This window comes from Streptomyces cucumeris, assembly GCF_024295805.1.
GTDB classification, from domain to species: Bacteria; Actinomycetota; Actinomycetes; order Streptomycetales; family Streptomycetaceae; genus Streptomyces; species Streptomyces cucumeris.
Genome location: NZ_JANCLX010000001.1, coordinates 166,489 through 222,498, shown reverse-complemented (window position 1 = coordinate 222,498; position 56,010 = coordinate 166,489). Strand labels below are relative to the sequence as shown.

Here is a 56,010-nt window from a genome sequence, read left to right as displayed (position 1 = left end):
ACCTGCCTTCCCCCGGCCCGGTCGCGGAGGGCCGGGAGCGCCGCCGCGGACCGCGGTCGGGGCGGGGGCCGGGGCGGGGGCCGGGGGCACAGCGGGTGACGGCCCGCTCATCCCGCCGCGAGCACCACGATCAGCACCAGCGCCACGGCGATGAAGCCCAGCAGGGCCGAAACCCAGAGCTGGCCCGGTTGCAGATCGATCCGACCGCCGTCGTCCGCCGCGCGCCGCGGCCGGAAGCGCCGCCGCCGTGTCTTCGGCCGGGCGGTCCGGCGCACCTCCTCCTCGCGCTCCCGGCACTCCTCGGCGACCGCGCCGAACAGCGCCTTCCAGCCCCGCTCACCGAATCCGGTGGGCTGCCGGGTGCCGAGGATCCGGCGCACCACCTCACCGCCGGTGCCGTCACCCGCGCTCCACAGCCCGGGCAGGACACATGCCATCAGCTCGGGCACCGCCCCGCGCTCCGCGTACGGGCGCACCAGACCCTCGTAGAGCATCAGCGCGTTGCGCACCCGCAGCCGGGCGTCCGGGTCCGAGTCCGAGTCCGGGCCCGCCCCGCCGGGGGTCCCGCGACCGGCCGGGGCATCGAGGTAGAGATGGGCGACCAGCACCTTCTCGCAGACCGCGTCCGCCAGCCCAGGGCCCCGCTCCGGCGCCCGGCGCACCAGCTCGACGACGATCCGGGTGGCCCGCCCTGCGGGCGGCCCCTCGTCGAGCGCGCTCAGCAGTACCCCGTCGTCGGCCTCGCGCAGCGCGGCGGCGAGGTCGTCCCCGCCGGTGCGCAGCGCCTCGCGCAGCCGCCGCGCACCGGTCACCGAGAACCGGCGGGCAGGGGTGTCGCGGGGCGCGGCCTCCCGCACGCCGCCGGGCCCGCTCTCCTCCTCCGCACATGTCGTGCGGTCCGTCTCCGTCTCCTTCACCATCCCCGTTCCTCTCCTCACAGCGCTTCCAGCACCTCCCGTATCCGTGTGGCCGCCCGGACGTCGAGCGGTTCGTCTCCGTCCTGTGCCAGCCGGGGCAGGAAGCCGCACAACACCGCCAGTTGCCGTTCGTCGCGGGCCGCCCGCCGGATCCAGCCGACGAGCGCGTCCTCGGCGGCACCGGCCGAACGGGCCCAGGTCAGCGCGGCCCGCAGCAGTTCGGAGAGCTGGGGCGCGCAGCCGGGGCGGGCGGCCAGCAGCGCCGTGGCCAACGGCCAGGCGGCGTAGGGCTCCAGCTCCGGCACCTCCGCGAGACCCCACAGATACGAGGTGCGGGTGGTGACCGCGCGCAGCGCCGTCAGCAGCGCCAGGTCACGGCGGGGTCTGCGCGGATCGCGCAGCCAGTGGGTGAGCCCGTCCAGCACCGCTTCCGGCTCGGTCCCGGCCAGCAGCCGCACCGCCCCGTAGGAGGTGGTGACGCCGCCGTCGGCGCAGGCGATCCGGCCCAGCTCCGCCAGGGACGCCGGGACCGAACCCGCCGCCAGGCCGTAGCCGTGGGCGAGCGCCGCGGTCTCGCGCTCGCGTTCGTCCTCACCACGCGCCCAGGCGCGCAGCAGACCGTCCACGGCGGGGCGTACCTCGGGGGCGCGGGACGCCTCGGCGAGCGCGGTGGCGGCTGCCATCCGCTGCACCGGGCTGTCACTGCGCACCAGCGGCAGCAGCAGTTCGACCAGTCCGTAGAGATAGTCGCGGGCGCACAGCACCCCCGCGGCGACCGCGGCCCGCACCCAGACCTGCGGACGCGGGTCGTCGCACAGCGTCCGCAGCCAGCGGGCCACCGGACCGCGGAGGTTGTGGTGCCCGTCCCACACCTCGCAGAGCACCGCGGGCGCCAGCCGCCGCCCCTGGAACCACACGGCGCGGACCGGCACGGACGCCTCGCCGAGGTCCTCCACACCGTCGCCGCACACCGCGCGGGCGGTGGCGGGGGCGGCCCCGGGGCGGGCGGTGAACAGCGGGCGGCCCGGGGCGTACTGGGGGTCGAGGGTGACGGCCAGCTCCCAGGTCAGCAGTTCGGCGGCCTCGGAGGTGAGGCTGTGCGCGGAGCCGTTGAAGACGGCGAGCGCGATCCGCAGCGCGGCGGCCCGCAGTTCGGGCAGGGCCGCGGGCAGGCTGTCGGGGCGGCCGGGGGCGGTGAACCACGTACGCGCCTGGCGCGGGGCGAACGACCGGCAGTGCGCCAGCAGCCGGGCGTCGGAGATCCGCCCCCGTGCGTGATCGGTGAGGTGGTCGGCGAGGAGCGCCGCCTCACCGGGGCGCAGCTCGTCCAGACCGAGGGCTTCGGCCACTTCGGGCCGGGCGGCGGTGGACCGGGCCAGCTCCAGCAGTTCGGCGGGGCCCTCCGCGAGCAGGTCGGCGAGATGGCCGTCGAGGACGCCGTCGGCGGCGGGCGGCTCGTACGGCAGCGCGTGACGGCCGGAGCCCAGCAGCCGTTCGGCCACCGGGCTGCCGGGGACGAGGACCACGGCGAACGCCCCGTGTTCGACGAGCCGGATGCGCAGCCGGTCGAGGCGGCTGTCCGTCGGTGACGGCTCCGGCGTGGTCATGGCTCCGGTGGAGTCGATGGAATCGGTGGTTCCGGCGGGGAGTTCGATGAGATAGCCATGACCGCGGTGGAACCGCTGCCGCTCCGCGGGGGTGCCGAGGAGGAGGCCGGGGCCGAGACGTTCGACCCCGCCTCCGGTGCGTGCGGCACAGGCGGCCAGGAGTGCGAGACCGGTCCAGGCCCGGCCGGTGCCGGGTTCGCCGCACAGCGCGAGCAGATGGGTGCGCCGCAGCCGCTCCCGCAGAGCGCTGTGGCCGGGGGCGGGCCGGTGGAGCCGGTGCAGCCGCGCCAACTCGCCGTCGGGTACGGGCCCTTCGGGGAGGTCGGACCACGCCTCGTCGCCGGGCCCGGCGGGCAGCGGTGCCGGACCGTCGGCGATGTGCAGATGGGCGCGGGCCTCGCGCGCGGTGCGGGCGCCGCCCGGCTCGCCCGCACCGTCCAGGGGGCCGCCCTGGGGGATGTCCAGCCGCCGGATGCCGGTGTCCGCGGTGAGGTCGGTGTTCTCGGTTCCGTTCATGGCCCGCCGTCCTTCGCGCCGCCCGCCCCCGGCTGGCCGGGGGCTCGTCGTCTTCGCGTGGGGGTGTGTGGGGTGCGGGAGGCCCGGGGCCCGGGGCGCTGTGCCGTACCGCCTGTGCCCGCGCCGCCCGGTGCCGCGCCGCCCGGTTTCGTGCCGCCTGTGCCTTGCCGACCGGGTGCCCGGCTGTCGGCCCGCCGGTGGCGGGGTCCGGAGCGGGCGGCGGGACGTCTCTCCCCCTGCCCGTCCCGCCGCCCCTCTCCCGTACCGGGCGCCGGGCCGTGTGCACCCCCGTCGCACACGGTCCCGCTCCCGTGCCCGTCCAGCGTGCCCAGGGAGCAGTCCGGGGGCTGTAGCCGTTTACACAGTCGCGGAAACGGGCGGGGCGTACGCGCCGGCGCTCAGTCGCGGGGACGCGCCGGGATCTGTTCGCCCGTCGCACGCCCCTCGGCCAGCAGCCGCAGCAGGCCGAAGTCCGTCACCTCGAAGCGGCGGGCGGCGGTCCGTACGACGCCCTGGTCGCGCAGCAGCCGCAGCGCCTTGGCGACCGCTTCCCTGGTCGAACCCACGGCGGCGGCGATGTCATGCTGCGGCAGCGGGAGATCGACGGTGATGGCGCCACCGGGGCCGGAATGGCCGGTGCGCTCGGCGAGTTCGACCAGCCGCGCGGCGAGCCGCTGAAGCACCTTCTCGGAGGCGAGGGAGCGCCGTTCGCCGTCGGAACTGCGCAGCCGGGAGCTGAACTGGCGCATGATCAGCACGGTGGCGACCGGACGGGCCGCCAGATAGGCGCGGAACCGGTCGCCGGAGACCACCACCGCCTCCATCCGCCCGAGCGCGGTGACGGTGGCGCTGCGCGAACCGTGGTCCACCGCGGCCTGGTCGCCGACGACTTCGCCCGCGCCGCGCAGCGCGAGGATCAGCCGGACACCGCGCTCGGTCTCCACCGAGACGGTGGCCCAGCCGGAGGTGATGGCGACGACGAAGGTCGTGCGGTCGTGTTCACGCAGGACGACCTCGGAGGGGGCGTAGGCCCTGGGCCTGCCGAGGGCGAGCAGCGCGCGCCGGTCGTCGGCGGGAAGCGCGTGGAGGAACGGCCGCCCGTCCTCGAAGAGACTCATCCGCCCTCCCCGCTCTGCTCGTTGGTCGTCACGCTCGCGGAGAACCGAAGGGCTGGAGTCGGTCTGCTGGTGGAGACGATCGGAAGGCGACGATGGGATCGAGCAGCACGCTAGGCAGCTGGCACGGTCACGTCAATGGTCTCGCGCCGGTCGCGCCCCGCCGTGCCCCGGCGCCGCACGCCGGAGCCCGCCACTCGGGCGGACTCCGGCAGACTCCGGCGTGCGACTCCGACGTGCGGCTCCGACGTGCGACTCCGGCGGACGGCTCCGGCGGACGGCTCCGGCGGGCTGGGCTACAGCCGGGGGTCCACCGGCTCGGACTCCAGCGCGAGCACCGCGAAGACCGCCTCGTGCACCCGCCACAGCGGCTCACCGTCGGCCAGCCGGTCCAGCGCCTCGAGCCCGAGCGCGTACTCCCGCAGCGCGAGGGAGCGCTTGTGGCCGAGGTGGCGCACCCGCAGCCGGTCCAGATTGTCCGGACGGGTGTACTCCGGGCCGTAGATGATGCGCAGGTACTCACGGCCGCGGCATTTCACACCCGGCTGGACCAGACGGCCGTCGCCCTTGCGCACAAAGCCCTGGAGCGGTTTGACGACCATGCCCTCGCCCCCGGCCGCCGTCAGGTCCAGCCACCACTGCGTTCCGGCGGCGCGGGAGGCGTCGTCCTCGGTGTCGACGATCAGACGGCGGGTGGGGACGAGCAGTGGCTGCTCCCGCTCAGGAGTGCCGTCGCCCGGCGCGTCGGCCTCGACCATCCGGTCGATCAGCGCGAGCTGCTGGTCGTGCGGCAGCGCGGCCAGGCTGCGGCCCTGTGCGGCAAGGATCTGGAACGGCGCCATCCGGACACCCTCCAGCCCGTCGACGGGCCAGCAGTAGCGCCGGTAGGCGTCGGTGAACGCCGCCGCGTCCGCGGCGCGGCCCCGGTGCTTGTCGAGCAGCCCCGACACCTCCACCCCGCGCGCCGCCGCGCCCTCCAGCGCCGTGAGCACACCGGGCAGGACGGCGCGCGAGGCTGCGCCGACCGCCGCGTACTGGCTGCGCAGCAGCCCCGCGGCCTTCAGCGACCAGGGCATCAGCTCCGCGTCCAGCAACAGCCAGTCGGTGTCCAGCTCCTGCCAGAGCCCGGCGCCCTCGACGGCCCGGCCCACCCGGCGCAGCACGGTCTCCGTCAGCGCCGGGTCGTCGAAGAACGGCCGGCCGGTGCGGGTGTACACCATGCCGGACACCCCGTCGGGTGCGTCGAAGCGCTTCCGCGCGACCTCCTCGTCACGGCAGACCAGGGCCACCGCGCGGGAGCCCATGTGCTTCTCCTCGCAGATCACCTCGCGTACCCCGTCGGCGCGGTAGGCGGCGAACGCCTCGGCCGGGTGCTCCAGATAGCCCTCCTCCGTGGAGGTGGCGCAGGGCGCCATGGTGGGCGGGAGGTAGCCGAGGAGCCGCGGGTCGACCGCGAACCGGCTCATCACCTCCAGCGCCGCCGCCGCGTTCTCCTCCTTGACCGCGATCCGGCCCATGTGCCGGGTCTCCACCACCCGGCGGCCCCGGACGTCGCCGAGGTCCAGCGGACGGCCCTCGGACCCGCCCGGGGCCTCGTTGGTCAGCGGCTTCACCGGCTCGTACCAGATCCGCTCGGCCGGGACGTCCACCAGCTCCCGCTCCGGCCAGCGCAGTGCGGTCATCCGGCCGCCGAAGACACAGCCGGTGTCCAGACAGATGGTGTTGTTGAGCCAGGAGGCCACGGGGGTCGGGGTGTGGCCGTAGACCACGGCGGCGCGGCCCCGGTAGTCCTGGGCCCACGGATAGCGCACGGGCAGCCCGAACTCATCGGTCTCACCGGTGGTGTCCCCGTACAGCGCGTGCGAGCGGACGCGGCCCGAGGTGCGGCCGTGGTACTTCTCGGGCAGCCCGGCGTGACACACCACCAGTGCCCCGCCGTCCAGCACATAGTGGCTGATCAGCGACTCGATGAAGACCCGGACCCGGTCGCCGAACTCCGGGTCCTCGGTGTGCTCCCGCTCCAGCTGCTCCACGGTCTCGGCGAGGCCGTGGGTGACCTGGACCTTGCGGCCCTTGAGGTAGCGGCCGAGCTTGTTCTCGTGGTTGCCGGGCACGCACAGCGCCGCGCCCGAGGCCACCATCCCCATCACCAGGCGCAGCACCCCCGGGCTGTCGGGGCCGCGGTCGACGAGGTCGCCGACGAAGACCGCGGTACGGCCCTCGGGGTGGCTGGCGTCGACCGGGCGGCCGCGCTCGTCACGGCGCAGGACGTAGCCCAGCCGACCGAGCAGGGTCTCCAGCTCGGAGCGGCAGCCGTGGATGTCACCGACGATGTCGAACGGACCGGTGAGGTGGCGCAGGTCGTTGTAGCGGCGCTCGGTGGTGATCTCCGCGGCCTCGACCTCCTCCGGGCCGCGCAGGACGTGCACCTTGCGGAAGCCCTCGCGCTCCAGGGACTTCAGGGAGCGGCGCAGTTCGCGGCGCTGGCGCGGGATGACATGGGTGGGCATCCCGGCGCGGTCCGGCCGCGCCGCGTTGCGCCGGACGCACTCGGCCTCGGGGACATCGAGGACGATGGCGACGGGGAGGACGTCGTGCTCGCGCGCCAGCCTGATCAGAGAGCGCCGGGCCTCGGGCTGGACGTTGGTGGCGTCCACGACGGTCAGCCGGCCGGCCGCCAGCCGCTTGCCCGCGATGTAGTGCAGGACGTCGAAGGCGTCGGGGGTGGCGCTCTGGTCGTTCTCGTCATCGGCGACCAGCCCGCGGCAGACGTCGGAGGAGACGACCTGGGTGGGCAGGAAGTGGCGCCGGGCGAAGGTGGACTTGCCGGAACCGGTGGTGCCGATGAGGACCACCAGGGACAGGTCGGGTACGGCGAGGCTGCGCCTGGCGGTGGTGAGGTCGGTGTCGGTCACGCGGCCGCCTCCTTCGCGGTCGTGGTGCTGATGGTCTCGGTGCCGCTGTTGCTGGTGCTTGTGCTGTTGCTGGTGCTCGTGCTGTGGTCGGCGCTTGTGCCGCCGTCGGTGCCTGGGTCGCCTTCACCGAGGCGGAACAGCGCGAGCTGAGTGGGCGGCCCCACCTCGGGGTCGTCCGGTCCGACGGGGCGGAACTCCACGGTGTAGCCGTGCCGTTCGGCGACCTGCCGGGCCCAGCCGCGGAACTCCTCCCGGGTCCATTCGAAGCGGTGGTCGGGGTGGCGCGCCTTCCCGGCGGGCAACGTCTCCCAGCGCACGTTGTACTCGACGTTGGGCGTGGTCAGCACGACGGCACGGGGCCGCGCGGCGCCGAACACGGCGTACTCCAGGGCGGGCAGCCGCGGGGGATCCACATGCTCGATCACCTCGCAGAGCACCGCCGCGTCATAGCCGCGCAGCCTGCTGTCGGTGTACGCGAGCGACCCCTGCATCAGCTTCAGCCGGGCCGACTGCCGCTCGGACATCCGGTCCAGCCGCAGCCGCCGCGCCGTCTCGTTGAGCGCGCGCATCGACACATCGACACCGACGATCTCGGTGAACCGCACGTCCTTCAGCAGCGCCGCCAGCAGCTGGCCCTGTCCGCAGCCGAGGTCGAGCACCCGGGCGGACTCGGTGCCGCGCAGCGCCTCGAGGATCGCCTCGCGCCGCTGGACGGCCAGCGGCACCGGCTTCCCGGCATCCGCCGTCTCCCCGTCACCCACTCCTCCCCCGGTCGCCGGTGTCCCGTCGCCGTCCCCCTCGGCGCCGGACTCTTCCGTGGTCTCGGCGACCGCGTTGTCGATCTCCTCCACCTCGGTGTCATCCGCCTCGGCGAGCCGGGCCAGCTCCAGCCGCTCCAGCGCGTTGCGCGTCAGCGACCAGCGGCGGGCCAGATAGCGGCTGGTGATCAGCCGCTGTTCGGGGTGGTCCTCCAGCCAGCCCTCCCCGGACCGCAGCAGCTTGTCCACCTCGTCCGGGGCGACCCAGTAGTGCTTGGCGTCGTCCAGCACCGGCAGCAGCACATACAGATGGCGCAATGCGTCGGCCAGCCGCAGCTCTCCCTCGAGCACCAGCCGGACGTACCGGGAGTCACCCCATTCGGGGAACTCCTCGTCCAATACGACCGGTTCGGCCGTCACCGTCCACCCCAGCGGTGCGAAGAGCCGCTCGACCAGCTCGGCACCGCCGCGGGCGGGCAGCGCGGGCACCTCGATCCGCAGCGGCAGCGGCCGCACCGGCAGCTCGGGCCGGGCCTTGCACTGGCCCCGCAGAGCGCTGGAGAAGACATTGCTCAGCGCCACGGCCAGCAGTGAGGAGGCCGCGTACGGACGGTCGTTGACGTACTGCGCCAGCGCGGAGTCGGGCGCGCCGCCCCGGCCCTTGCCGCGCCCGCGCCGCACCAGCGCCACGGGGTCCACCTCGAGCATCAGCGCCGCGGTGCAGCGCTGAGGGGTCGCCTCGGGGTAGAGGACATGCGCGGTGCCGTGGGAGGTGGAGAACCGCTGCGCCTTGTCGGGGTGCTTGTGCAGCAGAAACCCGAGGTCGGTCGCGGGGCGCTCATCGGTGCCGGTGGTGGTAATCGTCAGGAACACCCGTCCGAGTATCGCCGTCCGGCGGCCTCGTTCCTAATGCTTTCTCAGCACGTCGCCCAACTCGGCGATCCGGTCCGGTCCCACCCGGCAGCAGCCACCGATGAGCCGTGCCCCGGCGTCCCGCCAGGCCCGCACCCGGTCCGCCCCGAACGTCGGCCGCCCGCGCCAGCCGCGTGCCACCGCATCCCACTCCTCTCCGCTGTTCGGATAGACCACCACCGGCTTTCCGGTGGTGTCGGCCGCGATCCGCACGGCCCGGTCGGCGTCCTGTGGCGCACAGCAGTTGACGCCGACGGCGACCACCTGATCGTTCCCGGCGGCCAGGGCGAACGCCTCGGCCAGGGGCTGCCCGGCCCGGGTGGTCTCCCCCGCGATGCTGAACGAGAGCCAGACGGGCACCCCGCACCCCTCGACCGCCCGCAGCAGCGCCTCCGCCTCCTCGCTGTCCGGCACGGTCTCCAGCGCCAGCACATCCGGTGCGGCCCCGGCCAGTGCCTCGATCCGCGGCCGGTGGAACCGCTCCAGCTCCGCCACGCTCAGCCCGTACCGCCCGCGGTACTCACTGCCGTCCGCGAGCATCGCGCCGTACGGGCCGACGGAGGCGGCCACCCACACCCGACCGGCCCTCTCCGTAGCCTTCTCCGTAGCCCCGACCGGTCCCGGCTCGCCGCCAGCCGCCTCCCGGCCAGCCATCCCGGCCGGACCGCCCGCCCCGGCCGCCGCAGCCACCTCTTCCGCGGCGCTCCGGGCCAGCCGCACGCTGCGTCGCAGCAGCTCCGCCGCCGCCTCATGGCCCACCCCCCGGCGGGCGAACCCCTCATAGGTCGCCTGATAGCTGCTGGTGATCAGCACCTGTGCGCCCGCCCGCGCATAGGCCCGGTGCGCGGCCTCGATCTGCCCGGGTTCGTCGGCCAGCAGCCGCGCCGACCAGAGGTCGTCGGACAGATCGCAGCCCTGCGCCTCCAACTGGTTGGACAATCCGCCGTCGAGGACGAGTGGTGGGCCTTCCAGCGCGGCGGTGAAGGACATCGATCGGGCGGACATCGTGGGTGCTCCTGGTCGGCGGGCTGGCGGGGCTGGGACTGGTCCGGGCGGCGCGGCGTGCGGCGTATCAGCTCAGCTGTGCCTGGACCTGGGAGGAGATCAGCTCCAGGTGGTCGAGGTCGTCCAGGTCCAGGATCTGGAGGTAGATCCGGGACGCTCCGGCCTCCGCATAGCGGCCGATCTTGTCGACGACCTCGGCCGGGGACCCCGCCAATCCGTTCTCCCTCAGCTCCTCGACCTCCCGGCCGATCGCCGCGGCCCGCCGTGCGACCTCGGCGTCATCCTTGCCGACGCACGCCACCAGCGCGTTGGAATACACCAGGTCGTCCCCCTTACGACCGGCGGCCTCGGCTGCCTCCCGCACCCGGCCGAACTGCCGCACGCTGTCGGCGACCGAAGCGAAGGGCATATTGAACTCATCCGCGAACCGCGCCGCCAGCCGCGGAGTGCGGGTCGCCCCGTGACCGCCGATCAGCACCGGCACCCTGTTCCCCGCGGGCTTGGGCAGCGCGGGCGAATCGGCGAGCTGGTAGTGCGCCCCGTCGTAGCCGAAGGTCTCCCCGGCCGATGTCTCCCACAGACCGGTGACGATCTCCAACTGCTCTTCCAGCCGGGCGAACTTCTCCTTCGGGAACGGGATCCCGTAGGCCCGGTGCTCCTCCTCGAACCAGCCCGCGCCCAGCCCCAGCTCGACCCGGCCGCCGGACATCTGGTCGACCTGCGCCACCTGGATCGCGAGCACGCCCGGCAGCCGGAACGTGGCGGCGGTCATCAGGGTGCCGAGCCGGATCCGCCGGGTCTCGCGGGCCAGCCCGGCCAGGGTGATCCACGCGTCGGTCGGGCCAGGCAGTCCGTCGACATCGCCCATGTGGAGGTAATGGTCCGAGCGGAAGAAGGCGTCGAAGCCGAGGGCCTCGGTGGCCTTGGCAACGGTCAGCAGGGTGTCGTAGCTCGCCCCCTGCTGGGGCTCGGTGAAGATGCGAAGATCCATGCACTCCATCCTGCCTCGTCATGCCGCGCCGCCCCACTCCCCGCTCCATTCCCGCACCGTGAGGTGCCTGAGCATGCCGTGCACCCGGTCCCTGGCCTCGTCCGCCGCGTCGATCGCCTCCACGCACTGCCAGTACAGCGCCTCCTCCTCGGTGTTGGACGCCACTCCCACCAGGGCGAACCCCGCCTCCGCCAGCAGGTCCCCCAGCGCGAGCAGCACCGCTTTGGGGTCCCGCACCTCCGACAGCTGCGCCGCCCGTAAGCCGCCGCTGTGCAGCGCCGGGTGGTGCAACGCGGGGTGGAAGAGGGCGCCCCGCGCCCTGCCACCCGCCTCGCACAGCCCTCGCGCCTCGGCCCGCGCCGCCGCCGGGCCGCTGACCACGAAATATCCGCCGACCGCCTCTGCCAGTGCCTGGACCTGCCAGGCTTCGGCCACGATGTCGTGCACACTCCCGGCCTTGGCCAGGGCGTGCCGCGTGACACCGATCAGCCGCATCGCGTCCATGCCCCGCTCCCCTCTCAACGGATTTCTCGCACCCGTCACTCCTCCACTACCCAGAGTGATGACTAACAGGCCGAAAAGCTAGGGGAATTCAGGAATCTGTTGACAACAGTTGCGTTGTGGATAACCTCGCCACTACCGAGAGTGACGGACGGGGTTCAGGGGGCCTTCGCCGGGAATCGTGCCTCATTGCGGTCGACCTTCGCGGAGAGCGCGGCGAGTGCGTCGACCCCCAACACCTCGCAGAACTGGAGCAGATAGGCCAGCACATCGGCGACCTCGTCCTCGACGCGGGCGGCCTGCTCCGCGTCCTCCATCACTCGCGCCGACTGCTCCGGCGTGAGCCACTGGAAGATCTCCACCAGCTCCGACGCCTCGACGCTCAGCGCCGCTGCCAGGTTCTTGGGGGTGTGGTACTGCTGCCAGTCGCGTGCCGCCGCGAACGCGGCCAGTCTGCCCTGGAGTCCCGCCACGTCGAGGCCGTCGGTGCGGCCCCCGGACGGACGGGTCCCATCGCCCGCGGATCCGCCCGTGGGCTCCGCGCCCACGGCGGACCCGCTCGTCGAGGACCCGCTCGTCGAGGACCCGCCGGCCTGGGACCCACCCATCGGGGATCCACTCCCGACCGGCTGACCGCCGACCGGCTGGCTCCCGGGCGACTGACCATCCGGCGACTGATTCTTCAGGGACTGACTGTTCAGGGACTGGCTCTCAGGAGACTCGCTCACGCCCCAGGTCTACCACCGTGACGGGGGCGCCCCCCAACGCCCCCGTCAGGTCCCCCACCGCCCCCACCGCACCGACCGTGCCGACGAGCCGGATGTGCCCCCGTGCGCACATCCGGGCCGCCACCCCCACCAGCTCCCGGGCCTGCCGCCGGTCCAGGCACCGGTCGAACCCGTCCGCGAGCACCGTCAGCGCCTGGCGGGCGGGCAGCACATCGGCCGCCGGGTCCACCGCCAGCACCCCCGGCCCGGTGAGCAGCACCAGCGCGAGCGCGATGTACCGCAACTCGCCGTCCCCCAGCCGCTCCACCGGCATGGAGCCCAGCGGGCCCTGTTCCAGCAGGGCCCGCACGACCCCGTCCGCGCACCCCTCCGTCACCAGACCCTCGACCGGCCCCGCACAGCCCGCCCGGACCGCCGCGACCAGCGCCGCGTGGCGGCTGCCGCACTCCCGGCTGGTCCGCCGCAGTACCGCCGCCAGGTTCTCGCAGCCGCCGCGTAACCGGCCGTCGCGCGGCGGCGCCGGTGCCCGCATCCGCTCCGGCCGCGGATCGCAGGGGAAGACCGAACGCAGCGCGATGACCACCTGCTCGGCGGCGGACAGCGCCAGCCGCTGCCCCTCCGTGGTGCCCGCCACCCGCAGCGGCAGCAGCGAGGTGGCCAGCCGGTCGTCGGGCAGCGGCGCGCGGGTGACCGCGACCGCCCCGGCGGTGTGCCAGGCCGCCTGGACACAGCGCCGCCCCGGGTCGCGCAGCGCGGTCTCCAGCAGGATCTCCCCCGCGCCGGTCAGCCGCTCGCCCACGATCCGCAACTCGGGCTCGGCCTGTACGGCGACGTCCAGCCGCACCGGCCCGACGGGGCCGTCCACCGTGCAGCCGATCCGGAAGCCGCGCCGCCCCTGCCGGTCCGGCCGCGCCCAGCGCGGGATGTACGCCGCCGGATCGCGGAACACCTCCGGGAGCCGGGCGCCGCCCGCGAGCCGTCCGAGGGCCGCGTACGCCTCCAGCACACCGGACTTGCCGCTGCCACTGGGGCCGGAGATCAAGGTCAGCGGACCCAGCGAGAAGGAGGCACGGCGGTGCCTCTTGAAGGCCGACAGCCTCAACTCGGAGACGATGGGCCGCAGTTCGGTCCTGGGCAGCAGCCCCGATGCGCTCATGCCCGGAACATATCCCTGGAATATACCGGCGAACCGTTACGCCTTCCGTATCTTCCTACCATCGGGGGATAAGGGCGGTTACCGAAGATGACTCTGAGCCGCCGGATGACCAGGGAAATGGAGTGGCCGCTGTGACCACGTGTACGAAAGGCTCGACGGCGGCACCGGCGCCGAACGGCCACAGCTCATGGCCCACCGGGCGCCGCGCGACACGTACGAGCAAGAGCACGACGACCGACACGGGGAGAGCGAAACCACCATGAGCGGCACGGACACCACGACGCCCGGCACCCTGATACCGGGCGGCGGGATCACGGTCAGACTCGTCAAACACCCTCGCCCCGACGTCCGTTACCCCGCCACCGTGGTGGCCGACGACGGCGTACGGGTGACCGTGCGCGCCCCCTGGGCCGGAGCGGCGGTGCGCGACTTCGGCTTCGTCCGCTTCGAGAGCGGTGACGTCTTCACCGAGCACTACTGGCGCAACCGCTGGTACGCGATCAAGGAAGTCCGGTCGGCCTCCGGTGCGCTCAAGGGCTGGTACTGCGACATCACACGGCCCACCGAGGTCGAGCCGGACACCCTGGTCGTCACCGACCTCGATCTGGACCTGTGGGTCTCGGCCGACCGGACATCCGTACTACGGCTGGACGAGGACGAGTTCCTGGAGAGCGGACTCACCGAGCGCGACCCGACCGCCGCCGGACGGGCCCGTGAGGCGCTCGACGAATTGGAACGGCTGGTGCGAGAGGGCGGGTTCGACGCCCTGCTCGCCGGGAGCACGGCAGCGGCCCGGGACGGCCGTGGCTGACAACACCTTCTGGATCGCCGCCCTCACCGGTGGCACGGCCGTCGTGGCCAGTTGGGTCACCAGCCGCGGCAACACCCGCGCGGCCCGTATACAGGCGGACACCGCGGCGCTCGCCCAGCGGGCGGAGCGGCTGCGCGACAGCCGGCGCACCGCCTATCTGGACCTCATCGAACAGGCCCACGGTATGGGCGAGTTGTACTGGGAGGTGTCCGCGGCCGACCGGACCGGTGAGGTCCGGCGCCGCCCCGCGGTCCTGGACGAACTGGCAGAACGCGAACGCGACGAGTACGGCAAGCTGCGCCGCTGCGTCCGCGTGGTGGAGCTGGAGGGCCCGGCCGCCGCTGCCGCAGCGGCGAACGCGCTGCAGAAGTCGACCGGTCGCTTCCACCGCGCGCTGGGCGCGATGCGCGCCGGGGACACGGAGGCGGCGGGCCGCTTCGACAGCGCCTACCGGCCGTTCTGGGAGGCCCTGACCGTGTTCGTGGACGCGGCGCGGACCGCCCTGCACGAGGCACAGTGACGCCTCAGCCGGCCGTCGCCCCGCGGTAGACCAGGGCAGCCGCAGCCAGGTCGGCGAGTCCGCTGCCGACGGTCTTGAACACGGTGATCTCCTCGCCGCCGCGGCGGCCTGACACCTCCTCCCGGCACAGCTGCGGCAGGGTGCCCACCACCCCGTCCCGGTCGAGCGCGCCGGAGGCGATCGGCTGGGTCAGGTCGCCGGACTCCTCCAGCGCGACGGGGGTGTCGACGTAGACGGAACCGCGCCGTACGCAGGTGTCGTCCGCCTCCCTCATGGTGGGCCGGAAGCTGCCGATCAGATCGAGATGGGCGCCCGGGCGCAGCCATTCGCCGCGCACCAGGGGTTCGGTGGCCAGCGTCGCGCAGCTGATCACATCGGCCGAGGCCACCGCCTCGGCCCGGTCCGGCGCCACCCGCGCGTCCATCCCCTCCGCGCGCAACTGCCCTGCCAGCCGCTCGGCATGTGCGGAGGTGCGGTCATGGACGAGCACGGTCCGGATGTCGAGCACACTGCGGTACGCGGCGGCCGCGAGACGGGCGATGTGGCCCGCGCCGATGACCAGAAGGGTCGCGCTGTCCGGGCGGGCGAGGTAGGACGCGGCGAGCGCGGAGGTGGCCACCGTGCGGCGCCGGGTCAGCTCGTTGCCGTCGATCAGCGCCAGGTGCTCACCGGTGGCTGCGCTGGCGAGGAGGTAGGCCGAGGACAGCGCCGGACGCCCCTGGTCGGCGTTCCGGGGGAAGACGTTGACCAGCTTGACGCCCACGAAGTCGCCCTCGGCCCAGGTCCCCGGGGTCCACGACGGCATCAGGAGCAGGGTGGCGTCACTCCGTTCGTCCAGGGTGTGGTGGTGGCGCGGCGGGGTGTGGGCACCGCGGGCGAAGCCCTGTCGCAGCGCGGGGACCAGCGCGTCGAACGGCAGCGCACGGACGGTGTCCTCGGCGGTGAAGTGCAGCATGGCGTCCCTGGGGCGTGAGGCGGCTGACGGTTCGGACAGCATGTTGCCTACCAGTAACCGGTTACCGGCCACCAGTGCCGGGTACGATGCAACCGCCCTCGCCCCGGCGTCAAGGGTCCGTGGAATACCGGCAGATCAGCGGCGCAGCAGAGGAGCGGCACCAGGTGACCGAACCGGAATCCGCACCGCTGCACCGCACCAGCCTGCGCGACCAGATCCTCGCGATGGTCCGGCAGGCCCTGGTCTCCGGTGAGATCCGTCCCGGCGACATCTACTCGGCGGCGGCGCTGGCGACCCGGCTCGGCGTCTCCAGCAGTCCGGTGCGCGAGGCCCTGCTGACGCTGGTCAGCCAGGGGCTGCTGGAGCCCGTTCGCAACCGTGGCTATCGCGTCGTCCCGATGAGCGAGCACGACCTCGACGAGATCCACGAGATGCGGCTCTTCCTGGAGATCCCCGGCACCCTCAAGGCCGCCGCCCACACCGGACCGGAGGACCTGCGCCGCCTTGAGTCGATCGCGGAGGAGATCGAGGCCGCCGCCGAGGCCCGCGACGTGCCCCGTCTTCTCGACGCCGACCGGCGGTTCCACCTCGAACTGCTGGCACTCGGCGGCAACGGTCGACTTGTCGATACCGTGGCCGCCTTGCGCGACCGGACCCGGCTCTACGGCATGGACGCGCTCGCCGCGCGCGGCTCGCTCGGCGCCGCGGCCGGTGAGCACCGCGCCATCCTGGCCGCCGTCGCCGAGCGGGACACGGCCCGCCTGGAGAGCCTGCTGCGCGCACATCTGCACCATATCCGCGCCGAGTGGGCACGCCCCGACGCGCCGGACTCCGCCTGACGCCAAGCCCCGTCAGCGCACCGCGTAGACCGCCCCCGGGCGGGGCATGTCCGCCGCGTGCGCCGCGCCCTCCCGGCGACGCCGTCGCGTACGCCGTCCCCACAGCGCGAACACGCCCGCGACCAGCAGCAGATATACCGGCACCAGCAGACCCGCGGTCCCCGCGCCGTGCTCGACGTACCAGCCCGCGTGACGCCCGTCGCCCTCCAGGGCGATCCGGTTGACGGTCAGAAAGGCCAGATGGACGCCGATGGAGGTCCACAGCGGAGCCCGCGCCAGGGCCGTCCGGGCCGCGACCAGGGTCAGCCCGAAGACCACGATCAGGACGAGATAGTCGACCGGGTCCTGTCCGCCCGGCGCGACACCGATCGGCCCCGCGTCCCGTCCGACCAGCCGTGCGGCCCCGGCCGCCACGACCGTTGACACCCCGGGGACCAGCAGGAACACCGCCGTGGTGGCCAGCGCGGCGCCCTTGCCTCCGAACCGGGAGCGCAGCGACATCCAGGTGTAGCCGCGCAGTGTGGTCTCCTCCGGCAGGGCTTCCAGCAGCAGGGCGACCACCGCGTTGGAGGCGAGGAACCCGGCCAGCGCACCGGGATCGGGATCCGACCAGCGCAGCAGACCCCCCGCCGTCGCCGCACCCAGCACGAGCGCCGCCGCCACGGCTGTCACCGTCGCGCCGGTCAGAAAGGCGACCGCGCTCGCCCCGGGCCCGCCGAACCCGAGCCGCCGGAACGGTCGCCCCCGGTGCGCCACGACCACCAGCGAAAGGGCGAGAGCCGTGACGAGGGCCGCCGGCACCAGTCGCGCCACCAGCCCCGACGCCCCCACCACATCAGCGAGGGCCGGACCCAGCCCGGTCCCCACCCCCAGCGCCGTCGCCATGACGAGCCCACCGACCAGGGCCCGGCCCAGCGCCCCGGCACCCGAGGCCCCGCTCCCGCCGACATGAGATCCCGCCATCTGCCCACTCCCCCGTATCCGAACGGGACGGCGCGCCCGACGCCGGCGCCCGCCCCGTTCTCATCCTCACCGGCGGTACGGGGCCCGGGCTCCTGCTGGAGGGGGAAAGCGGACTACATCCTTCGGCCCACCGGACGGGGTGCCCGGATCAGCCGTCCTCGCGGCGCGGCTCCAGGATCATCACGCACTCCACATGATGCGTCACCGGGAAGAGGTCGAACGCCCGCATCCGGCGCGGGACATAGCCCGCCGCGGCGAAGTACGTCAGGTCGCGGGCGAGGGCAGCCGGGTCGCAGGCGACGTAGGCGATGCGGCGCGGGCCCATGCCCGCGAGGCGGGTCGCGGTCTCCTTGCCGGCGCCCGCGCGGGGCGGGTCCAGGACGATCAGATCGGCCTCGGTGATACCGGTGCGGGGCAGTACCTGCTCGACCTTGCCGTGCTCGATGCGGACCCGGTCGAAGTCCTGAAGGTTGTGACGGGCGTCCTCGACCGCGCGCTTGGAGGACTCGATGCCGAGCACCGCGCCGGTCTCACCGACCCGTTCGGCCAGCGCGCCCGCGAACAGTCCGACACCGCAGTACAGGTCGAGCGCGGTGTGTCCCTTGCGCGGCATCAGACCCTGCATCACGGCCTCGACCAGCAGATCCGCCGCCTTGGGGTGGACCTGCCAGAAGCCGCCCTCGCCGACCCGCCAGGTGCGGCCCGCGGCGCGCTCGCGGACGAAGGGCCGGCCGTGGACGCGGTGCACCAGGCGGACCCGGTCCCGGCCGCGCGACTCGGCGGCGCGGAGCACGGAGACGGGACGGTCGAGTTCGACGATCGGCAGCCTGCCGCCGGGCCGCGGGGTGAGGACGACCTGACGGTCGGAGGAACCGGTGGCGGCGATCGCCTCCACCGTTTCGATCTGCGGCCATTCGCGCTTCTCGATACCGAGTTCGGTGACGCCGGGGGCCGCGATCAGACAGTGGTCCACCGGCTCCACCTCGTGCGAGCGGTGGCGGCGCAGACCGGGCCGGCCCTGCTCGTCCACGGCGTACTGCACCCGGGTGCGCCAGGCGGGCACCTCGCCGCGGCCCACCTTGTCGCCCGGCGCGGGCTCGACGGTGCCGTCCCAGCCGGCCTGCTCGGGGGTGAGTCCGGCCAGGCGGTGCAGCTGCTCGGTGATCACTTCGGCCTTCAGCCTGCGCTGGGCGCCGGGGGCCGCGTGCTGCCAGTCGCAGCCGCCGCAGCGCCCCGGTCCGGAGAACGGGCAGGGAGCCTCGACGCGGTCCTTGGAGGCGTCCAGCACCCGCACCGCGTCGGCGCGCAGGAAGCGGGCGCCGGTCTCACCCTCGGTGACCCGGACCACGACCCGCTCACCGGGCAGGGCGTGCCGGACGAAGAGGACCTGGCCCTCCTCGGTGCGGGCGATGCAGTGACCGCCGTGGGCCACCGGGCCGACCTCGACCTCGTACTCCTCGCCGACCAGCGACGCCTCGGGTTCACGGTGCATGGCGGGCTCGGCTCCTGTGGGGTGAGGGGGTGGTGGGACGGCGCCCGGCCGCGGACGCGGTCCGGCGGTGGGACAACAGCCCACCAGTCTACGCGCCGCCACCCCTCCCTCGTTCCGTCCGGCCCGGGCCCCGGGCCGGACCGTGGCTAGCGCCCCGGGGTCTGCGACTTGGCGCCGGTCCGTTCGCTCTTGGGCGGGGTCACCGGACCGCGCCGCACCGCGCCGGGGGCGTTCCACTCGGCCCGCTTGCGCGCCCGCTTGCGGGCGAGCTCGGAGGAGTCCAGCTGCCAGGGCACGGAGGTGACCATGACGCCCGGGGTGAACAGCAGCCGCCCCTTGAGCCGCAGCGCGCTCTGGTTGTGCAGCAGGTGCTCGTACCAGTGGCCGACCACGTACTCGGGGATGTAGACGGAGACCACATCGCGCGGGCTCTCCCGGCGCAGCCCCTTGACGTAGTCGATGACCGGCCGGGTGATCTCGCGGTACGGGGAGTCGAGGATCTTCAGCGGGACGTCGATACCGCGTTCGTGCCACACCGCCTGGAGGGCCTTGGTCTCGGCGGGGTCGACGCTGATGCTCACGGCCTCCAGCCGGTGCGAGCGCATCAGCTTGGCGTAGGCCAGGGCGCGCAGCGTCGGCTTGTGGACCTTGGAGACCAGGACGATGGAGTGCACCCGGGAGGGGCGCACCTCCTCCTCGTCGAGCTGCTCGGTGGCGGCGGCGAGCTCCTCGGAGACGCCGTCGTAGTGGCGGCGGATCGCCGTCATGGTGACGTAGAAGATGACCATGCCCAGCAGCGCGACCCAGGCGCCGTGGGTGAACTTGGTCAGCAGCACCACGACCAGGACCAGACCGGTGAAGAAGGCACCGAAGGTGTTGATCGCACGGGCGCGGACCATCCGGCGGCGGGCCGCCGGGTCGCGCTCGGTGGCCAGGTGCCGGTTCCAGTGCCGCACCATGCCGGTCTGGCTGAGGGTGAAGGAGACGAAGACACCGACGATGTAGAGCTGGATCAGCCGGGTCGAGTCCGCGCCGTAGATGTAGACGAGGACCGCGGCGGCCCCGGCGAGCAGCACGATGCCGTTGGAGAAGGCGAGCCGGTCGCCGCGGGTGTGGAGCTGACGGGGCAGATAGCGGTCCTGGGCCAGGATCGAGCCCAGCAGCGGGAAGCCGTTGTACGCGGTGTTGGCGGCCAGGAACAGCACCAGCGCGGTGGCCGCGGCCAGCACCACGAAGAGGATCGAGCCGTCCCCGAAGACGGCCGCGGCGACCTGGGAGATCACCGGGTTCTGGGTGTAGTCGGACCCGAGCGCCACGCCCTTGTCCAGCAGGTCCCGGGCCGGGTTCTCGGCCATCTTGACGTCGGTGACGATGGCCAGCGTGATGATGCCGACGAACATGGTGACGGCCAGGCCGCCCATCAGCGCCAGCGTCGAGGCCGCGTTCCGGCTCTTGGGCTTGCGGAAGGCCGGGACGCCGTTGCTGATCGCCTCGACGCCGGTCAGCGCGGCACAGCCGTCGGAGAAGGCCCGCAGCAGCAGGAAGACCAGCGCGAACCCGGCCAGCCCGGTGTGTTCGGCGTGGACCTCGTAACCGGCGGTGGGCGCCTTCATGTCGTCGCCGAGGACCAGCCCCCGGTAGGCACCCCAGATGATCATCGCGAAGACGCCGCCCACGAATACGTAGGTGGGGATCGCGAAGAGCTTGCCCGACTCCCGCACCCCGCGCAGGTTCATCAGCGTCAGCAGCAGGATGATCGCGACCGCGCACAGCGTCTTGTGCTCGACGAAGAAGGGCACGGCCGAGCCGAGGTTCTCCACTCCCGAGGAGATCGACACCGCCACCGTCAGCACGTAGTCGACCAGCAGGGCGCTGGCGACGGTGAGACCCGCCTTGGGGCCGAGGTTGGTGGTGGCGACCTCGTAGTCACCGCCTCCGCTGGGATACGCGTGCACGTTCTGGCGGTACGAGGCGACCACGGTGAACATCAGCACGATGATCGCGATCGTGATCCACGGGCTGTAGCTGTAGGCCGACGCCCCCGCCACGGACAGCACGATCATCACCTGTCCCGGCGCGTACGCGACGGAGGACAGCGGGTCGGAGGCGAAGACGGGGAGCGCGATGCGCTTCGGGAGAAGGGTTTCCCCCAGCTTGTCGCTGCGCAGCGCCCGCCCGATCAGGATCCGTTTCGGGAGGTCGGTCAGTTTGGACACGCAGAGGATCGTATGCGGTAGGTACGGCCCCCGCCCAGCCGCCTGCCCCCGCTCCGTTCCCGGGGGCGCGCGGCGGGCGTACGCCCGTCGGGGACAACGGCGCAGCAAGCCCGCGGTGACGGCCGGAATGGGACGGTTCCGACCGCTTTCGGGCGCGCGCGGAGGCGCTCCGACGCACACCCCGCACACCGGACGCGGTGCGGGCGCCGATCACGGGATGTCGCACACCTCACGTGCCGCCCCTCGGACAGCTCGCGTCCCGGTCCGTGGGACAGCTCACGCCCGTCCCGCGGACCGCCGCCGGATCACCGGCTGCCTGCCGACCGCCGCCGGTCCCCTACTGGCCGCGCCACCACTGGCCCAGGGCGCCCCACAGGCGCCGCGGGCCACTGGCGCCGGACTCGGGCTGCTCCGGGCGCCCGGTCCCGTCGAACGGGGCGGGCGGGCCGGACGGGGCGGACGGCTGCGCGGCGGGCGCGGGCGCCGGCGCCGGTACGCCGGTCGGCATCGGCGCGGGCATCGGCCCCGCGCCCGCCATCACCGGGAACCGCACCGGCAGCGCCACCAGGGCCCGGTGGAAGGGCCCGGTGCGCCAGGCCAGCCGCTCGGCCGGAACGGCCAGCTCCAGGTCCGGCAGCCGGTCCAGGAGCTTCTCGATCGCCACCGAGGCGATCACCCGGGACGGGCTCTCGGCGGGGCACCGGTGGGAGCCCACGCTCCAGGCCAGGTGGGCACGGTTGCCCAGCCGGCCGCCTGAGGTCAGCTGGGGGTCGGTGTTGGCCGCGGCGTAGCTGGTCAGGACGGCGTCGCCCCTGCGCAGCCGCACCCCGCCCACCTCCACGTCGTAGCGGACGAACCGGGTGCCGAAGTTCGCCATCGGCGGGTCGGACCACAGCACCTCGTCCAGGGCGTCCTGGACCGGGAGGCTGCCACCGGAGAGCTCCCCGGCGAACCGGTCGTCCGAGAGCAGCAGCCGCAGCGCGTTGGCGATCAGGTTCAGCTGGGGTTCGGTACCGGCCGCCAGCAGCAGCCCCATCTGTTCGATGAGCTCCTCGTCGGTCAGCCGGGAGGGATGGGCGATCATCCACGAGGTGACGTCCGGACCCGGCTCACGCCGCTTGACGGCCACGAGATCGGCCATGTAGCCGAGCATCTGGTCGTTGGCCCGCGCCGACTCGGGGCCGACGTCGAACAGCGCGGTGACCGTCCGGACCAGCTCCCGCCCCTTCTCCGGCGGGGAACCGAAGAGCTGGTTGAAGACCAGCAGCGGGATGATCGCGGCGTACTCGCTCAGCAGATCGGCCTCGCCCCTCCCGGCGAAGGCGTCGATGAGCATGTCCGCGCTGCGCTCCACGAACTCGCTGAGCGCGTGCACGTCCACCCGGCCGAGGCTGTCGTTGATCGCGCCCCGGAACCGGGCGTGCTCCTCGCCGTCGGTGAACAGGGCGTTGGGCCGGTACATCAGCATCGGGAGCACCGGGCAGTCCTGGGGCACCTCGCCCTCGTTCAGGGCCCGCCAGTTGCGCGGGTCCTTGGCGAACCGCTCGGTGTCGCGCTGGACCTCCAGGGCCAGCGTGTAGCTGGTGACCAGATACGCCCCGACGCCCGGGGAGAGCTCGACCGGGGCGATCGGGCCCATGGCCCGCAGCCGCGCGTAGAAGGCGTGCGGATCGGCGGCGAAGTCGGCTCCGTACAGCGGCACGGCCGCGCCGCGGCCCCCGACGGGACCTCCGTGGGCCGGTCCGCCGGTGTGCGCGGGGCACCCCGGCGGCGGTACGGCTCCCGGGTCGGCCCCGGCGTCCTTGCGGTAGGTCACACGTTCTCCTGCGGGGTACGGGTGTGGAGGGACTGGAGGTACTGGACGAGGGAGATCAGGGCGCGGGTCGAGGAGATCCGGTTGCGCGCGTCACAGACCACCAGGGGGGTTTCCGGGAGCAGGTCGAGGGCCTCCCTGATCTCCTCCTCGGCGAAGACCGGGGCGCCCTCGAAGCGGTTGACGGCCACCGCGTACGGCAGGCCCTGCTCCTCCAGGACGGACATCACCGGGAAGGACTGCTCCAGCCGCCGGGTGTCCGCGAGGACGAGCGCGCCCATCGCGCCCTGGGTCATGTCCTTCCACAGCCGGGTGAACCGGAGCTGACCGGGGGTGCCGAACAGGTACAGCACCAGGGAGTCGCTGAGGGTGAGCCGGCCGAAGTCCATGGCGACCGTGGTGGTGGTCTTCCGCTCGGAGCCGGCGAGATCGTCGACCAGCGCCCCGGCCTGCGTCATCGTCTCCTCGGTGCGCAGCGGGCGGATTTCCGACAGCGAGCCCACGAACGTGGTCTTGCCGACCGCGAAATGACCCACCACCAGCAGCTTGACGGCCGTCCGCACGGTACCGGGCAGATAGACCGCCCGCTCAGAGGCGAGCGCGGAGTCCATCGAGCACCTCCTGCAGCAGCTGCGTCTCGGGGAGTTCGGCGGGGGGAATCGGGGACCGGGTGGTGATGTGGCCGCTGTCCACGAGATCACCGAGCAGGACCTTGGTGACGCTCACCGGCAGTTCCAGATAGCCGGCGACCTCGGCGACGGACAGCGCGCCGCCGAGACAGAGCTCCATCACCCCCCGCTTCTCCGGGCTGAGCCCGGCGAGCGGACGGTCGGGGTGGGCCATGACCAGGGTCACCAGGTCGAAGGTGTTGCGGGTCGGGTAGGCACGGCCGTCGGTCACGACATACGGGCGTACCAGTCCTCGTTCGCGCCGGCCGGGGCTCATGCCGGGCTGCCGAAGCCCTGTCGCCCGAGGTCCTGCCGCGGCGGACTGGTGAGTTCCTTGCCCAGCCGGTCGACCAGCTTCTGCATCCGGTAGCTGACCGCCTCCATGTCCACCGCCTCGGTGGCGGAGACCGCGAGATAGGCGCCCGGCCCGGCGGCGGTCAGGAAGACATAGCCCCCGACGAACTCCACCAGGGTCTGCTGCCACGGGCTCTCGTGCGGATCGCAGAACTCGGAGGTGCTGCGGCTGATGGACTGCAGTCCGGAGAGCGCGGCTGCCTGACGCTCCGCCTCGTCGCGGGGGATGCCCGCGGAGTGCGCCCGCAGCATCCCGTCCGCCGACAGCAGGATGGCGTGCCGCGCCTCCGGCATCTTGACGACCTCGTCGAGCATCCAGCCCAGCTCGTTGTTCAAGTGGTCGTTCATGCCTGGCGATTCCCTTCTTCACTGTGGGGGGCGGCGTCCTGGGGGCGGGGTGCGCTTTCCTGTGGGGTTTCCGGATGGGCCGCCCGGCCGGAGCGGGTGCCCCGGGCGAAGGCGCCCATCCGCTGGGCGGTTTCCTCGGCCGAGCGGACCCGGTGCGAGCCGGTGTCCGGCTCCGTCTGGGTGACCGGCCGGGGTCCGGGCGCGGCGGTGGCCTCACGGCGGCGGCGCTTGGGCAGTCCGCCGGCCGTCACGCCGAAGCTGCGCGCGGCCTCGTCGTCCACGGCGGGTGGGGCCGCCGCGGGCGCGGGTCGGGGGGTGGGGCTGGGGGCAGGGGCGGCGGGCTCGACGGGCCGGGCCTGCGCCGGGATCCCTGCGGTGGCCGCTCCGGGAGCCTGGGGTTCGGCGCGGCGGCGCGAGGGGAGCGTGCGCGGCGGGGCGCTCCGCTCCTCCGGCGCCGCGGCGGCGCTCGGGGCTCCTGCGTCCACATGGGTGAGCAGCGCCGAGGGGAGGAACAGCACGGCGCGCACACCGCCGTAGGGCGAGCGGGTGTCCACCGAGACGCTGAAGCCGTAGCGGGCGGCGAGCAGCCCGACGACGGCGAAGCCGAACTGCGGCGGGTCGCCGAGCCGGGAGACGTCCACGGCGCGCTGTCCGGACAGCAGGGTGGCGGCCCGCTGCACCTCCAGACCGTCCATGCCGACACCCGCGTCGTCGACCACGATGCAGGCGCCGTTGTGCACCGGCTGCAGGCTGACCTCGACGCTGGTGTTGGGCTGGGAGTGGCGGGCGGCGTTGTCCAGCAGTTCGGCGACCGCGAGCACCACCGGCTCCACCGCCCGGCTCACCACGGCGACGTCGATCAGGCTGTGCACCTGCACCCGCTGGTAGTCGCGGATGCGCGACTTGGAGCCGCGGACGACATCGGTCAGCGAGGAGGCCAGCCGCTGGCGTCCGGGCCAGGAGCCGCAGAGCACGGCGATGGCCTGGGCGCGGCGGCCGAACTGGGAGTTGGCGTGGTCGATCTCCAGCAGGTCCCGCAGCACATCGGGGTTGTCGTGCCGGTCCTGCATCTGCGAGATGGAGACCTGCTGCTCATGGGCGAGCCCCTGAAGGGCGCGCATCGACGCCTTGAGCGCGGACTTGGCCGAGGCGTCGGCCCGTGACTGCGCCTTGTCCACCGCCCGGGTGAACTGCTCCATGACGGCGTGCAGGCTCTGCGCGAAGGTGGTGCCCGCCAGCTTCTCGTCCTTCAGCCCCGGCAGCGGGGTGGGCAGGTTGACCCCGTCCGCGACGGCCGGGAGCCGGATGTCGCAGAGATGGCGCACCTCCTCGTCCCGCGCCCGCAGGCTCTCCTCCAGTGCGGCGTTGCGCCTGCGCACGCCCGCGGTGATCCGCCGCTGGCGCGTCAGGAGCACCAGAACGACGAGGGCGACGACGGCCAGGCACCAGCTCACCGCCTCCGATATGTGATCAGTCATCAGGAACCTCGTGCTGGGAACGCGGGCGCGGAAGGAACGATTCAGAGCCCTGATGTCCCGTCCGGAAACGGAATACGGCGATCATCTTAGTCACGGGATGACCGAGTGTCCGACGCACGGAACACAGTTCGAACGCAGCGGACTCTATTGCCAATTGCCGTGACGGTTCAGTGAAGGTCCTGGATGCGGGGCGAAGATGAGGCGAATGCGGCTCGGGAAAAACCCCGGGCGGCTTCTCGGTACGGGGACCGAAGTGATCGTTCGCCCATTTCCACGAGATCGCCCCTATCGGAAATGATCAGTATTCCACCCGGGCCCGACGCCCTCTCCACCGCCCCGGGGAACTTTCCCATCGGTACGGATACGGTGGGGACTAGCGCCGCGGCGACACCAGTCCGTCCCCGCTGGAGCACCAGCGGCGGGGGCCGTGTCCCCGCCGTTGCCCCGTAGGTCCTGGAAGGAAGATGTGAGCAGGGTGTTTGTGCAGGTCAGCACGGTCATCAGGAGTGCGGGGTAAGACGCATGCATATCGTGATCATGGGCTGTGGCCGGGTGGGCTCCGCGCTCGCCCAGACCCTGGAGCAGCAGGGCCACACGGTCGCGGTCGTCGACCAGGACCCCACCGCCTTCCGCCGGCTCGGCGCGGGCTTCGGCGGGCGCCGGGTGACCGGTGTCGGCTTCGACCAGGACACCCTGCGTGAGGCGGGGATCGAGGAGGCCGGAGCCTTCGCCGCGGTCAGCAGCGGCGACAACTCCAACATCATCGCGGCCCGGGTGGCGCGCGAGATGTTCGGCGTGGAGAACGTGGCGGCCCGGATCTACGACCCCCGGCGCGCCGAGGTCTACCAGCGCCTGGGCATCCCCACCGTGGCCACCGTCCGGTGGACCGCCGACCAGATGCTGCGGCGGCTGCTGCCGTCCGGCGCCGAGCCGCTGTGGCGCGACCCCAGCGGCGGGGTGCAGCTCGCCGAGGTGCACACCTCCCCCGCATGGGTCGGGCACAAGGTCAGCAAACTCCAGGAGGAGACCGGGGTGCGGGTCGCGTTCCTGACCCGGCTCGGCGAGGCCATCCTGCCCACCTCCCAGACGGTGTTGCAGGAGGGCGACCTCGTCCATGTGATGATGCGCACCGACGAGGTCGAGAAGGTCGAGGCGGCCTTCGACGAGGGGCCCGAGGAGGGGAACAACCGATGAGGGTCGCCATTGCCGGAGCGGGCGCCGTGGGGCGTTCCATCGCGGGCGAACTGCTGGAGAACGGCCACGAGGTGCTCCTCATCGACAAGGCGCCCACCGCCATCTCGGTGGAGCGGGTGCCGCAGGCCGAGTGGCTGCTCGCGGACGCCTGTGAGATCACCTCGCTGGACGAGGCCGCGTTGCAGCGCTGCAACGTGGTCATCGCGGCCACCGGTGACGACAAGGTCAACCTGGTCGTCTCGCTGCTCGCCAAGACCGAGTACGGGGTGCCCCGGGTGGTGGCCCGGGTCAACAACCCCAAGAACGAGTGGCTGTTCAACGAGGCGTGGGGCGTGGATGTCGCCGTCTCCACTCCGCGGCTGATGTCGGCGCTGGTCGAGGAGGCGGTGAGCGTCGGCGACCTGGTCCGGCTGCTGCGCTTCAGCCACGGCGACGCCAACCTGGTCGAGCTGACGCTGCCGCCGGAGGCGGCCCTGGCCGGGACCCGGGTCGGCGATGTGGAGTGGCCGGAGGACACCAGCCTGGTCACCATCATCCGCGGCACCCGGGTGCTGACCCCGAACAAGGACGATGTCCTGGAGGCGGGCGACGAGCTGCTGTTCGTCGCGGCGCAGGCGCGCGAGGAGCAGCTGGAGGACCTGCTGTCGGTCCGCCGGGAGCCGTCCGCCGGGAGCTGATCCCGCAGGTCATGACACGGGCGAGGGCCCCGGGAACCGTTACGGTTCCCGGGGCCCTCGTCGGTCGTGGGTGCGCCGTCAGTCGTCGCTCACGGCCGTCGGCGCGGGCGGACCGCGTCAGGGGAAGCGGGGCGGCTCGGCGACCGGGCCGTGCTCGGCCCTGGCGCGCTCACGCTCCCGCTCGGCCTTCTCCTCGGCCTCCATCTCCGCGATGACGTCGATCGGCGGCGGGGCCTTGGCCAGGAAGATCCAGGTCAGATAGACGCAGAGCAGGAACGGCGGAATGCCCAGCGCGACCTTGACCCAGCCGAGCTGGGTGGCGTCGCCCCACCAGTAGAGCGGGAACAGGATCGCCGACTTGGCCAGCAGGATCAGCCCCCATGCCCAGGTGGCCTTGGTGTAGGCGCGGAACCGGCCCGGATTGCGGGTACGCCAGGAGAGGTTCTCCTTGAGCATCGGCCCGAGCAGCACACCGATCAGCGGATAGCGGAAGATCGCCGACAGGACGTAGGCGACCGCCAGGCCGAGGGTGTAGAGCATGCCCGGCAGATAGAAGTTCTTGGCGTCACCGGACATCATGGCGAAGATCGCGCCGAACGCGACCCCGAAGACGCCGCTGAAGGCGTGCTTCAGGGTCTCCTTGCGCGCCAGCCGGGCCAGCGCCAGCAGCACCGTCAGCCCGAGCGCGGCGATGGCGGCGAGGTGGATGTCCCGCTTGATCGTGTAGAGCAGGACGAAGACCAGGCCGGGGACGGTGGTGTCCACCATGCCCCGTACGCCGCCGAACGCCTCCAGGAGCGCGGTGTCGGCCGCCGCCCTGCTCCGCGCGGCGGTCTCGTGGTCTTCGGTGGGGGTCGGCTTGTCGTCTGACGTCACCGGCTACTCCTGTCCGAGCGGTCGGAGTTCGTACTTCGGATTGAACAGCACCCGGCGCCCGTGACTCATGGAGATCCGGCCGGAGGCGATCAGCCTGCGGCCCGGTTCTATACCGATGATGGAGCGACGGCCCAGCCACACCACGTCCAACGCGGCGGTGCCGTCGAAGAGCTCCGCCTCCAGCGCGGGTACTCCGGCCCTCGGCCGCAGTGTGACCGTGCGCAGCGTACCCGTCACCTTCACGATCTGCCGGTCACCGCAGTCACCGATCTTGGTACAGCCCGCGTCCTCCGCGTCCTGCTGGAGCTCGGCGGACAGAAGCTCCTCCTGGGAAGTCGACAGCCGGTCGAGCATCCGCCGGAAGCGGCCGGCCGGCTTGTCACCCTTCTCGGAGGGCTGGCGTGCGGAACTCATACGGCCAGCGTACCGGTGAGGCCCCACCGCGACGCCGTCACCGCTCGAACCGGTAGCCCATGCCCGGCTCGGTGATGCTCCATCCCCCGGGGGCAACCCCCGGACCCCCGGCCGCACACCCCGGTCCGCTGATCACCGCTCGAACCGGTAGCCCATGCCCGGCTCGGTGATGAAGTGCCGCGGATGCGAGGGGTCCACCTCCAGCTTGCGGCGGAGCTGGGCCATGTAGACGCGCAGGTAGTTGGTCTCGGTGCCGTAGGAGGGGCCCCAGACCTCCTGGAGCAACTGCTTCTGGCTGACCAGCCGGCCGGGATTGCGCACCAGCACCTCCAGCAGGTGCCATTCGGTGGGCGTCAGCCGGACGTCACGGCCGTCGCGGTGGGCCTTCTTGGCCGCCAGGTCGACCGAGAACGTCTCGGTCTCGACGGTCACCGGATCCTCCGACTGCACGGTGGGCTCGGCCCGGCGGACGGCGGCGCGCAGCCGGGCGAGCAGCTCGTCCATGCCGAAGGGCTTGGTGACGTAGTCGTCGGCGCCCGCGTCCAGGGCCTCGACCTTCTCGTCGGAGGTCTGGCGCGCGGAGAGCACCAGGATCGGCACCCGGGTCCAGCCGCGCAGCCCCCTGATCACCTCCACCCCGTCCATATCGGGCAGTCCGAGGTCGAGCACGACCACGTCGGGGTGGCGGGTGGCGGCCAGCCGCAGGGCGGTCGCGCCGTCCGACGCGGCGTCCACCTCGTACTTGCGCGCCTTCAGGTTGATCACGAGGGCGCGTACGATCTGCGGCTCGTCGTCCACCACGAGCACCCGGTTCATCTGGTCTGCCTTCCATCGCTGTGTTGTCGTCCCCTCCGCCCGGGCCGCCCCCGCCACGGCTCCGGGGCCGGTCAGGACACGGCCCGGGCCGGGAGGTCGGGGCGGACCGGCGGGCGGCCGGGGGCGGCCCGCAGGGTGAGCACCATGGTCATGCCGCCGCCCGGGGTGTCCTCGGCGGCCAGCCGGCCGCCCATCGCCTCGGCGAAGCCGCGGGCCACGGCCAGCCCGAGGCCGACCCCGGCGCCGCGCGGGGCGTCACCGTACCGCTGGAACGGCTCGAAGATCCGGTCCTTGGCGGTGTCGGGCACTCCGGGGCCGCGGTCGGCGACCCGCAGCTCGACCCGTTCGCCGAGCGCGCTGGCCGCGACCAGCACGGAGGAGTCCGGCGGGCTGTACTTCACGGCGTTCTCCACGATGTTGGCGACGGCGCGCTCCAGCAGTCCGGGGTCGACGGCGACCATGGGCAGCTCCTCGGGGATGTCGAGGGTGACACTGGCCTCCGGGACGCCGCCGAGCGCCATCGGCACCACCTCGTCGAGGTCGATCTCGCGGATGAGCGGGGTCACGGTGCCGGTCTGCAGCCGGGACATGTCCAGCAGGTTCCCCACCAGGTGGTCCAGCCGGTCGGCGCCGTCCTCGATGCCCTCCAGCAGCTCGGCCTCGTCCTCCTCGGACCAGGCGACGTCATCGGAGCGCAGGGAGCTCACGGCGGCCTTGATGGCCGCGAGCGGGGTGCGCAGATCGTGGCTGACGGCGGCCAGCAGCGCGGTCCGTATGCGGTTGCCCTCGGCCAGCTCGGTGGCCCGTTCGGCCTCCAGGGTCAGCCGCTGCCGGTCAAGGACCACCGCGGCCTGGGCGGCGAAGGCGGCGAGCACCCGGCGGTCCTCGGCGGGCAGCACCCGGCCGGAGAGCGCGAGCGCCATGTGGTCACCGACCGGCATGTCCACATCCGCGTCCTCGGGCCGCCCGGGCGGTGCGGCTCCCCCGCCGGTGCCGCCCACACTGCCCGCGCAGGTCCAGGGGGCGACATCGCTCTCCCGCTCCAGCAGCGCCACGGTGTCCATGCCGAAGGTCTCGCGGACCCGCTCCAGCAGCGCTTCCAGGCTGGTCTCACCGCGCAGCACACTGCCCGCGAGGAAGGACAGCACCTCGGACTCGGCGCGCAGCCGGGCGGCCTGATGGGTGCGGCGCGCGGCCAGGTCGACGACCGAGGCGACGCTGACGGCCACCGCCACGAAGATCGCTATGGCGACGATGTTCTCGGGGTCGTCGACGGTGAGAGTGTGGGTGGGCGGGGTGAAGTAGTAGTTGAGCAGCAGGGATCCCACGGCCGCCGAGGCGAGGGCGGGCAGCATCCCGCCCAGCAGCGCCGCCAGCACGTTCAGGAAGAGGAAGAGCAGCACCTCGTTGGCGAAGCCGGGTCCGGCGTCCGAGGCGAGGCTGGCTCCGCCGACGGTGAGCAGCAGCGTGAGCAGCACCGGTCCGCCCACACCCACCCCCCAGCCCGCGATCAGCCGGGAGCGGCCGAGCCGGGCGCCGCGGGCCACCGGCAGTCCGCGGCCCTTGGCGACCTCGCCGTGGGTGACGATGTGGACGTCGAGGTCCGGGCCGGAGTCGCGGGCGACGGTGGCGCCCACCCCGGGTCCGAAGACGTACTGCCACGCCTTGCGGCGGCTGGAGCCGAGCACGATCTGGGTGGCGTTGACCCCGCGGGCGAACTCCAGCAGCGCTCCGGGGATGTCCTCCCCGATGACGTGGTGGAAGGTGCCGCCCAGATCCTCGACCAGGGTGCGCTGGACCGCCAGCTCCTTGGGGGAGGCGGAGGTCAGCCCGTCGCTGCGGGCGATGTAGACGGCGAGGATCTCGCTGCCGGAGCCCTTGGCCGCCATCCGGGCGGCCCGGCGGATCAGCGTGCGGCCCTCGGGGCCGCCGGTGAGGCCGACGACGATGCGCTCACGCGCCTGCCAGGTGGTGCGGATGCTGTGCTCGGAGCGGTACTGCTGGAGGTACTCGTCGACCCGGTCGGCGGTCCACAGCAGGGCCAGTTCGCGCAGCGCGGTCAGGTTCCCGGGCCGGAAGTAGTTGGACAGCGCCGCGTCGACCTTGTCGGAGGCGTAGATGTTGCCGTGCGCCATCCGGCGGCGCAGGGCCTGGGGCGACATATCGACCAGTTCGATCTGATCGGCGCGGCGCACCACCTCGTCGGGCACGGTCTCCCGCTGCCGGACGCCCGTTATCGACTCCACCACGTCGCCCAGCGACTCCAGGTGCTGGATGTTGACGGTGGAGACGACGTCGATGCCCGCCCGCAGCAGCTCCTCGACGTCCTGCCAGCGCTTGGCGTTCCGGGAGCCGGGGACGTTGGTGTGGGCGAGCTCGTCGACGAGGGCGACGGCGGGGCGGCGGGCCAGTACCGCGTCCACGTCCATCTCGGTGAAGACGGCGCCCCGGTACTCCAGCTCCCGGCGGGGCACCGCCTCCAGCCCGTGCAGCATCACCTCGGTGCGGCGGCGGCCGTGGTGCTCGACGAAGCCGACCACGAGGTCGGTGCCCCGCTCGACCCGGCGGTGCCCCTCGGAGAGCATGGCGTAGGTCTTGCCGACTCCCGGGGCCGCACCGAGGTAGATCCGTAGCTTGCCGCGTCCCATGACCCCATTTTCCCCGCTGGTCCGAGTTCTCAGTGCCGGCTCAGCCGGGTGAGCGCGATGTTGAGCTTCAGCACGTTGACCCGGGGCTCGCCGATGAAGCCGAGCTGACGGCCCTGGGTGTGGTCCGCCACCAGCCGGGCGACCTTCTCGCGCGGCAGCGCGTTGGCCTTGGCCACCCGGTTCACCTGGAGCTCGGCGTAGGCCGGGGAGATGTCCGGGTCGAGACCGGAGCCGGAGGCGGTGAGCGCGTCCACCGGCACCCGGGACGGGGAGACCTGGTTGAAGTCGGCCACCTGCTTCCGCCGGTCGATGACGGTCTGCTTCAGCACCTTGCTGTCCGCGGCGAGGTTGGACGCGCCGGAGACGACGATCGAGTACTGGGTGTTGACGGCGTTGGTGCCCGCCGCGGACGGCCGGGGCTGGAAATAGCGCGGGTCCGGCAGCGGATTGCCGTCCTCGTCCTTGGCATCGAGGTCGAAGCGCTGGCCGATGATCTCGGAGCCGACGACCCGGCCGCCGGACCGCACCTCGGAGCCGTTGGCCTGGTCATGGAAGGCGGCCTGGGCGATCCCGGTGACCGCGAGGGGGTAGAGCACACCGCAGACGACGGTGAGGGCCAGCAGGGCGCGCAGCCCCGCGCCGATCAGCCGCGCCGTACCGCGGACCGAGCTGTTCATGGAGGTCATGGTGGTGGGTCACCCGATCCCGGGGATGAGGGAGATGAGCAGGTCGATGAGTTTGATCCCGATGAACGGGGCGATCAGGCCGCCGAGGCCGTAGAGGCCCAGGTTGCGGCGGAGCATCCGGTCGGCGCTCATGGGGCGGTAGCGCACGCCCTTGAGAGCGAGCGGCACCAGCGCCACGATGATCAGCGCGTTGAAGATCACCGCCGCGAGGATGGCCGACTCGGCCGAGGCCAGCCGCATGATGTTGAGCGTGTCCAGACCCTCGTAGCCCGCGACCGCGCCGAACATCGCGGGGATGATCGCGAAGTACTTGGCGACGTCGTTGGCGATCGAGAAGGTGGTCAGCGCGCCGCGGGTGATGAGCAGCTGCTTGCCGATCTCCACGATCTCGATCAGCTTGGTCGGGTTGGAGTCCAGGTCCACCATGTTCCCGGCCTCCTTGGCGGCCGAGGTACCGGTGTTCATGGCGACGCCGACATCGGCCTGGGCCAGCGCGGGGGCGTCATTGGTGCCGTCGCCGGTCATCGCGACCAGCTTGCCGCCCGCCTGCTCCCGCTTGATGAGCGCCATCTTGTCCTCGGGTGTGGCCTCCGCCAGGAAGTCGTCCACCCCCGCCTCGTCGGCGATGGCCTTGGCGGTCAGCGGGTTGTCGCCGGTGATCATCACGGTCTTGATGCCCATCCGGCGCAGTTCGTCGAACCGCTCCCGCATGCCCTCCTTGACCACGTCCTTGAGGTGGATCACGCCGAGCACCCGCGGTCCGTCGGTGTCCTCGATCGCGACCAGCAGCGGGGTGCCACCGGCCGCCGATATCGCGTCGACCTTCTCCTGGGCGTCGGAGGAGACCTCCCCGCCGCGCCGGCCGACCCAGGCGACGATGGCGCCCGCGGCGCCCTTGCGCACCGTGGTGCCGTCCACATCGACGCCGGACATCCGGGTCTGGGCGGTGAAGGGTACGAACTCGGCGTGGCTCAGCTCGCCCTCGTCCCGCGCCCGGAGCCCGTAGCGCTCCTTGGCCAGGACGACGATCGAGCGGCCCTCCGGGGTCTCGTCGGCCAGCGACGAGAGCTGGGCTGCGTCGGCGAGCTCCGCCTCGGACACACCCGTCACCGGGACGAACTCCGCCGCCTGCCGGTTGCCGAGGGTGATGGTGCCGGTCTTGTCCAGCAGCAGGGTGGACACATCGCCCGCCGCCTCGACCGCGCGGCCGGACATGGCCAGCACATTGCGCTGGACCAGCCGGTCCATACCCGCGATACCGATGGCCGAGAGCAGCGCCCCGATGGTGGTCGGGATGAGGCAGACCAGCAGCGCGGTGAGCACGATCATCGTCTGCTCGGCGCCCGCGTGGATCGCGAACGGCTGGAGGGTCACCACTGCCAGCAGGAAGACGATGGTGAGCGAGGCGAGCAGGATGTTCAGCGCGATCTCGTTCGGGGTCTTCTGCCGGGCGGCACCCTCGACGAGGTTGATCATCCGGTCGATGAAGGTCTCGCCCGGTCTGGTGGTGATCTTGATGACGATACGGTCGGACAGCACCTTGGTGCCGCCGGTGACCGCGGACCGGTCACCGCCGGACTCCCGGATGACCGGGGCCGATTCACCGGTGATGGCGGACTCGTCCACCGACGCCACGCCCTCGACGACATCGCCGTCGCCCGGGATGATGTCGCCCGCCTCGCAGACCGCCAGATCGCCGATGCGCAGCTCGGTGCCGGGCACCCGCTCCTCGGTGGAGCCGGTCAGCCGGCGCGCCACGGTGTCGGTCTTGGCCTTGCGCAGGGTGTCGGCCTGCGCCTTGCCACGGCCCTCGGCCACGGCCTCGGCCAGATTGGCGAAGACCACGGTCAGCCACAGCCAGGCGGTGATGGCCCAGCCGAACCAGTCGCCGGGGTCGAGGAGGGCGAGCCCGGTGGTGAGCACCGACCCGATCTCGACCACGAACATGACCGGGGACTTCGCCATGATCCGCGGGTCCAGCTTACGGAAGGCGTCCGGCAGCGACGTGACGAGCTGACGGGGGTCGAACAGGCCGCCCGAGACCCGCCCGCCGGAGCCCTCGGGGCCGTGCGGGCGGCCGCCATCGGGTGCGGTGTGTACGGGAGTGGTGGCTGTGCTCATGAGAGTCCCTCCGCCATCGGGCCAAGGGCCAGGGCCGGGAAGTAGGTCAGACCGGTGATGATGAGGATCGCGCCGACCAGCAGCCCCGCGAAGAGGGGCTTCTCGGTGCGCAGGGTCCCCGCGGTCTCGGGGACGGGCTTCTGCTCGGCCAGGGAACCGGCCAGCGCCAGGACGAACACCATGGGCAGGAAGCGGCCGAGCAGCATGGCCAGACCGATCGTGGTGTTGTACCACTGGGTGTTCGCGTTGAGTCCGGCGAAGGCGGAGCCGTTGTTGTTGGCGCCGGAGGTGAAGGCGTAGAGCACCTCGGAGAAGCCGTGGGCGCCGCTGCCGTTCACCGAGTCCCCGGCGGTGTTCAGGATCGAGTCCGGCGGGGTGGCCAGCACCATCGACACGGCGGTGAAGCCGAGCACCAGCGTCGGGGTGATCAGGATGTAGCAGGCCGCGAGCTTGATCTCCCGGGAGCCGATCTTCTTGCCCAGGTATTCGGGGGTGCGGCCGACCATGAGGCCCGCGATGAACACCGCGATGATCGCCATGATCAGCATGCCGTAGAGGCCCGATCCCACACCGCCGGGGGCGATCTCACCGAGCATCATGCCCAGCAGGGCGAGTCCACCGCCGAAGCCGGTGAAGGAGGAGTGGAAGGAGTCCACGGCGCCGGTCGAGGTCAGGGTGGTGCTGGTGGCGAAGATTGCGGAGGCGCCGACGCCGAACCGCTGCTCCTTGCCCTCCATCGCGCCGCCCGCCTCCTGGAGCGCCGCGCCGCCGTGGTGGAACTCGGTCCACATCATCAGCGCCGTGAAGCCGAGCCAGATGACGCCCATGGCGGCGAGGATCGCGTAGCCCTGCCGGAGGTTGCCCACCAGCCTGCCGAAGGTGCGGGTCAGCGCGAACGGGATGACCAGGATCAGGAAGATCTCGAAGAGGTTGGTGAAACCGCTCGGGTTCTCGAACGGGTGGGCGGAGTTGGCGTTGAAGTAGCCGCCGCCGTTGGTGCCCAGCTCCTTGATGACCTCCTGTGAGGCCACGGCGCCGCCGTTCATCTGCCGGCTGCCGCCGGTGAGCTGTCCGACCTCGTGGATGCCCGCGAAGTTCTGGATGGCGCCGCAGGCGACCAGCACCAGCGCGCCGATCACGGAGAGCGGGAGCAGGACCCGGACGACACCGCGCACCAGGTCGGCCCAGAAGTTGCCGAGTTCACCGGTGCGGGAGCGGGCGAAGCCCCGTACGAGCGCGACGGCCACGGCCATGCCGACGGCGGCGGAGACGAAGTTCTGCACCGCGAGCCCGGCCGTCTGGACGACGTGCCCCATGGACTGCTCGCCCGAATAGGACTGCCAGTTGGTGTTGGCCACGAAGGACGCGGCGGTGTTGAACGCCTGGTCGGGACTGATCGCGGTGAACCCGAGCGAAAGCGGCAGGCTGCCCTGGACGCGCTGCAGCAGGTACAGGAACAACACGCCCACCAGGGAGAAGGCGAGCACTCCGCGCAGATAGGCGGGCCAGCGCATCTGGCTGGAAGGGTTGGCGCCTATGCAGCGGTAGATCCACTTCTCGGGGCGCAGATGCTTTTCGGAGCTGTAGACGGCGGCCATGTAGTCGCCGAGCGGTCGGTACACCAGGGCGAGCGCGCCGATCAGCGCGGCCAGCTGGAGCACCCCAGCAAGTTCGGGGCTCATGTGCGGGACCTCAGAACCTCTCCGGGAAGATCAGCGCGAGGACCAGATACCCCAGCAGGGCGACAGCCACGACCAGGCCGACGATGTTCTCGGTGGTCACAGCTTCGTCACCCCTCTGGCGACGACGGCCACCACCGCGAACACCGCGATCGTGGCGACGACGAAGGCCAGATCGGCCATCGTGGGCTCCTAGGAGGCTCGGATTACGAACGGACTCCTAGAGCAAAACCCCGCCCAGGGCATCCGACGACACCCGTTGACGGCTCCCTTACGGCCATTGGCGCGCTTTTGACGCATCCCTGACGCCGACCGCCCCCACCTGCGAAAAGCGGTGGGCCGTACTCCGCAGAGAAGAGTACGGCCCACCCGTGAACGCCCACATCAGGCCATGCCTTACGCCAAGGGCCCGGCCTGATCCGAGCGAGCGGCCCGCCAAGGCGCCGAGACCGGAGGGGGCGGTCACGCCCTGGCGGGAGTCGATGAGCGCGACGTGCGCGCCCGGTCACCCAGGAGTACGGGCCGTGGGGCGCCGGTGTTCAACGTCCCCCCGGGAAAATGCCGAAGGGGCCCGGGGCAATGCCCCGGGCCCCTTCGGACCTGGCCTTCTCCGGATGGTCCGGGAGACGGTACGCGGCGGGAGGCTCAGCGCACCTCGCTGATCTCCGGGCCGCGCTGGAGACGGTCGGCCCCGCCCGCGAACCGCGAGCCCTGCGCCTCGTCCTGCTGCACCCCGTCGGGGACCATCTGCGCGTCGTTCGGCAGCTTGAGCACGATCGGATCGCGGGGGGCCATCGGGCCCTCGCCACGCACCACCACCGTGTCCTGGAAGATCGCTTCCAGCAGGCTGCCGGTCTCGGGCTGCACCGCGCCCTGTCCGGAGATCACTCCGCGCAGGAACCAGCGCGGTCCGTCGACACCGATGAAGCGGACCACCTGCACGCCGTTCTTCCCGTCCGGCAGCTGCACCGGCACCTGGGCGCGCAGCTCCCAGCCGAGCGGTCCCTCGACCTCGTCCACCACGCCACCCTGCTGGGTGATCCCGGTGGCGATCTCGTCGCGGACCTCGCCCCAGATGCCTTCCTTCTTGGGCGCGGCGAACGCCTGGAGCTGCACGGCGCTGTCCCGCAGCACCACGGTGGCGGCGACGATCGCGTCCCCCGCGACCTCCACCCGCAGCTCCATGCCCTCGACACCGGGGACGAACATGCCGCCCAGGTCCACCCGGCCCTCGCCGGGCTCACGCACCTCGGAAACGTCCCACGGGCCGTCGGGGCGCGGCGCGGGCGGCAGGCTCACCCGGGCGGCCTCCACCGCCTCGGAGGAGTCCTCCGCGTCCTCCGCGTCCTCGGCCAACTCCTCGGAGGCCACGTCGAGCGACTCGACGTCCTCCTCGCTGTGCTTGCGGCGACGTCCGAACACGTCATCGTCCTTCCCGGTCGGAACCGACCGAAGCGTATCCATTCCCACCCTGTGTGCCGTCCACGGCGGCGTGACCGCCGGTGGACCCGAAGCCCCCTTCGGCCCGCGCCGACCCGGGAAGCTCCGCCACCTCGTGGAAGCGCACCTTCTCGACCTGCTGGACGACCAATTGGGCGATCCGGTCGTAGCGCTCGAACCGCACGCTCTCGCGCGGATCGAGATTGACCACGATCACCTTGATCTCTCCACGGTACCCGGCATCGATGGTCCCCGGGGCATTCACCATGGCGATGCCACAGCGGGCGGCCAGTCCGGACCTCGGATGCACGAAGGCGGCGTACCCCTCGGGGAGCGCGATGGACACCCCGGTGGGCAGGACCGCGCGCTCCCCCGGGGCGAGCTCCGCGGCCTGTGTGGTCACGAGATCCGCGCCCGCGTCGCCGGGGTGGGCGTATCCGGGCAGCGGCACCTCGGGGTCGACCCGGCGGATCCGCACCTCGAGCGGTTCGGTGCTCACGCGTTCACCTCGCCCACGCGCGCCAGCTTGGCCTGGTCGGGGTCGGCCAGCACGGCGTCGATCTCCTCCGCCCGTCCGTTCTCGATGAAGTGCTCCACCCGCACCTCTATGAAGAGGGCCTCCGCGCGGACGGCGACGGGGCCGTCGGGGGCACCGATCCGGCCGGTGGCCGCGCAGTAGATCTTCCGCCCGTGCACGGCGGTCACCCGTGCCTCCAGGTACAGCACCGTGCCGACCGGGACGGGGCGGACGAAGTCCGTCTCCAGCCGCCCGGTCACCGAGATCACCCGCTGCATCCAGTTGAGCGCCCCCAGCGTCTCGTCCAGCGCCGCGCTCAGCAGCCCGCCGTGGGCCAGGCCCGGCGCGCCCTGGTGGGCCGGGCGCACCTCGAACTCGGCGGTGACGCCGACGCCCTCGCCGGCGCGGGCCCGGAGGCGCAGACCGTCCACTTGGTCGCCGCAGCCGAAACACTGGTCGTTGTGGACCTCGAGGAGCTCACCGGACGCCGGGGCGTCGGGGTGGCGTACGGGTGCCCTGGCGCCTTCCGGCGGCCTCAGCGCTGTCGTTGTTCCACTCACAACGGCTGACCTTACCCGCGCGGACAGCCCGGTTCGGCGGCCATGCCAAGCTGATAGGCATGCAGCCTTACGACGAACGCCTCACCGCGCCCCGTTCCTGGTGGTTCATCGCCCTGATGACCGGGGTGGCCATGGGGCTGATCATGCTGCCGTTCGGCACCCTGCCGATGCTCGGCGGCCTGATCGGCGGCGCGGCGCTGGCCGCCGTCGGGGTCAGCACGTACGGCTCGGCGCGAGTACGGGTGGTGGCGGGCTCACTGGTCGCGGGAGACGCGAGGATCCCGGTGTCGGCCCTCGGGACCGCCGAGGCGCTGGACGCCGACGAGGCGGTCGCCTGGCGCACCTACAAGGCCGATCCCCGGGCGTTCATGCTGCTGCGCAGCTACATCCCCACCGCACTGCGGGTGGAGGTCACCGATCCGCAGGACCCGACGCCGTACGTGTACCTGTCGACCCGGGATCCCCGGGCGCTCGCGGCCGCGCTGGCCGCGGTGCGCTCGGACGCCGCCTAGGTCCTGTCCTGTCGATCTTCGTGGATCAGGCCGCGGCGTCTGGTGCCGTAGCTCGCAAGGCGGAGGGTCGTCCTTGTACTGGGCGTACTCGGATGATCCCGACAACGCGGCGAGGTGCGGTGCCAGGCGTCGCGGGCCCACGGAGATCGGCAGGACAGGGCCTAGACACTGCCCGGCCGGGGCCGTGCCCCGGCGGCTCATTCGGCCAGGGGGACCAGATCGCTCCAGGGGGTCTGCTTGGTGCGCAGGTCCTTGCGGACCTTGCGGGCCAGCTTCCTGGTGTCCCGCCGGTTCATGGCGGCCCCGATGGCCGCGCCCACCATGAAGGGGGCCAGCACCGGCAGGTTCCGGAAGCTGCGCCTGAGCACCTGCTGGCGCAGCTCGCGCTTCATCTGGACGCCCAGCGCGGCGTTGACGGTGGCCGGGACGGTGACGTCGATGCCACGCTCCTGGGCCCACGCCCCGAGATAGGCGGTGGCGCGCTGGCGCACGCCGCCGGGCGCCCGCAGTCCGTAGACCTCGTGCAGCTCGGCGATGAGCTTGATCTCGATGGTGGCCACGCCGATGATCTCGGCGGCCAGTTCGGTGGGCATGGCGGGCGGGGCGGGCAGCATGGCCGCTGCGCCGACGCCCGCGCCCACGGTGGAGGTGCCGTGCGCGGCACCCGCCACCAGCTTGTCCGCGATCTCCTCCGGGCCGAGGCCGGGGAACTGCCTGCGCAGCGTCTCCAGGTCCCGGACCGGGATCCGTGGAGCGTTCGCGATGATCCGGTCGGCGACCGCGTAAACCCCCGCTCTCGCACGCTCACCGCCTCTGCGGACACCACGGCCCAGGGCGCTCGCGAGCGAGGCCGTCCGGCCCCGCTCGGGGTGCACCTGGGTCACGCCGCCGTGCTCCGCGTCCACGCCTGCGCCGTGGCTCAGGCCGCGCAGTCGCGGCAGATCGGCTGGCCGTTCTTGGTCTCGTTGGCCAGCTGGCTGCGGTGGTGCACGAGGAAGCAGGTCATGCAGGTGAACTCGTCCGCCTGGCGGGGCAGCACCCGCACGGACAGCTCCTCGTTGGAGAGGTCCGCGCCGGGCAGCTCCAGGCCCTCGGCCTGCTCGAACTCATCCACGTCGACGGTCGACGCGGACTTGTCGTTCCGCCTGGCCTTGAGTTCCTCGATGCTGTCCTCGTTGACATCATCGTCGGTCTTGCGTGGGGTGTCGTAGTCCGTTGCCATGTCCCTCTCCCCCTCTGGGTGTCTGCGGTGTCTCCAGCGCACGTAACGCGTGAGAGGCCGGACTTGTGCCCGACCCGAGGCGGAGATTTTGCCTCACATCAAGGTCTGTTACTCAATCGACACCCAACCGCACCCCTGAAGAGGTGATCGGGTTGGATGGCCATCGGGACCGTACACGGTCCGACTGTCGCACTCGCATGCGCCATGACGTGTACTTCCCGTGATCACGGCCCCCGAAAACCCGGATTTTCCCGGCTTTCCGTCAACCGTGACGATCACGCAGAGTATATGGACCGAAAATCGCCCATGTGATCGATCACACACCATACAGGTGTGGGTCGGATCACGAAAATTCCGCCCAAAGCGAACACCTCCCCGACGGTACCGCAGCTTCCGTTTCCCGGCCCGTCTGCCCGCTCAGAGCGGCAGCACCACCCGCATGACAAGGCCGCCTCCTTCCCGGGGCTCCGCGGCGATCCTGCCGCCGTGGGCGCGCGCCACGGAGCGCGCGATCGAAAGACCGAGGCCGACGCCCTTGTCGCTGCCGGTGCGCTCGGTACGCAGCCGCCGGAAGGGCTCGAAGATGTTGTCCAGCTCGTAGGCGGGGACCACCGGACCGGTGTTCTCCACCACCAGCACCGCCTGGCCCTGCTCGACGCCGGTGGTCACCTGCACCCAGCCGCCCTCCGCCACGTTGTACCGCACCGCGTTCTGTACCAGGTTCAGCGCGATCCGCTCCAGCAGCACACCGTTGCCCTGGACCACCGCGGGCTCCCGCCGGCCGCGCAGCTCCAGGCCCTTGGCGTCCGCCTCGGTCCGGACCTGGTCCATCGCCTGGGAGGCCACCTCGGCCAGGTCCACCGGTTTGCGGTCGACGATCTCGTTGTCGCTGCGGGCGAGCAGCAGCAGTCCCTCCACCAGCTGTTCGCTGCGCTCATTGGTGGCCAGCAGGGTCTTGCCCAGCTGGACCAGCTCCGGGGACGCCTGCGGATCGGAGAGGTGGACCTCCAGCAGGGTGCGGTTGATCGCCAGCGGGGTGCGCAGCTCGTGCGAGGCGTTGGCGACGAACCGCTGCTGGGCGGTGAACGCGCGGTCCAGCCGCTCCAGCATCTCGTCGAAGGTGTCGGCCAGCTCCTTCAGCTCGTCGTCCGGGCCGTCGAGCTCGATCCGGCGGGACAGGTCCGAGCCCGCCACCTGGCGCGCGGTCCGGGTGATCCGGCCCAGCGGCGAGAGCACCCGCCCGGCCATGGCGTAGCCGAACGCGAAGGCGACCACGGCCAGCCCCAGGAGCGCGATCAGCGAGCGCCGCAGCAGCCCGTCCAGGGCGAAGTTGCGCTGCTGCTTCATGCACTGGGCCACCGCGCGGTTGAACGCGTCGTTGTTGCCCTGGCTGGGGAGGTGACAGGTGTCGGTCGGCTTGTAGTCGATCCGCACGATCTCCAGCGGGAACTCACTGCCGCGGCGGATCGCGTCGGCCGCCAGCAGATAGATGATCGTCAGCAGCACCACACCGGCGATCAGGAACATCCCGCCGTAGAGCAGGGTGAGCCGTATCCGGATGGTCGGGCGCAGCCAGGGGTTGGGCTGCGAGCCGTGCGGCGGGTCCCAGCTGGGTTTCGGTGGCGCTGCGGGCGGGAGCGGGGTCGTCGCCATGCCCGGTCAGATCCGGTAACCGGAGCCGGGAACGGTGACGATCACCGCGGGCTCACCCAGCTTGCGGCGCAGCGTCATCACGGTCACCCGGACGACGTTGGTGAAGGGGTCGGTGTTCTCGTCCCACGCCTTCTCCAGCAGCTGCTCGGCGGAGACCACGGCGCCCTCGCTGCGCATCAGCACCTCCAGCACCGCGAACTCCTTCGGCGCGAGCTGGATCTCCTTGCCGTTGCGGAACACCTCACGCCGGTTGGGGTCCAGCTTGATCCCGGCGCGCTCCAGCACCGGCGGCAGGGCGACGGTGGTGCGGCGGCCCAGCGCCCGCACCCGCGCGATCAGCTCGCTGAAGGCGAAGGGCTTGGGCAGGTAGTCGTCGGCGCCGATCTCCAGGCCCTCGACGCGGTCGCTGACGTCGCCGGAGGCGGTGAGCATCAGCACCCGGGTGGGCATCCCCAGCTCGACCAGCTTGCGGCAGACGTCGTCGCCGTGGACGAGGGGCAGGTCCCGGTCGAGGACGACGACGTCGTAGTCGTTGACGGCGATGCGCTCCAGGGCGGCCGCTCCGTCATACACGACGTCGACGGCCATGGCCTCGCGGCGCAGACCGGTGGCCACCGCGTCGGCGAGCAGCTGCTCGTCCTCGACGACGAGTACACGCACGTCGTTAGTCCTTCCGTCATGGCCACAGCGGGCGTGATCTCGCCAAACCAGATCAGCGTTCGGCGCCCTCCATCCTGCCTCGAAGTCGCATAAACCGGCGGTAAGAGGGAGCGGGGGGACCACGGCACCGCCACCGGCGCGGGACGGAAGCGCCGGAACAGGGAATTCAGATTCTTTTCGCGCCGGAGGTTTCCGCTCACAACGGGGTGGGGAGGACGACTGCACACCCGCGATCACGCCCTGTCTTTTGGCATCCCACGATCTTGCTGTCATCCGCAGGGACTACGCACGTGATCGCCCCGCCGTCGGCACACCCCCGTGCCACCGACCCACGACGAGGGGGCGCACCATGGACGCGTTCACCGCAGGCATTCTGCAGCGTATAGAGACCACCCAGTCCGACCTCACCCGCGCCCGTGAGACGGGCGACGAGTTCCTCGCCGATGTGGAGCAGGCGGAGCTGGAGGACCTCCGTCGGCTGGCTGCCGAGCATGGCGTGGAGGTCAGCGCCGTCGCCTGATCCCTCCGGGGATACAGATCCGCTGTTTGAAGATCCAGATACAGATCCAGGTTCACAGATCCAGTTGGCAGAGCGGAAAACGCGTCGTCGATCCAGCGGCTGTTTTCCGGTCCCACGCCCGAGCGCCCCGCTGCCGTCCCGGCACCGGGGCGCTTCGGCGTCCGCGGACAGCCGCCCGCGGACCTGCGCGTCAGTCGTGCCAGGCGCCCAGCTCGTCCAGACGGTCCCGGAGCGTCTCGAAGAGGCCGGGGGCGGCGGCGACCATCAGCTCCCCGGAGCCCGGGATGCCCGGCCGTCCGCCGGTCAGCGCCCCCGCCTCGCGGGCTATCAGCTCTCCGGCCGCGTAGTCCCAGGGGTTGAGCCCGCGCTCGTAGTAGCCGTCGAGCCGCCCGCAGGCCACATCGCACAGATCGATGGCGGCCGAACCGCCGCGGCGGATGTCGCGCACCTCGGGCAGCAGCTCGTTCAGCACCCTGGCCTGGCCGATGCGCCGCTCCCGCACATAGCCGAAGCCGGTGCCGATCAGCGACCGCGCCAGCTCGGGCGCCGGGCGGCAGCGGACCGGCTCACCGTCGGCGTACGCGCCCTGGCCGAGCACCGCGTGGTAGGTCTCCCCGCGCACCGGGGCGGCCACCACCCCGACCACCGTCTCGCCGTCCTTCTGGGCGGCGATGCTGACCGCCCACGCGGGCAGGCCGTACAGGTAGTTCACCGTGCCGTCGATGGGGTCGATCACCCAGCGGACACCGCTGCTGCCCTCGTGGCTCGCGCCCTCCTCCCCCAGCACGCCGTCGTCCGGACGGTGCCGCGCCAGGAAGTCGGTGATCAGCTTCTCGGAGGCGATGTCCATCTCGGTGACGACATCGATCGGGCTGGACTTGGTGGCGGCCACGCCGAGATCGGCCGGACGGCCGTCCCGCAGCAGGTCCCCGGCGCGGCGGGCGACCTCCAGGGCCAGGTCGAGCAGTTCGGTGGTGAGCGGGTCGGTCATCGTGCTCCTTGTGCTCCTTCGCGGATGTGCCCGTGGGACGCGGGCGGCGCCGACGGGCCGTGGACGCCGGTAGGGCTCAGTCGCTCCCCGCGACCGCGGGCCGCGGGGAGCGGGCCGGACAGCAGCCCACCGGGCAGAGGTCGTGGCTGGGGCCGAGGACGCCCAGCGCACACCGCTCGGGGGCGGTGGCCGCCCGGCCCTCGGTGAAACGCTCGGTGGCCGCGCGCTCCACCACCAGATCGCGGACCGCCGCGGCGAACCGCGGATCGGCGCCCACGGTCGAGGCGCGGGAGACCGGCAGACCGAGCTCCGCCGCCTTGGCCGCGGCCTCCGTGTCGAGGTCGTACTTGACCTCCATGTGGTCCGAGACGAAGCCGATGGGGACCATGACCGCGGCGGGCGCGCCCTCGCCGTGCAGCGTCTCCAGGTGGTCGCAGATGTCCGGCTCCAGCCACGGGATGTGCGGGGCGCCGCTGCGCGACTGGTAGACCAGGCGCCAGGGGTGCTCCACACCGGTGCGCTCGCGCACCTCCGCGGCGACCAGCCGGGCCACCTCCAGGTGCTCGGCCACGTACGCGCCGCCCTCGCCGTGGTCCGCCGGGGGCCCGGAAGTGTCCGCGGCGGCGGTGGGGATGGAGTGGGTGGTGAAGGCCAGATGGGCCCCGGCCCGCAGCCCCTCCGGCAGCTCGCCGAGCGCGGTGAGCGTGGCGTCCACCATGGGTTCCACGAAGCCGGGGTGGTTGAAGTAGTGCCGCAGCTTGTCGACGCGCGGCAGCGGCAGCCCCTCCGCCTCCAGCGCGGCGAGCGCGTCCGCCAGGTTCTCCCGGTACTGGCGGCAGCCGGAGTAGGAGGCGTAGGCGCTGGTGGCCAGTACCAGGATGCGGCGGTGGCCGTCGGTGACCATCTCGCGCAGGGTGTCGGTCAGATACGGCGCCCAGTTGCGGTTGCCCCAGTGGACCGGCAGGTCCAGACCGTGTTCGGCGAAGTCCTTGCGGAGCGCCTGCAGCAGTTCGCGGTTCTGGGCATTGATCGGGCTGACGCCACCGAAGAGGAAGTAGTGCCGGCCCACCTCCTTCAGCCGCTCGCGCGGGATGCCCCGGCCGCGGGTCACGTTCTCCAGGAACGGAACGACGTCCTCCGGCCCTTCCGGCCCGCCGAAGGAAAGCAGGAGCAGGGCGTCGTACGGGGCGGGAGATGGCAGCTCTGACTGATCCGGCATGCTCCCGATCCTGCCACCAGCCCCTGACGGGCAGGAAATACCCCTGCGGCGCTACGGCGGCGGCCGTAAGCTGTATCAGCTCTCACATTCCTTACCCGGCCGGCCGGTCCCACCGCCCGGTCCTGCTCACCGGCGGAGCCCCTGTCGTGTCCCGTTCCCCTTACCGCGCGCTCTTCGCCGCCCCCGGTGCCAAGGCGTTCTCCGCCGCCGGATTCGTCGGACGGCTGCCGATCGCCATGGAGGGCGTCGGCATCGTCACGATGATCTCCCAGCTCACCGGCCGGTACGGGCTGGCGGGTGCGCTCTCGGCCACCGTCGCGCTGTCCGCCGCGGTCGCCGGGCCGCAGATCTCCCGGCTCGTCGACCGGCACGGTCAGCGCAGGGTGCTGCGTCCGGCGACCCTCGTGGCGCTGACCGGCGTCGCGGGGCTGCTGCTGACCGCGCGCCGGGGCTGGCCGGACTGGACGCTGTTCTGCTGGGCCGTGGCGGCCGGATGCGTACCGAGTGTGGGGGCGATGGTGCGGGCCCGCTGGGCGGCGCTCCACCAGGACGCGCCGCGGCGGCTGCACGCCGCGTACGCCTGGGAGTCGATCGTCGACGAGGTGTGCTTCATCGTCGGGCCGGTGATCTCGATCGGGCTGTCCACGGCCTGGTTCCCGGAGGCGGGCATGCTGATGGCGGCCTGCTTCCTGGCCGTCGGCGTCTTCTCGCTGACCCTCCAGCACGGCACCGAGCCGGTGCCGCATCCGCGCGGAGGGCACACCGGCGGTTCGGCGCTGCGCTCCCCCGGACTGCGGGTGCTGGTGATCACCTTCATGGCGACCGGCGCCATCTTCGGGTCCATCGACGTGGTGACGGTGGCCTTCGCCGAGGAGGAGGGCCACAAGGCCGCGGCCAGTCTGGTGCTGGCGGTGTACGCGCTGGGCTCCTGCCTGGCGGGCGCGGTGTTCGGCATGAAGGGTCCGCGCGGGGCGGTGTCCCGCCAGTGGCTGGTGGGTATTTGTGCGATGGCCGTGAGTATGATCCCCCTCCTACTGGTCGGAAACCTGCCGGTTCTGGCCGGAGCGCTCTTCCTCGCGGGCCTGTCGGTGGCTCCGACCATGGTCACCACCATGGCCCTCGTCGAACGGCACGTACCGCGCGCGAACCTGACCGAGGGCATGACCTGGACCACCACCGGGCTCGCGGTCGGGGTGGCGCTCGGCTCGTCGTCCGCCGGTGCGGTGGTCGACGCCGCCGGAGCCGGGGCGGGGTACCTGGTGCCGGCCGTGGCCGGGGCGCTCGCGGCGGCGGTGGCGTTCCTCGGATACCGCCGGCTGCGGCCGGCGCCAGAGCGGGAGGGGTCGGGTGCGGATGGCCGTCAGGACCGTGCGGACCGGTCGGAGCAGCGTGTGGCGTAACTGGGCGGGCAATGTGGCGGCCCGGCCGGTGCGGAGTGTGAGCCCGTCGTCCACTCAGGACCTCGTCGAGGCGGTGCGCGGGGCGGCGGCCGAGGGGCTGCCGGTGAAGGCGGTGGGCACCGGCCACTCCTTCAGCACCGCCGCCGCCACGGACGGGCTGCTGATACGCCCGGACCGGCTGGTCGGGGTGCGGGAGGTGGACCGCGAGGCCGGGACCGTGACCGTGGCCGCGGGAACCCCGCTCAAGCAGCTCAACGAGACGCTGTCGGCCCATGGGCTGTCGCTGGCCAACATGGGCGACATCATGGAGCAGACGGTCGCCGGGGCCACCTCCACCGGCACCCACGGCACCGGCCGGGACAGTGCCTCGATCTCCGCCCAGATCGCCGGGCTGGAGCTGGTCACGGCGGACGGCTCGGTGCTGCGCTGCTCGGCGCAGGAGCATCCGGAGGTTTTCGCGGCGGCACGGGTGGGCCTGGGCGCGCTGGGCGTGGTCAGCGCGATCACCTTCCGGGTGGAGCCGGAGTTCCTGCTCACCGCGCGGGAGGAGCCGATGCCCTTCGACCGGGTGCTGGCCGACTTCCCGCAGCTGGCCGGCGAGAACGAGCACTTCGAGTTCTACTGGTTCCCGCACACCGGGAACTGCAACACCAAGCGGAACAACCGCAGCCCGGGCCCCGCCGCCCCGGTGGGCCGGGTCAGCGGCTGGGTCGACGACGAGCTGCTGTCCAACGGTGTCTTCCAGGTGGCCTGTTCGGTGGGGCGGGCGGTGCCCGCGGCCATCCCCGGAATCGCCAGGATCTCCAGCCGGGCGCTGTCCGCCCGCAGCTACACGGACATCCCGTACAAAGTCTTCACCAGTCCGCGCCGGGTGCGCTTCCTGGAGATGGAGTACGCCCTGCCGCGCGAGGCCGCGCCCGACGCGCTGCGCGAGCTGAAGCGGACCGTCGACCGCTCGGACCTGCGGGTCAGCTTCCCGGTGGAGGTGCGCACCGCGCCCGCCGACGACATCCCGCTGTCCACCGCCTCGGGCCGGGACACCGCATACATCGCGGTGCACCTGTACCGGGGCACTCCGCACCGGGCCTACTTCACCGCCGCCGAGCAGATCATGACCGCGCACGGCGGCCGTCCGCACTGGGGCAAGCTGCACAGCCGCGACGCCGCCTATCTGGCCGGGGTCTATCCGCGGTTCGGCGAGTTCACCGCACTGCGCGACCGGCTGGACCCCGACCGGCTGTTCGCCAACGACTATCTGCGGCGGGTGCTCGGCGACTGACGCGCCGAGCCGGACCCCTCGGTCGCGGTGCGGACCCCGGCGGGGTCACTCACCGTCACTCACCGGCGGAGAAGTCCGGCTCGGGCGTGGTCGTCCCGGCGTCCTCGTCGCTTCCGTCCGGAGCGCTCCGCGACGGGGACCCCGAGGGCGACGGGGTGGGGTCGGAGGTGCCGGGGGTGGTGTCCGGCGTGGTGTCACCGTCCTCGCCGCCCCCGCCCGAGGACCGCGAGGGACCGGGCGACGGGTTGTCCCGACGTCCGGTGTCACCGTCACCGCCTCGCTCGGGCGACGGGCTCGGCGAGGACGGACCCCGGTCCCGGGACGGATCGTCGGAACGGGTGTCCGAGGGGCGGCGGTCGTCGTCCGATCCCGAGGACCCCTGGGGACGGTGGAAGCTCTCCCCGACCGTCGTCCCGCCCCGGTCACCGCCCCAGACGTTGGACACCGGGCCGCCCGACGCCCACTCGATCCCGGTGATCGCGACCATCGCGACGGCGAACACGGCCACCGCCGCGAGCGCGGGCCGCCGCCCACCGCGCAGCCGGGTGCCGTGCGTGGTGGGCGCGTTCCACACACCGCGCTCCGTGGACGGCGCCGCGGCGCCGCGGCCGCCCCGGCGCGGCGGCCGCGTCTGGTCCCGCGCCTCCTTGATCTGCTCACCGGTACGCCGGAACACGTGCTGGAAGAGGCTGCCGCCCGCGGTCGCCACCACGCTCACCAGACCGGCACCGAGGATCGTCCCGTACACGCCGAGCCTGGAGGCGAGCACCGCGGCGGCCACCGCCGCCAGCGCGCTTCCGGCCACCTGCGCCGCACTCAGCTCCAGGCGCCTGCTCTTCTGTTGTCCGTCGGTCTCGGTCCTGCCGTCCATCTCTCGCCCTTGCTTGGACATTCGTTCCAGCCTGCAAGGAGAAGTGACCGATAAACGAAGCAGATCGTTCCGATTCTGGCGATTCTGTGAAACTTGCCACCCACATCCGGGCCCACTTCGACGCGTTGAGGGTCCGATCACCGTGCCACGGCCGAACTCGGCTGGCGCGCCGCTCCACCCGAGCGGCCCGAATGGAGTACTGTGGCGAGCCCTGGCCCCCCTCTTCCACCCGGCTTGTCCGGGCCCGGCGGGAGGGGCCGGAAGGCGGCAACTCAACCGGCGCCGCCGCGACATGACATGGGGATCGCCGCCCGAGGTGACAGCGCCGTCACTGTGGGTTGCAAACAGGTCACCGTGCCATAACGGCGGATCAGGGCCTATGCCCGACACGCCGGGCAACTCGGCAAAGTTGTGGCAGGCTGCACCCGGGCAGGCCACACTCGTCTAGCGGGAGAGCAGCGACGCAACCGTGACGTCGGCAGGCACCACCCGGGAGGTCCCCATGCCCGAACTGCGTGTCGTGGCCGTCAGCAACGACGGCACACGGCTGGTGCTCAAGGCTGCGGACAGCACGGAGTACACACTTCCCATCGACGAGCGACTGCGCGCCGCGGTGCGCAATGACCGCGCTCGGCTCGGCCAGATCGAGATCGAGGTCGAGAGCCATCTGCGACCCCGTGACATCCAGGCCCGTATACGCGCCGGAGCCTCCGCCGAAGAGGTCGCGCAGCTGGCGGGCATCCCCGTGGACCGCGTGCGCCGCTTCGAGGGCCCGGTCCTCGCGGAGCGCGCGTTCATGGCCGAGCGCGCCCGGAAGACACCTGTGCGCCGCCCCGGCGAGAACACCGGACCGCAGCTCGGCGAGGCGGTCGCGGAGCGGCTGCTGCTGCGCGGCGCCGAGAAGGACACCACCCAGTGGGACTCCTGGCGGCGTGACGACGGCACCTGGGAGGTGCTGCTGGTCTACCGGGTCGCCGGTGAGCCGCATTCGGCGAGCTGGACCTATGACCCGCCCCGGCGGCTGGTCCAGGCCGTCGACGACGAGGCGCGGGCGCTGATCGGCGAGGCGGACGACACCCCCGAGCCCAGCTTCCCCTTCGTGCCGAGGATCGCGCGGCTGCCGCGTGACCGGGACCGTGACAGGGACCGGGACCGCATGTCGGCCGAGCGGGGCGGCGAGGAGTCCGACAGCGCGCCGGTATCGGCATCCGCCTCGGCGGACGAGGGCGTCGGCGGCGAGCGGGACTCGCTCACCAGCCTGCTGGAGGCCGTGCCCAACTTCCGGGGGGACATGGTCGTACCCGAGGCGCCTGTCGCGTCGGCCGCCCAGCAGGACGAGCCCGATGAGGAGCCGGAGGCCGTGGAGCCGCCCGCTCCGGCGGCGAGCGCGGGTTCGGCCTACGCGGATGTGCTGATGCCGCGGTCGGTGGCGGGCCACCGGGACCGGCTGACCGGGACCACGGACCGTCAGGCGGAGGCGGACGGTGTCCGTCCCGGCCGCCGGGCGGCGGTACCGAGCTGGGACGAGATCGTCTTCGGCACCCGGCGCAAGAAGCAGGAGTAGCCGCCGGGCGCCCCGGCCGTGCGCCGGGCGCCCCTCGGCACCACGAGGCGCTCCTACGGTGGGCCCTGCCGTCCCGGTCCGGGACGGCAGTGCCCGCCGGCGCGTTCAGCCCGGCTGCGGGCCCGTGGCCACCGGGCGGTCGCCGGAGGCGGACCACTCGCTCCAGGAGCCGACGTACAGCGCCGCCGGCACGCCCACCGACGCCAGGGCCAGCACCTGGTGCGCGGCGGAGACGCCCGAACCGCAGTACACCCCCACCTCGGTGGCCTCGGTGACGCCCAGTCCCGCGAACCGCTCGGCCAGCCGCTCCGGAGGCAGGAACAGACCGTCGTCGGCGACGTTCCCGGTCGTGGGGGCGGAGACCGCTCCGGGGATATGGCCGCCGACCGGGTCGATGGGCTCGACCTCACCGCGGTAGCGCTCGCCCGCCCGCGCGTCCAGCAGCACACCGCGCCGGGCGAGCGCCGCCGCGCCGTCCGCCTCCAGCACCGGAACGGCACCCGGCTCAGGCGCGAAGTCCCCCTCGGCCACGGTGGGAACGTCAGTGGTCAGCGCACCCTCCCGCGCCTTCCAGGCGGAGAGACCGCCGTCCAGCACCCGTACGGACGGATGGGCCGCCCAGCGCAGCAGCCACCACGCACGCGCCGCGGCCCACCCCTGACCGCCGTCGTACACCACCACGCGCCGGTCCCGGCCGACACCGGCCCGGCGCATCGCGGCTGCGAAGACGGACAGTTCGGGCAGCGGATGACGTCCGGCGGGCCCGGCCGGTCCCGCGAGGTCGCCGTCGAGGTCGACGTAGACGGCACCGGGCAGATGCCCCGCCTCGTACTCCGGCCGTCCCGGAGGGCCACCGAGCTGCCAGCGCACATCGAGCAGCAGCGGCGGACGGTCCCCCGCCATCTCGTCCATGAGTTCAGATGCGGTGATGAGGGGATTCATAGGAACCCTCCTTACGTAGAGATCCTTGCGACTTTTGGACTATCGAGTCACCCGACGTACAGCTCATGGCCACTGGGCCGCAAGGAAGCTGAAACGGATGCACAGTGCGATTTCGGGCATTCTCCAATGGGAACCCGTGAATTGCGGCGCGGCCGGGGGTCGCCCCGCGGCCAGGGGTGCAAATATCTTCCGCACCCCCACGGCAGCACCTCCGCACCACCGCCCCGCACCGCCGACCGGCGCCCGGGGCCGTACGGCCACGACACATGGTCCGAGGAGAGATTGACGTATGACCGAGGCTGCGACTCGGCGCACACCGGGCACGCCCTGCTGGACGAGTCTGATGGTGCACGACCTTGCCGCGACACAGGACTTCTACCACGCCGTGTTCGGCTGGGAGTTCACACCGGGCCCACAGCAGCTGGGCGCCTACGTCCGCGCGGTGCGGGACGGCCGGCCGGTCGCCGGACTGGGCGAACTCCCTCCGGACCGTCATCTTCCGGTGGCCTGGATGACCTATCTGGCCTCCGACGACGCCGATGAGACCGCGGAGATGATCCGGGCCTGCGGCGGCACCGTGGCGGTGGGCCCGCTCGACGCGGACGAGGCCGGGCGGATGCTGCTGGCGGCCGATCCGGAGGGCGCGGTGTTCGGGGTGTGGCAGGAGGCGCACCAGCCGGAGATCCCGGCGACGGGAGCGCCGGGCGCCCCCGTCTGGCACGAGCTGATGACCCGTTCGGCCACCGGAGTCGCCAAGTTCTACCAGATGGTCTTCGGTTACCGGCCGGAGCCCGCCGACCCGGCCGACTCCGGATGCCGCACCCTGTTCCTGGACGACCGGCCGGTGTGCGCGATCCAGAGCGCGGGCGGCACGCTGCCGCGTGACCGGGGGCCGTACTGGACCACGCACTTCGCGGTGGCGGACGTGGCCGAGGCGGTGCGCCGGGTGACCGCGTCCGGCGGCCGGGTGGTGCGTCCGCCGTCGCGGGACGACGCCGGACGGTCGGCCACGGTGACCGACCCCGAGGGCGCCGCCTTCACCGTCGTCCTGGCCCGCGGCGGCCGCTGACGGTACGACGGCCGCCATCGCCCGGGGCCTCAGGCGGAGGTGTGCGCCGTGTCGTGCTGCCGCCGCGGCGCGGCGGATCCCGCCTCCGCACCGGCGCCGCGCGCTCCGGAGGGCGCGTCGACCGGCAGTACGTCCGGTGACAGGGTCGCGGCGTGGGCGGTGGCGGCCGTCATCCGGCGCCGGTGGTGGCGGCGGCACAGCACCTCGTAACCGATGGCGCCCTCGGGCTGGTTGACGTCCCCCACGACGACCTGCGCACCCTCGACGACCATCCGGCCGCCGACGGTACGGGCGTTGTGCGTCGCCCGCGCCCCGCACCAGCACAACGCCTCGACCTGCAACACCTGCACCCGGTCGGCGAGTTCCACCAGCCGCTGCGAACCGGGGAAGAGCTTGCTGCGGAAGTCGGTGGTGATACCGAAGGCGAAGACGTCCACGCCCAGGTCGTCGACGATCCGGGCGAGTTGGTCGATCTGCGCCGGGGCGAGGAACTGCGCCTCGTCCACGATGACGTAGTCGGCGCGGCCCCCGGCCGTCAGCACTCCCACCACATGTGCGTAGAAGTCCAGGTCCGTGGCGGCCTCGACCGCCTCGGTGACCAGGCCGAGCCGCGAGGAGAGCTTGCCCTCGCCCGCACGGTCGTCCCGGGTGTAGATCATCCCTTGCAGTCCGCGCGCCGAGCGGTTGTGCTCGATCTGCAGAGCGAGGGTGCTCTTTCCGCAGTCCATGGTTCCGGAGAAGAACACCAGCTCGGGCATGAGGGTGGCAGAGCCTTTCGTACGGCGGATGACGGAACGCGCTTCAGGAGCGTACTTCGAGGAGCGGGACCAACTGCTCCACGGGGGTCATCGAACCGTGCAGTCCCACCATCGCGGACTCCTTCGGCTCGGTCTCCGAGGCGACGATCGCGACGTCCGCGGCGGCGGCCGCCACCACATCGCCGATCCGCCGGTGGACCCGCTCGTCCACCCCGTCACCGGGGCGTCCGAACCAGCCCGCCTCGATGGCCTCGTCGCGCCCGGCCACCCACATCCGGTCGCCCAGCACCTCGCGCCAGACGGCCAGTACGTCACCGGCGGCACCGGGCACCGCGTACACATGCCGGGCGCGGCCCTCGCCGCCCAGGAGCGCGACACCGGCGCGCAGCTCCCAGTCCTCGTCGAAGTCGATCCGCGACTCCGGGTCGAAGGGGATGTCGATCATGCCGTGGTCGGCGGTGACGTAGAGGGCGGCGCGCGGCGGGAGTTGTTCGGCCAGCCGCTGGGCGAGCCGGTCCACGTAGCGCAGCTGGTCACGCCACTCCCGGGAGTCCACTCCGAAGCGATGCCCCTTGCCGTCCACTTCGCTGTAGTACGTGTAGACGAGCGAGCGGTCCCCGGCGGCGAGCTGCTCGGCCGCGAAGTCCATCCGCTCCTCGCCGGAGAGCCGGCCGTGGAAGGTGCCGCCGCTCAGCGCGACCTTGGTGAGCGGGGTCTCCGCGAAGGTCGGCGCGGAGACCTGGCAGGTGTGCACGCCCGCGGCGTCCGCGCGCTGGAAGACCGTGGGGTACGGCTGCCAGATGTGCGGATCCGTCCAGGGCTGCCAGCGCAGCTGGTTCATCAGATGGCCGGTGGCGGGATCCGCCACCGTGTAGCCGGGCAGCCCGTGCGCGCCCGGCGGCAGCCCGGTGCCGACCGAGGCCAGCGAGGTCGCGGTGGTGGACGGGAAGCCCGCGGTCAGCGGTGCCCCGGTGCCGTTCAGCGAGCTGGACAGCAGCGTGGTCAGGAACGGCGCCTCGGCGGGATGGGCGCGCAGCAGCTCCCAGCCCAGGCCGTCGATCAGGAAGACGCAGACCCGGTCGGCGGGGGCGAGGGCGAGCCCGGAGGTGATGCCCGGGACCTCCTGCCCCGCGGTGACGGCGGGCAGCAGATCGGCCAGCGACGCGGAGCCGTACCGGGGCAGCGGCGCGGCACGCGGATCCAGCACTTCGGGCTCGGGCCAGGCGGAGCCGGCCGGGGTGACGGGGCCGGGGGCGGAACCGGACATCAGCGGCCGGAGTCCGGCGTGGCCGCGGTGGCCTCCGAGAGCGCCTGGGCGAAGGCGAGGGTCTGGCGGACGCTGTCGGGGCCGTCACCCGCCTCACTGACCCGCAGGCTCAGGTCGTCGGCGGTGGAGGAGCCCGTGTAGCCGTGGTCCGCCTCGCAGTTGGGGTCGCCGCATGCGGCGGGCTCCAGGTCCAGCCGGTTGACCGCGCCCCATCCGATCGTCAGCACGACCTCCCGCGGCAGGGTGCCCGGGGTGTACGACTCGGGGTTGGCGACGACCCGGCTGACCACGACCGAGGAGATCCGCTGGAGCTTCACCGACTCGGTGGAGGTGGTGGCGTACGGCGACGGCGAGGTGCCGTCGGCGGCCTGCTCATCGGTGTGGCTGACGATGAAGCGGTTGCGGGTGAGGACGAGGACCGTGACATGGCGGCGGACCTCGTTGGCGTCGAAGGTCGTCTCCTGGTGGACGAGGTATGACACGATCGGTTCCCCGCCCACGGCGGCCTCCACCGCCTCGGCCACGAGTGCCGGGTAATAGCCGCTGCGCTCGATCGCCGCGCGCAGCCCCTGGGTCGTCGTACCGGTCTTCGCCATGTGCACCATCCTAGTCCGTGGGTGCGGCCGGTCCGCCCGGGCGAGAAGGCGGACGGCCGGTTACCGCGGGGCGTGCCCGTGCACGATCTCCAGCCGTCCCGCGGCGATGAGGCAGGAGACCGGCTCCGTACCGTCCGCGTCCGCCTCGAAGGCGGCCAGTACGGTCGGCCGTTCGCCGAGCCGGCGGACGACCGTCGCCACCTCCTCGGCGGTCGGCGCCCGGAAGACCGGATCGTGGAAGGCCGCGGGGCAGTTGACGAAGACCGGATCGCCGAAGACGA

Annotated in this window: 53 protein-coding genes (1 of these 53 only partly in view); 11 read left to right on the top strand and 42 right to left on the bottom strand. The window is 72.5% G+C overall.

The annotated features are described in order from the left end of the window. Positions 1-107 precede the first annotated feature (107 nt). From NMK44_RS01140 to NMK44_RS01095, 10 genes are all read right to left on the bottom strand, one after another. Complete coding sequence (locus NMK44_RS01140; protein WP_254737225.1) at positions 108-920, bottom strand: hypothetical protein; 813 nt, start codon at positions 918-920, stop codon at positions 108-110. A gap of 14 nt (positions 921-934) precedes the next feature. Continuing rightward, positions 935-3,040 carry a hypothetical protein gene (locus NMK44_RS01135; RefSeq protein WP_254737224.1) on the bottom strand — a complete coding sequence of 702 codons (2,106 nt, stop codon included), beginning with the start codon at positions 3,038-3,040 and terminating at the stop codon, positions 935-937. A 398-nt stretch (positions 3,041-3,438) separates the two neighbouring features. Further along, on the bottom strand, positions 3,439-4,158 hold the full coding sequence (locus tag NMK44_RS01130; RefSeq protein ID WP_254737223.1) for a Crp/Fnr family transcriptional regulator: 720 nt from the start codon (positions 4,156-4,158) through the stop codon (positions 3,439-3,441). Between the two features lie 293 nt (positions 4,159-4,451). Next, positions 4,452-7,070, bottom strand: a complete 2,619-nt coding sequence (locus NMK44_RS01125) for a polynucleotide kinase-phosphatase (RefSeq protein WP_254737222.1) — start codon at positions 7,068-7,070, stop codon at positions 4,452-4,454. After that, positions 7,067-8,701 carry a 3' terminal RNA ribose 2'-O-methyltransferase Hen1 gene (locus tag NMK44_RS01120; RefSeq protein WP_254737221.1) on the bottom strand — a complete coding sequence of 545 codons (1,635 nt, stop codon included), beginning with the start codon at positions 8,699-8,701 and terminating at the stop codon, positions 7,067-7,069. Before NMK44_RS01120 ends, NMK44_RS01125 begins: the two co-directional genes overlap by 4 nt. Positions 8,702-8,734: 33 nt before the next feature. After that, entirely contained in the window at positions 8,735-9,745 is a 1,011-nt protein-coding gene (mmuM, locus tag NMK44_RS01115; protein ID WP_254737220.1) for a homocysteine S-methyltransferase, read from the bottom strand. A gap of 67 nt (positions 9,746-9,812) precedes the next feature. Further along, the gene (locus NMK44_RS01110; RefSeq protein WP_254737219.1) at positions 9,813-10,736 is read right to left on the bottom strand and encodes an LLM class F420-dependent oxidoreductase; all 924 of its coding nucleotides are present in this window, start codon (positions 10,734-10,736) and stop codon (positions 9,813-9,815) included. 18 nt (positions 10,737-10,754) lie between these two features. Next, entirely contained in the window at positions 10,755-11,240 is a 486-nt protein-coding gene (locus tag NMK44_RS01105; RefSeq protein WP_254737218.1) for a DUF6099 family protein, read from the bottom strand. 155 nt (positions 11,241-11,395) lie between these two features. Further along, a complete protein-coding gene (locus tag NMK44_RS01100; RefSeq protein ID WP_308358159.1) occupies positions 11,396-11,710 on the bottom strand; it encodes a nucleotide pyrophosphohydrolase in 315 nt (104 codons plus the stop codon). Positions 11,711-11,948: 238 nt separating this feature from the next. Next, the gene (locus tag NMK44_RS01095) at positions 11,949-13,121 is read right to left on the bottom strand and encodes an AAA family ATPase (protein WP_254737216.1); all 1,173 of its coding nucleotides are present in this window, start codon (positions 13,119-13,121) and stop codon (positions 11,949-11,951) included. A gap of 259 nt (positions 13,122-13,380) precedes the next feature. Here NMK44_RS01095 and NMK44_RS01090 point away from each other — a divergent pair, with 259 nt between their 5' ends. Together NMK44_RS01090 and NMK44_RS01085 are read left to right on the top strand one after the other, a co-directional pair. Next, entirely contained in the window at positions 13,381-13,932 is a 552-nt protein-coding gene (locus NMK44_RS01090; RefSeq protein WP_254737799.1) for a ribonuclease FAU-1 family protein, read from the top strand. Continuing rightward, positions 13,925-14,452: a hypothetical protein gene (locus NMK44_RS01085; protein WP_254737215.1), complete on the top strand. Its 528-nt coding sequence runs from the start codon at positions 13,925-13,927 to the stop codon at positions 14,450-14,452. The genes NMK44_RS01090 and NMK44_RS01085 overlap by 8 nt, the downstream gene beginning before the upstream one ends. A gap of 4 nt (positions 14,453-14,456) precedes the next feature. Here NMK44_RS01085 and lhpI read toward each other — a convergent pair whose 3' ends face one another. After that, complete coding sequence (lhpI, locus tag NMK44_RS01080) at positions 14,457-15,407, bottom strand: bifunctional Delta(1)-pyrroline-2-carboxylate/Delta(1)-piperideine-2-carboxylate reductase (protein ID WP_254737214.1); 951 nt, start codon at positions 15,405-15,407, stop codon at positions 14,457-14,459. 164 nt (positions 15,408-15,571) lie between these two features. Between lhpI and NMK44_RS01075 the strand changes: the two genes are divergently transcribed. Then, the gene (locus tag NMK44_RS01075; RefSeq protein ID WP_254737213.1) at positions 15,572-16,246 is read left to right on the top strand and encodes a GntR family transcriptional regulator; all 675 of its coding nucleotides are present in this window, start codon (positions 15,572-15,574) and stop codon (positions 16,244-16,246) included. Between the two features lie 12 nt (positions 16,247-16,258). On the opposite strand, the gene NMK44_RS01070 is transcribed toward NMK44_RS01075, so the two are convergent. The 8 genes from NMK44_RS01070 to NMK44_RS01035 all read right to left on the bottom strand — a co-directional run bounded on the left by NMK44_RS01070 (position 16,259) and on the right by NMK44_RS01035 (position 25,578). Then, entirely contained in the window at positions 16,259-17,209 is a 951-nt protein-coding gene (locus NMK44_RS01070; RefSeq protein WP_254737212.1) for a CPBP family glutamic-type intramembrane protease, read from the bottom strand. 148 nt (positions 17,210-17,357) lie between these two features. Then, complete coding sequence (locus NMK44_RS01065; protein WP_254737211.1) at positions 17,358-18,701, bottom strand: class I SAM-dependent RNA methyltransferase; 1,344 nt, start codon at positions 18,699-18,701, stop codon at positions 17,358-17,360. A gap of 146 nt (positions 18,702-18,847) precedes the next feature. Then, a complete protein-coding gene (locus NMK44_RS01060) occupies positions 18,848-20,917 on the bottom strand; it encodes an APC family permease (RefSeq protein ID WP_254737210.1) in 2,070 nt (689 codons plus the stop codon). Positions 20,918-21,254: 337 nt separating this feature from the next. After that, a complete protein-coding gene (locus NMK44_RS01055) occupies positions 21,255-22,556 on the bottom strand; it encodes a cytochrome P450 (protein WP_302887679.1) in 1,302 nt (433 codons plus the stop codon). 173 nt (positions 22,557-22,729) lie between these two features. After that, positions 22,730-23,341 (bottom strand): GTP-binding protein, encoded by a 612-nt coding sequence (locus tag NMK44_RS01050; protein WP_254737208.1) that lies wholly within the window; start codon positions 23,339-23,341, stop codon positions 22,730-22,732. Further along, positions 23,319-23,675 (bottom strand): DUF742 domain-containing protein, encoded by a 357-nt coding sequence (locus tag NMK44_RS01045; RefSeq protein ID WP_254737207.1) that lies wholly within the window; start codon positions 23,673-23,675, stop codon positions 23,319-23,321. Before NMK44_RS01045 ends, NMK44_RS01050 begins: the two co-directional genes overlap by 23 nt. After that, positions 23,672-24,100, bottom strand: coding sequence for a roadblock/LC7 domain-containing protein (locus NMK44_RS01040; protein ID WP_254737206.1), 429 nt, complete (start codon positions 24,098-24,100; stop codon positions 23,672-23,674). Before NMK44_RS01040 ends, NMK44_RS01045 begins: the two co-directional genes overlap by 4 nt. Beyond that, positions 24,097-25,578, bottom strand: a complete 1,482-nt coding sequence (locus NMK44_RS01035; protein ID WP_254737205.1) for an ATP-binding protein — start codon at positions 25,576-25,578, stop codon at positions 24,097-24,099. Before NMK44_RS01035 ends, NMK44_RS01040 begins: the two co-directional genes overlap by 4 nt. 522 nt (positions 25,579-26,100) lie before the next feature. On the opposite strand from NMK44_RS01035, the gene NMK44_RS01030 reads away from it, so the two are divergent. Then, complete coding sequence (locus tag NMK44_RS01030) at positions 26,101-26,772, top strand: potassium channel family protein (RefSeq protein WP_254737204.1); 672 nt, start codon at positions 26,101-26,103, stop codon at positions 26,770-26,772. Beyond that, positions 26,769-27,449 (top strand): potassium channel family protein, encoded by a 681-nt coding sequence (locus tag NMK44_RS01025; RefSeq protein ID WP_254737203.1) that lies wholly within the window; start codon positions 26,769-26,771, stop codon positions 27,447-27,449. The genes NMK44_RS01030 and NMK44_RS01025 overlap by 4 nt, the downstream gene beginning before the upstream one ends. A gap of 117 nt (positions 27,450-27,566) precedes the next feature. On the opposite strand, the gene NMK44_RS01020 is transcribed toward NMK44_RS01025, so the two are convergent. The 11 genes from NMK44_RS01020 to NMK44_RS00970 all read right to left on the bottom strand — a co-directional run bounded on the left by NMK44_RS01020 (position 27,567) and on the right by NMK44_RS00970 (position 39,206). Further along, positions 27,567-28,325, bottom strand: coding sequence for a DUF3159 domain-containing protein (locus NMK44_RS01020; protein WP_254737202.1), 759 nt, complete (start codon positions 28,323-28,325; stop codon positions 27,567-27,569). A 3-nt stretch (positions 28,326-28,328) separates the two neighbouring features. Then, on the bottom strand, positions 28,329-28,739 hold the full coding sequence (locus NMK44_RS01015; protein WP_254737201.1) for an OB-fold nucleic acid binding domain-containing protein: 411 nt from the start codon (positions 28,737-28,739) through the stop codon (positions 28,329-28,331). A gap of 132 nt (positions 28,740-28,871) precedes the next feature. Then, the gene (locus NMK44_RS01010; protein ID WP_254737200.1) at positions 28,872-29,555 is read right to left on the bottom strand and encodes a response regulator; all 684 of its coding nucleotides are present in this window, start codon (positions 29,553-29,555) and stop codon (positions 28,872-28,874) included. 71 nt (positions 29,556-29,626) lie between these two features. Beyond that, complete coding sequence (locus NMK44_RS01005; protein WP_254737199.1) at positions 29,627-32,203, bottom strand: DUF4118 domain-containing protein; 2,577 nt, start codon at positions 32,201-32,203, stop codon at positions 29,627-29,629. Between the two features lie 29 nt (positions 32,204-32,232). Continuing rightward, on the bottom strand, positions 32,233-32,880 hold the full coding sequence (kdpC, locus tag NMK44_RS01000; protein WP_489660287.1) for a potassium-transporting ATPase subunit KdpC: 648 nt from the start codon (positions 32,878-32,880) through the stop codon (positions 32,233-32,235). 18 nt (positions 32,881-32,898) lie between these two features. After that, entirely contained in the window at positions 32,899-35,010 is a 2,112-nt protein-coding gene (kdpB, locus tag NMK44_RS00995) for a potassium-transporting ATPase subunit KdpB (protein WP_254737197.1), read from the bottom strand. Further along, on the bottom strand, positions 35,007-36,692 hold the full coding sequence (gene kdpA, locus NMK44_RS00990) for a potassium-transporting ATPase subunit KdpA (RefSeq protein ID WP_254737196.1): 1,686 nt from the start codon (positions 36,690-36,692) through the stop codon (positions 35,007-35,009). Before kdpA ends, kdpB begins: the two co-directional genes overlap by 4 nt. A 10-nt stretch (positions 36,693-36,702) precedes the next feature. Further along, positions 36,703-36,792 carry a K(+)-transporting ATPase subunit F gene (gene kdpF, locus NMK44_RS00985; protein ID WP_254737195.1) on the bottom strand — a complete coding sequence of 30 codons (90 nt, stop codon included), beginning with the start codon at positions 36,790-36,792 and terminating at the stop codon, positions 36,703-36,705. A 542-nt stretch (positions 36,793-37,334) separates the two neighbouring features. Next, entirely contained in the window at positions 37,335-38,111 is a 777-nt protein-coding gene (locus NMK44_RS00980; RefSeq protein ID WP_254737194.1) for a DUF3710 domain-containing protein, read from the bottom strand. 1 nt (position 38,112) lies between these two features. Further along, on the bottom strand, positions 38,113-38,628 hold the full coding sequence (gene dut / locus NMK44_RS00975) for a dUTP diphosphatase (protein ID WP_254737193.1): 516 nt from the start codon (positions 38,626-38,628) through the stop codon (positions 38,113-38,115). Beyond that, complete coding sequence (locus tag NMK44_RS00970; protein ID WP_254737192.1) at positions 38,625-39,206, bottom strand: PaaI family thioesterase; 582 nt, start codon at positions 39,204-39,206, stop codon at positions 38,625-38,627. The genes dut and NMK44_RS00970 overlap by 4 nt, the downstream gene beginning before the upstream one ends. Positions 39,207-39,265: 59 nt before the next feature. On the opposite strand from NMK44_RS00970, the gene NMK44_RS00965 reads away from it, so the two are divergent. After that, the gene (locus NMK44_RS00965) at positions 39,266-39,718 is read left to right on the top strand and encodes a DUF3093 domain-containing protein (protein ID WP_254737191.1); all 453 of its coding nucleotides are present in this window, start codon (positions 39,266-39,268) and stop codon (positions 39,716-39,718) included. A 197-nt stretch (positions 39,719-39,915) separates the two neighbouring features. On the opposite strand, the gene NMK44_RS00960 is transcribed toward NMK44_RS00965, so the two are convergent. From NMK44_RS00960 to NMK44_RS00945, 4 genes are all read right to left on the bottom strand, one after another. After that, positions 39,916-40,602 (bottom strand): hypothetical protein, encoded by a 687-nt coding sequence (locus NMK44_RS00960; protein ID WP_428849356.1) that lies wholly within the window; start codon positions 40,600-40,602, stop codon positions 39,916-39,918. A 35-nt stretch (positions 40,603-40,637) separates the two neighbouring features. Next, positions 40,638-40,940 carry a DUF4193 domain-containing protein gene (locus NMK44_RS00955; protein ID WP_254737190.1) on the bottom strand — a complete coding sequence of 101 codons (303 nt, stop codon included), beginning with the start codon at positions 40,938-40,940 and terminating at the stop codon, positions 40,638-40,640. Between the two features lie 417 nt (positions 40,941-41,357). Continuing rightward, positions 41,358-42,593: a sensor histidine kinase gene (locus tag NMK44_RS00950; protein ID WP_254737188.1), complete on the bottom strand. Its 1,236-nt coding sequence runs from the start codon at positions 42,591-42,593 to the stop codon at positions 41,358-41,360. Positions 42,594-42,599: 6 nt separating this feature from the next. Further along, entirely contained in the window at positions 42,600-43,253 is a 654-nt protein-coding gene (locus tag NMK44_RS00945; RefSeq protein ID WP_176180222.1) for a response regulator transcription factor, read from the bottom strand. A 349-nt stretch (positions 43,254-43,602) separates the two neighbouring features. Here NMK44_RS00945 and NMK44_RS00940 point away from each other — a divergent pair, with 349 nt between their 5' ends. Beyond that, on the top strand, positions 43,603-43,773 hold the full coding sequence (locus NMK44_RS00940; RefSeq protein WP_176180223.1) for a hypothetical protein: 171 nt from the start codon (positions 43,603-43,605) through the stop codon (positions 43,771-43,773). A gap of 190 nt (positions 43,774-43,963) precedes the next feature. Here NMK44_RS00940 and NMK44_RS00935 read toward each other — a convergent pair whose 3' ends face one another. Both NMK44_RS00935 and NMK44_RS00930 read right to left on the bottom strand, forming a co-directional pair. Next, the gene (locus NMK44_RS00935) at positions 43,964-44,764 is read right to left on the bottom strand and encodes an inositol monophosphatase family protein (protein ID WP_254737187.1); all 801 of its coding nucleotides are present in this window, start codon (positions 44,762-44,764) and stop codon (positions 43,964-43,966) included. A gap of 76 nt (positions 44,765-44,840) precedes the next feature. Beyond that, entirely contained in the window at positions 44,841-45,983 is a 1,143-nt protein-coding gene (locus NMK44_RS00930; RefSeq protein WP_254737186.1) for a ferrochelatase, read from the bottom strand. A gap of 146 nt (positions 45,984-46,129) precedes the next feature. On the opposite strand from NMK44_RS00930, the gene NMK44_RS00925 reads away from it, so the two are divergent. Both NMK44_RS00925 and NMK44_RS00920 read left to right on the top strand, forming a co-directional pair. Further along, on the top strand, positions 46,130-47,383 hold the full coding sequence (locus NMK44_RS00925; protein ID WP_254737185.1) for an MFS transporter: 1,254 nt from the start codon (positions 46,130-46,132) through the stop codon (positions 47,381-47,383). Further along, positions 47,337-48,662, top strand: a complete 1,326-nt coding sequence (locus NMK44_RS00920; RefSeq protein ID WP_254737184.1) for a D-arabinono-1,4-lactone oxidase — start codon at positions 47,337-47,339, stop codon at positions 48,660-48,662. The genes NMK44_RS00925 and NMK44_RS00920 overlap by 47 nt, the downstream gene beginning before the upstream one ends. A gap of 55 nt (positions 48,663-48,717) precedes the next feature. On the opposite strand, the gene NMK44_RS00915 is transcribed toward NMK44_RS00920, so the two are convergent. After that, a complete protein-coding gene (locus NMK44_RS00915) occupies positions 48,718-49,554 on the bottom strand; it encodes a hypothetical protein (protein WP_254737183.1) in 837 nt (278 codons plus the stop codon). Positions 49,555-50,002: 448 nt separating this feature from the next. Here NMK44_RS00915 and sepH point away from each other — a divergent pair, with 448 nt between their 5' ends. After that, the gene (sepH, locus tag NMK44_RS00910; protein WP_374215209.1) at positions 50,003-51,097 is read left to right on the top strand and encodes a septation protein SepH; all 1,095 of its coding nucleotides are present in this window, start codon (positions 50,003-50,005) and stop codon (positions 51,095-51,097) included. Positions 51,098-51,202: 105 nt separating this feature from the next. On the opposite strand, the gene NMK44_RS00905 is transcribed toward sepH, so the two are convergent. Further along, complete coding sequence (locus NMK44_RS00905; RefSeq protein WP_254737181.1) at positions 51,203-52,039, bottom strand: sulfurtransferase; 837 nt, start codon at positions 52,037-52,039, stop codon at positions 51,203-51,205. Positions 52,040-52,328: 289 nt separating this feature from the next. On the opposite strand from NMK44_RS00905, the gene NMK44_RS00900 reads away from it, so the two are divergent. Further along, on the top strand, positions 52,329-53,108 hold the full coding sequence (locus NMK44_RS00900) for a VOC family protein (protein WP_254737180.1): 780 nt from the start codon (positions 52,329-52,331) through the stop codon (positions 53,106-53,108). Positions 53,109-53,137: 29 nt separating this feature from the next. Here NMK44_RS00900 and NMK44_RS00895 read toward each other — a convergent pair whose 3' ends face one another. The 4 genes in view from NMK44_RS00895 to NMK44_RS00880 are tightly spaced (at most 60 nt apart) and all read right to left on the bottom strand, a layout consistent with a single transcriptional unit that may run on beyond the window. Further along, positions 53,138-53,866: a thymidine kinase gene (locus tag NMK44_RS00895; RefSeq protein WP_254737179.1), complete on the bottom strand. Its 729-nt coding sequence runs from the start codon at positions 53,864-53,866 to the stop codon at positions 53,138-53,140. A gap of 43 nt (positions 53,867-53,909) precedes the next feature. Continuing rightward, positions 53,910-55,133 (bottom strand): alkaline phosphatase family protein, encoded by a 1,224-nt coding sequence (locus NMK44_RS00890; protein ID WP_254737178.1) that lies wholly within the window; start codon positions 55,131-55,133, stop codon positions 53,910-53,912. Continuing rightward, positions 55,133-55,729: a DUF5998 family protein gene (locus NMK44_RS00885; RefSeq protein ID WP_201878531.1), complete on the bottom strand. Its 597-nt coding sequence runs from the start codon at positions 55,727-55,729 to the stop codon at positions 55,133-55,135. The genes NMK44_RS00890 and NMK44_RS00885 overlap by 1 nt, the downstream gene beginning before the upstream one ends. Before the next feature lie 60 nt (positions 55,730-55,789). Further along, on the bottom strand, positions 55,790-56,010 hold the 3' portion of the coding sequence (locus tag NMK44_RS00880) for a hypothetical protein (RefSeq protein WP_254737177.1). It continues 136 nt past the right edge of the window; only the last 221 of its 357 coding nucleotides appear in the window; its start codon lies beyond the right edge, outside the window — the gene reads right to left on this strand; its stop codon occupies positions 55,790-55,792.

What these genes read in the sequence shown, in the direction of transcription:
- NMK44_RS01030 (WP_254737204.1), top strand. Translation starts at nt 26,101, where the DNA reads ATGCATATCGTGATCATGGGCTGTGGCCGGGTGGGCTCCGCGCTCGCC.
- NMK44_RS01105 (WP_254737218.1), bottom strand. Translation starts at nt 11,240, where the DNA reads ATGGACGCGATGCGGCTGATCGGTGTCACGCGGCACGCCCTGGCCAAG.
- kdpC (WP_489660287.1), bottom strand. Translation starts at nt 32,880, where the DNA reads ATGAACAGCTCGGTCCGCGGTACGGCGCGGCTGATCGGCGCGGGGCTG.
- NMK44_RS00950 (WP_254737188.1), bottom strand. Translation starts at nt 42,593, where the DNA reads ATGGCGACGACCCCGCTCCCGCCCGCAGCGCCACCGAAACCCAGCTGG.
- NMK44_RS01010 (WP_254737200.1), bottom strand. Translation starts at nt 29,555, where the DNA reads ATGAACCGGGTGCTCGTGGTGGACGACGAGCCGCAGATCGTACGCGCC.
- NMK44_RS01005 (WP_254737199.1), bottom strand. Translation starts at nt 32,203, where the DNA reads ATGGGACGCGGCAAGCTACGGATCTACCTCGGTGCGGCCCCGGGAGTC.
- NMK44_RS00920 (WP_254737184.1), top strand. Translation starts at nt 47,337, where the DNA reads ATGGCCGTCAGGACCGTGCGGACCGGTCGGAGCAGCGTGTGGCGTAAC.
- NMK44_RS01015 (WP_254737201.1), bottom strand. Translation starts at nt 28,739, where the DNA reads ATGAGTTCCGCACGCCAGCCCTCCGAGAAGGGTGACAAGCCGGCCGGC.
- NMK44_RS00940 (WP_176180223.1), top strand. Translation starts at nt 43,603, where the DNA reads ATGGACGCGTTCACCGCAGGCATTCTGCAGCGTATAGAGACCACCCAG.
- kdpA (WP_254737196.1), bottom strand. Translation starts at nt 36,692, where the DNA reads ATGAGCCCCGAACTTGCTGGGGTGCTCCAGCTGGCCGCGCTGATCGGC.
- NMK44_RS01095 (WP_254737216.1), bottom strand. Translation starts at nt 13,121, where the DNA reads ATGAGCGCATCGGGGCTGCTGCCCAGGACCGAACTGCGGCCCATCGTC.
- lhpI (WP_254737214.1), bottom strand. Translation starts at nt 15,407, where the DNA reads ATGCTGCACTTCACCGCCGAGGACACCGTCCGTGCGCTGCCGTTCGAC.
- NMK44_RS01035 (WP_254737205.1), bottom strand. Translation starts at nt 25,578, where the DNA reads ATGACTGATCACATATCGGAGGCGGTGAGCTGGTGCCTGGCCGTCGTC.
- NMK44_RS01040 (WP_254737206.1), bottom strand. Translation starts at nt 24,100, where the DNA reads ATGAACGACCACTTGAACAACGAGCTGGGCTGGATGCTCGACGAGGTC.
- NMK44_RS00935 (WP_254737187.1), bottom strand. Translation starts at nt 44,764, where the DNA reads ATGACCGACCCGCTCACCACCGAACTGCTCGACCTGGCCCTGGAGGTC.
- NMK44_RS01065 (WP_254737211.1), bottom strand. Translation starts at nt 18,701, where the DNA reads ATGCACCGTGAACCCGAGGCGTCGCTGGTCGGCGAGGAGTACGAGGTC.
- NMK44_RS00900 (WP_254737180.1), top strand. Translation starts at nt 52,329, where the DNA reads ATGACCGAGGCTGCGACTCGGCGCACACCGGGCACGCCCTGCTGGACG.
- NMK44_RS00885 (WP_201878531.1), bottom strand. Translation starts at nt 55,729, where the DNA reads ATGGCGAAGACCGGTACGACGACCCAGGGGCTGCGCGCGGCGATCGAG.
- NMK44_RS01050 (WP_254737208.1), bottom strand. Translation starts at nt 23,341, where the DNA reads ATGGACTCCGCGCTCGCCTCTGAGCGGGCGGTCTATCTGCCCGGTACC.
- mmuM (WP_254737220.1), bottom strand. Translation starts at nt 9,745, where the DNA reads ATGTCCGCCCGATCGATGTCCTTCACCGCCGCGCTGGAAGGCCCACCA.
- NMK44_RS01070 (WP_254737212.1), bottom strand. Translation starts at nt 17,209, where the DNA reads ATGGCGGGATCTCATGTCGGCGGGAGCGGGGCCTCGGGTGCCGGGGCG.
- NMK44_RS00955 (WP_254737190.1), bottom strand. Translation starts at nt 40,940, where the DNA reads ATGGCAACGGACTACGACACCCCACGCAAGACCGACGATGATGTCAAC.
- NMK44_RS01135 (WP_254737224.1), bottom strand. Translation starts at nt 3,040, where the DNA reads ATGAACGGAACCGAGAACACCGACCTCACCGCGGACACCGGCATCCGG.
- NMK44_RS00930 (WP_254737186.1), bottom strand. Translation starts at nt 45,983, where the DNA reads ATGCCGGATCAGTCAGAGCTGCCATCTCCCGCCCCGTACGACGCCCTG.
- kdpB (WP_254737197.1), bottom strand. Translation starts at nt 35,010, where the DNA reads ATGAGCACAGCCACCACTCCCGTACACACCGCACCCGATGGCGGCCGC.
- NMK44_RS01110 (WP_254737219.1), bottom strand. Translation starts at nt 10,736, where the DNA reads ATGGATCTTCGCATCTTCACCGAGCCCCAGCAGGGGGCGAGCTACGAC.
- NMK44_RS00895 (WP_254737179.1), bottom strand. Translation starts at nt 53,866, where the DNA reads ATGCCCGAGCTGGTGTTCTTCTCCGGAACCATGGACTGCGGAAAGAGC.
- NMK44_RS01025 (WP_254737203.1), top strand. Translation starts at nt 26,769, where the DNA reads ATGAGGGTCGCCATTGCCGGAGCGGGCGCCGTGGGGCGTTCCATCGCG.
- NMK44_RS00890 (WP_254737178.1), bottom strand. Translation starts at nt 55,133, where the DNA reads ATGTCCGGTTCCGCCCCCGGCCCCGTCACCCCGGCCGGCTCCGCCTGG.
- NMK44_RS01045 (WP_254737207.1), bottom strand. Translation starts at nt 23,675, where the DNA reads ATGAGCCCCGGCCGGCGCGAACGAGGACTGGTACGCCCGTATGTCGTG.
- NMK44_RS01130 (WP_254737223.1), bottom strand. Translation starts at nt 4,158, where the DNA reads ATGAGTCTCTTCGAGGACGGGCGGCCGTTCCTCCACGCGCTTCCCGCC.
- NMK44_RS01090 (WP_254737799.1), top strand. Translation starts at nt 13,381, where the DNA reads ATGAGCGGCACGGACACCACGACGCCCGGCACCCTGATACCGGGCGGC.
- NMK44_RS01055 (WP_302887679.1), bottom strand. Translation starts at nt 22,556, where the DNA reads ATGGGCCCGATCGCCCCGGTCGAGCTCTCCCCGGGCGTCGGGGCGTAT.
- NMK44_RS00965 (WP_254737191.1), top strand. Translation starts at nt 39,266, where the DNA reads ATGCAGCCTTACGACGAACGCCTCACCGCGCCCCGTTCCTGGTGGTTC.
- NMK44_RS00915 (WP_254737183.1), bottom strand. Translation starts at nt 49,554, where the DNA reads ATGTCCAAGCAAGGGCGAGAGATGGACGGCAGGACCGAGACCGACGGA.
- NMK44_RS01140 (WP_254737225.1), bottom strand. Translation starts at nt 920, where the DNA reads ATGGTGAAGGAGACGGAGACGGACCGCACGACATGTGCGGAGGAGGAG.
- NMK44_RS00905 (WP_254737181.1), bottom strand. Translation starts at nt 52,039, where the DNA reads ATGAATCCCCTCATCACCGCATCTGAACTCATGGACGAGATGGCGGGG.